The sequence below is a fragment of the Novosphingobium sp. PC22D genome (assembly GCF_002556635.1).
Taxonomy (GTDB): domain Bacteria; phylum Pseudomonadota; class Alphaproteobacteria; order Sphingomonadales; family Sphingomonadaceae; genus Novosphingobium.
Genome location: NZ_MWMO01000022.1, coordinates 1 through 55,609, shown reverse-complemented (window position 1 = coordinate 55,609; position 55,609 = coordinate 1). Strand labels below are relative to the sequence as shown.

Genomic DNA, 55,609 nt, shown 5'->3' with positions numbered 1-55,609 from the left:
GTAGAATCTGTCCCATAGGGTCCTCCGCTGCGACGATGACAAATTTACACCATCACATGCTGGGACCAAACACCTAGACTTCGTCTCCGACACTATGACCTGCAGCCGTCGGTTCCGCATCCTGTGCGTCGTCGACGACTACACGCGGGAATGCCTGGCGCTGGTCGCAGGAACGGCAGGTCGAGTGGCATTACATCGCTCCGGGCAAGCCGATGCAGAACGGCTTCGTCGAGAGCTTCAACGGGCGCCTGCGCGATGAATGCCTCAACGAGACGCTGTTCACGTCGCTGGCCCACGCCCGCTTCGTGCTCGACGCCTGGCGGGACGACTACAACCACGTCAGGCCGCACTCGAAACTGGGCGGGAGAACCCCCGCCGAGATCGCCGGCCAACCTGTCTGGGGCATGCCCCCAGACAGGTTGCCATCACCTCAAACAACCATCATGAAGGGGCCGGACTCTACCTCTGACTGGTAACAATCAGGGGAACACGTCAGGCCGAACTGTCTCCGTGGCGCTTGCATAACCTGAACTAGACTGTCTTCCGACGGCTCAGAACTTCCCGTAATCCTCACACCAACAGCCGATCGCTCCGGCAAAGTCGAATTTACCCCGCAGAGATCTGCTACGTCGGCGTTTGCAGCGATGCTCTCAAATCAACTCATCGAGCGTGATGCCCAAGGCGTCGGCCAGCTTCTTGACCGTCTCGATCGAACCACTCTTCCGTCCGGACTCGATATCCACGATCTGCACGCGGTTGACGCTGGAAGCTTCGGCGAGGGCGGTTTGGGTAAGGCCCCGAAACTCGCGCCAGACGCGCAGAGGGCTTCCGCCGGAGAGCATGCGCTTCACGAATTCGGCAGGCAGCAGTTCCTCATTGCCGTTTGCCAACTGTGCCACAGCGCGATCATAGGCTTGCAGATCGGCCAGCTCTTCGGCGGCGCCCTTCAAGCTGCGATATTCCTCAAGCGAGATCGAAATCATTTCGCCCATATCTGTCTCCATCAACCGTAGATGCTGCCACGCGGTCCTATATCGAGAACCGCCAGAACAACACCGTCATCATTCATGATCACGCGCCAATCACCCACTCTTAAACGGATACCTTCCCGTCCCTTGAGAGCCCTGACATTGTTGGCCTGCGAGGCTGGGTCGGCGGCATATTGCTCGATCTTTCCTATGATCCGTTCCGCTACGTCCACGTGCATCTTGCGAAGGGCCTTCAACGCAGCCCGCGTGTAGGTGACTGGCTTCATTTCCTGCGGTGTAGCTCATGACTTCAATGTAGTCAATGGCTACACTTGATGGGAATGGAGGCGGGCGCCGCCTAATGTGGATTGCGCCATGCTTTCATGTTATCAAATCGCCGCATAAAATATGCGGTTCACCGCATCGTAATTCTGGGGGTATCAGTGGGGGTATTTTGAGTGTAATTCTCAATAAAGTCATCATATATCAATATGATAAGAGTCTGAAAAATACTCCTCCTCCGCTACCACACCACTTTTCAGAGATTTCGATAAAGGCCGACAAAGGTCCATAAAACCGTTATAAATCGGTTCGTTACGCTCGATTCGCGTCCCTCGCGGTCTGTTGCGTTCGCTTGAGAGCCAGATTTGGAGCGGGGGTATTTTGGGGTATCGTCAGCCTGGCGGCTGATGGGGCGATACCCCCCGAGAGCGTTGACAGAACTTCAGGTGCGAAAGGCGCGAGGCGCGGGCCAAGGCCTGCAAGATGAGCGACAGTGGCGGGCTTTTCCTGCTCGTTCAGCCAAACGGGTGCAAGTTGTGGCGAATGAGGTTCCGCTATGCCGGGAAGGAGAAGCTTCTCTCCCTTGGCGCTTATCCCGGAGTCGGTATCGCAGTGCGCGTTCCAAAAGGACGTTGGCGAGGGCATTGTTAGCCGAAGGCAAGGACCCGATAGTCGACAACTCTGAAATGGATCCGGAGGCTGATTCCACCTTTCTCCAAGTGGCCAAGCAATGGCACGAGAATCGCAGATCGGTGTTGGATCCGGCCCACGCAGCAAGGGTCTGGGGGACGTCTTTCCACTCTTCGGTGATCGAAAGATCACGGAAATTTCGCCACGGACGTGCTCGCAATGATCAGGAAGATCGAATCACGTGGCGCGCTCGATATCGGTCGCCGAGCGAAGCAGGGCGCTGCGATTGCCTGCGGAATGATCGCAGATGGCACTGGAGAGTTTGTGTCTCCCGGGACGAGGGCGAACGGCCCGCTTTCCGAAAACACCACGAAGACTGGTTCGAGATGCAGCTCGCGCACTCGGAGCGAAACGAAGTGCGCGGAGCCTGCAATGCCGCCGAGTACCTCGCGCCGAGGCGAGCGATGATGCGGGACTGGGCCGATTTCCTGGATGGCGGCAAGGTCGTTTGCATCTCGATGGGCAACAAGAGGGTCGCGTGAACAATACGAAGTTCGACAAAGCTCAATTGCGGGCACACGAGCGCCGCAGAACATTTCGTACGTAGCCTGGCGTCTCGCCGTTGAGCGGGATACCTCTAGATTCCCCTGCTCGTGGCCCCTCGTTGCATGCGGCCAGCGTCAGCCTGATCCCTGTTCGGACCTCCCGGCGCCGGCAAGACCCACTTGGCCGCCGTCGGCCCAGTCGCAATTCTCGATGACGGTCACATTCGCGAGCCCGCCGCCCTCGCACATGGTCAGCAGGCCGTAGCGCTTGCCGCGCTTGCGCAGCGCATGGATCAGCGTTGCCATGAGTTTGGTGCCCGAGGCGCCGAGCGGATGGCCAAGGGCGATGGCGCCGCCGTTGACGTTGAGCTTTTCGGGGTCCGCCCCCGTGTGCTTCAGCCATGCCAGGGGTATCGAAGCGAAGGCCTCGTTGACTTCGTAGAGGTCGATGTCGTCGATTGTCAGGCCGGCCTTTTCAAGCGCCCTGTCCGTCGCGAACAGCGGTTCCTCGAGCATGATCACCGGGTCCCCGGCGGTAACGGTAACGTCGACAATCCGTGCGAGGGGCTTGAGGCCATGGCGCTTCACCGCCGCCTCGCTGGCGATCAGGACGGCGCTCGCCCCGTCGCAGATCTGGCTCGATGACGCCGCGGAGATCACGCCGCCCTCCTGGATCAGTTTGACGCCGGAAATCGCTTCGAGGCTGGCGTCGGCGCGCACGCCTTCGTCGGCGTCGTGAAGTTCCGGGCCGGCATCCGTTTCGATCTCGATAGGCACGATCTCGTCGGCGAAATCGCCGCGTTGCTGCGCCGCAAGCGCCTTGCGGTGGCTTTCGAGCGAAAAGGCATCGATGTCTTCGCGCGAGAAGCCGTGCTTTTCCGCGATCATGTCAGCCCCGGCGAACTGGCTGAACTCGATGTTCGGGTAATTCGCCTCGAGCCGGGGCGATTTCGTGTAGCCCATTCCGGCATCGCGGAACAGAAGAACCGTCGAGCCGAGCGGGACCCGCGACATGCTCTCGACGCCGGCCGCGATCACGATGTCCTGCGTTCCCGAAAGGATGGCCTGCGCGGCGAACTGGATCGCCTGCTGCGAACTTCCGCATTGGCGATCGATCGTCACCGCCGGCGTGCTGCGAGGCAGGTTCGACGCGAGAACGGCATTGCGCCCGACTTGCGCGCTCTGCTCTCCGCCCTGGCTGACGCAGCCCATGATCACGTCCTCGATGGCATCGGCCGGAACGCCGGCCCGCTCGACCACGGCATCGAGCACATGCGCGCCGAGATCGACCGGATGGACGCCGGCCAGGCGGCCATTGCGGCGTCCCCCGGCGGTGCGCACCGCCGCCACTATGTAAGCGTCTGCCATCAGTCAAAATCTCCATATTGTATCGGGATCAAGCGAACGGGCGGCCGCAGCGAAGATCCCCGGTGATCGGGGCGGGCCTTCAGGCTCGCCACCGGCGTTCGCGTGAACCGCCCTTTCGCCGCGAGGTAACTGCGGGCTTCGCGGCCCGGAAGAGAGTTCCCGGGGCAAGCCATGCCCGCGCATCATGGCTGGAGCCGTCACGCATTCCCCGGCGGCATCGCGCGCGCCGCGTATGAATTTCAGGCCCCTGGCGAGCCATGTTTGAAGGTCGGCTGACAGGAACGGCTAGGACGGGATCAATGACACTCAAGCTCGCGGGGCGCACGGCCTTCATCACGGGGGGCGCGAACGGCATAGGCCTCGGCATCGCGCGGGCGCTGGCCGGGGCGGGCGTAAAGCTCGCCCTGGCGGACATCGATGGTGACGCGCTGGAAATCGCCAGGGCCGAACTCCTGCCGCTCGCCGCGATCGAGACGTTCGTGCTCGACGTCCGCGATCGGGAGGAGTTTGCAAGGGCCGCCAAGGACGTTGAAGACAGGCTTGGGCCGGTGACGCTGCTTTTCAACAATGCGGGCGTCGCCGGAGGGGCGCCGGTCAGCAGGCTGAGTTACGAGCTTTGGGACTGGGGAGTCGACATCAACCTGCACGGTGTGTTCAACGGCATTCGCACTTTCCTGCCGCGGATGCTTGAGTTGGGCGAGGGCGGCTATATCGTCAATACGTCCTCCGGCGCCGGACTGGTCGCGGGAGCGGGGGCCGGGGTTCTCTACCAGTCGACGAAATTTGCCGTGGTCGGTCTTTCGGAAGCGCTCGCGATCGAGCTGGCGGACGAGGACATAGGCGTGTCGGTGCTGTGTCCCGGGCCGGTCGCCACCAATATCATCGAGCGCACGCGCGCTCTGCAGCCAAGCGTGACTCGTTCGATGACCCGCGAGCAGCTGGAGGCGGCCAGAGCCAAGAGCGGCCACATGAAGAGCTTCCTGGCGGGAGGCGCCTCGCCCGACGCCGTCGGGCGCCACGTCCTCGAGGCGATGAGCGAACGGCGTCTTTACGTTCATACCGATCCCGCGCTGGCTTCGCTCGTGGAGGAGCGCGCGCGGGCGATCATCGAGGCCATGCCGACCCAGATGCTGATCTGATGCCCGACGCGGCGCGCCGTTTGCGCGCCGCGTCGGGCGAGCCTGCGAGACTAATCGTCGAACAGGAAGGCGCGCAGAACTTCGGCCCATTCCTCGGGATGGTCGGCCCATCCGTGGCCGGCATTCTCGACGATGTGCTGCGTGGCGAGCCCGGCGGGAATCGCCTCGGCCATCTCGCGCGCCAGTTGGATCGGGAGGACCGGATCGCGGCGTCCGTTCAGAACCAGCGTCGGACACGCGATCCGCGCCAGGCCCGCCCGGAAATCCATGGTATGCCATTCGCCATTGGTGTTGAAGAAATGTTCGCGAACCGCAGGGCGATCGATCGAGCGGGCCAGTTCGGCGATCTCGACCTGCGAGACCTGGTACAGCGGGACACAGTGCTTCAGGTAGTCCGTCGCGGCGTCGGCTCCGCCGTCTTGCGACAGAAACCGGCGGGCTATGGCGCCGACTTGTTCTCCGCCCAGTTCGGTGAACGCGCGGATGGCCAGTTCCGCGTCGGTGCGCGGGGCCGTGGCGACGAGGGCCAGCTTGGCAAGACGATCCGGGTATCTGGTGGCGAAGGCCTGGGCGACGAAGCCACCGAAGGACGCGCCCAGAAGATAGGGGCGCTCGATGTCGAGCGCTTCGAGAAAGCCCGCGACGTCATCCGCCCACTGCGCCAGGTTCCAGTCCCGCGCTTCGCCCACATCGCTGCGCCCTTGGCCGCGATGGTCGAGGTAGATCACCTGCGCATGATCGGCGAACCGCGACATGAACGGCTTGAAGGTCGCGTGATCCGCTCCGGGGCCGCCGTGAAGCAGAAGCAGGGTGGGGCGCTGACGCATCGTCAGCCCGTCCGGGACCAGCTCGGCGCCTTCCACGTCGAAATACAGCCGCACGCCATTCACTTTGATCCGCATCTATCGGCACCCGTTGAAATTTATTGGAAATGATATACAAAAGATAATGATGATCAGTTTATAAGGTGTCAACCCGATGCGTGACCTCAAATCCCAAGTGACCCAGGCGATCGACGATCTGGGGCCCGAGATCCTCGACGTCGCACGCCAGATCCACGGCCGGCCCGAACTGGCGTTCGAGGAACGCTTTGCCTCGAACCTTCTGTGCGAGGTGCTCGAACGCCACGGGCTGCGTCCCACGCGCGGAGCCTTCGACCTGGAGACCAGTTTTCGCTGCGATTTCGGCGCGGACGAGGGGCCGGTCGTGGCGATCCTGTCGGAATACGATGCGCTGCCCGAAATGGGCCACGCTTGCGGGCACAACCTGATCGCCGCCATGGGGCTGGGAGCGGCGCTGGGACTGGCCCGTGTCGGCGATTTCGGAGGGCGGGTGCGCTACCTGGGAACGCCGGCGGAGGAAGACGGAGCGGGCAAGGCGATCATGGCCGCGCGCGGTGCCTTTGCGGGCGTCGACGCCGCGATGATGGTTCATCCGGCGGCAGTCGACCTCGAGGAGATGCCGACGCTGGCGGTCACCGCGGTCAAGGCGACGTTTCGCGGCAGGGGAGCCCATGCCGCGTCGGCGCCGCATGCGGGCGTGAACGCGCTCGACGCCTGTGTCGCCGCCTATCAGGCCATCGCGCAACTGCGGCAGCACATCACCCCGAACGAGCGGGTCCACGGAATCATCACCTACGGAGGGGCCGCCGCGAATATCGTGCCCGAGCGGGCCGAAGCGAGCTACTTTATCCGGGCGCGCGACGCCGCCGGGCTCCAAGCGCTGGTGCCGCGCGTGCGGGCCTGCCTCGAAGCTGGCGCGCTTGGCGCGGGCGCAAGCGTCGAACTAGACTGGCTCGAGCACCCCTACCTCGACCTGAAGAACAACCACCCGCTGTGTCTCGCCTACCGCGCCAATGCGGAGGCTCTGGGGCGGACCTTCTTCGAGATGGGCGACGTGCCGGTCGGCGTGCGCGGCAGCACGGACATGGGAAACGTCAGCCACCTGATCCCCGCCATCCACCCTACTATCGGCATCGATTCGCACGGCGCCTCGCCCCACACGGCATGCTTCGCGCAGTGCGCCGCCTCGGAGATGGGCGATACCGGGACGCTCGACGCGGCGAAGGCGATGGCGATGACGGCGATAGACTTCTTCCGCGACGCGGACCTGCGCGCGGCGGTCGCACGGGACTTCGGGGGGGATTTTGCGGGCGTACGGCGAATGTAGTAGGTCCGCAGCGGCATCGCACCTTTTGGAGAATTCCTTGGCTTCCCCTGCAAAGACCGGCAATCGCACCAAGCCCGCGCGCAGCACGATTTCGCTGCGCGAGCGCAAGCACCTGCGGGCGCGGCAGACGATCCTCGAAGAAGCGACGAGGCTGTTTCTGACCAAGGGCTATTCGGCGACGACGCTGAAGGACATCGCCGATGCCTCGGAAACCTCGGTCGCAACGATCGTGCGCTATTTCAACAGCAAGGAGGCGATCCTCCTTTACAAGGACCGCGCGGTGGTCGCCCAGGTCGCGGAGCGGGTCAGGGCACGCGCCTACAAGTCGCTCAGCGAGGGCGTGCGCGATGCGATGTGGACGTCGGTGCTCGGCTTCAAGGAGGAGCGCGCGCCGCTCTTCGACCTGATCTGGAACGACCCGGCCGGTATTCCCCTGCAAGCAGCCATGCGGCGGGACTGGGAAGAGGTTCTGGAGCAGCTCTTCCTGCAGTTCTCTCCGGACACTCCCGCCGCGCACCTGCGAGCCAAGAGCCTGGCCTACATGCTCGTCGCAAGCGGCATGGCGGGGCTCGAGTTCTGGCACGAGAACGGCAAGCAGGCCGATGTCGCCACGCTTCAGCCGGAACTCATCGACGAGTTCGTGAACGCCTTCGTGGTGCCCCTGGAAAAGAACGCTTCGCCAACCTGATTTGACGGCGCAGGGCCATGCGGGGCCCCGCACCGGCTCTTGCGCCATAATTGACAATGATACTCAAATGAGTACAACAGTCAATTTATGGCAACGGGCATGTCCTTCAGGGAGGCAGTTATGATGATGAACAAGCCATGCGTGGTTCGGCGAGCCAGGGGGCTAACGATGGGAATCAGCGGGGCGGCGCTGCTCTGGGCCCTTCCGGTCTGCGCCCAGGAGGGTGCGGCATCGCGGCCGCAATCGACGGGCCAGAACGACTGGGCGGCCGGTGACATCGTGGTTACGGCGCAGAAGACGGGCGCACAGTCGGTTCTGAGCGTGCCGCTGACGATCACCGCGATCGATTCCGGAACGCTGGAAAACGCAGGCGTCAAGGACCTGAGCGACATTTCGAAGATCGCGCCCAGCGTCAATCTCGTCGAGGCCTTCGGCCGTTCCGCTAATTTCCTCTCGATGCGCGGCGTGTCGAGCACGGAGACCGGTACGCCCACGGTCCAGGTCTTCGTCGACGGCTTCACCACCGGCACCAGCGCGGGGATCAGCACCACGCTGTTCGATATCGAACGAGTCGAGGTTCTCGAAGGACCGCAGGCCACGCTGTACGGCGCCAATGCCATCGGCGGCGTGATCAACTACATCACCAAGAAGCCGGGCAACGACGTCGAGGGCAGCCTGAAGCTGCAATACGGCGAATATGACGAGACCTCGGTGCAAGGCAGCATTTCGGGTCCGGTAATCGAGGACAAGCTCTTCGCGTCAGCCGCCGTCGCCTATCACCGCCAGGACGGCTATCTCGATGATCTCGGCACGGGCGATGAGGGTATCAATTCAGAAAAGGACGTGTCGGCTCGCGGCGCGCTTCGGGCGGTACTGGGCGATACCACGATCGATGCCTCCGCGACCTACACCTACACCAACGACGGGTGCAGCGACTGTTCGTACATTCCTCGCGACTATGATCTGAACCTGGCGCCTTCCGCGCCCTTTGATACGTCGTTGCGCGACGGCCTCGTCGATGTGAATGCCTACGATCTCACTGTGGATCAGGGCGAGAAGCACTATTTCCGCCGCCACGCGAACACCGAAGTGCTGACGATCGAGCACGACTTCGGCGGTCTCACGCTGACGTCGATTTCAGGCTACGGGCAGGTCGATCAGTCCATCGCCTTCGACCTGTCGCGCGCGGCCTCGCGCAATCCCAATCCGGTCTATGCCACTTACGTCGTTGCCGATTCCCAGGTCGAGACGGTGAGTGAGGAACTGCGTCTCGCGGGAGGGAGCAAGGGGCGGTTCAACTGGCTGGTCGGCGGCTACTATCTGCACCTGGCCGAGGACTCGACCACCTATCTTGGGTATGCGTTCCCGAATCCGATCGGCATCGAGCGGCGCCGGACCGAAAACCTCGCCGCCTTCGTCAACGCCGAGGTGCCGATCGGTCCGCACTTCCTGCTTAGCGGTGGTCTGCGCTTCGATCACCAGACGGTCGACAATACGAATTCCATATTGCTGATCTCGGGCAAGGCGAAGAGCAATGAATGGCTGCCGCGTCTGACCGCGCAATATGCGTTCGATTCCGGCCTGATGATCTATGCGACCGCATCGAAGGGCTACAAGTCGGGAGGCGTGAACGTCGCCACGCCGGACCCGAGCGTGCCGCGCACTTATGCGCCGGAATTCCTCTGGAACTACGAGGGCGGGATCAAGGGCCGGTTGTTCGACGGCCGGGCCACCTTCAGCCTTTCGGGCTTCCACATCGACTGGACAGACCGCCAGGTCCAGTTGCTCGACAGCAGCGGGCTCTATGCCTATCAGGCCAACCTGGGCAAGAGCACGATCGATGGTGCGCAGCTTTCCACCAACGTCAACGTGGTGCCCGGCTTCGACGTCAATGCCGCGGTCACGTATCTCGATGGCAAGATCGATCGCTATCTCGACCTGAGCGGTGTCAGCCAGTTCTACGGGATCGATCCCGATCTCGCCGACAACGAGCTTCCCAACGCGCCGAAGCTGCGCTTCACGGTCAGCCCGCAACTGGTGCTGCCGGTCTTCGGCAGTTTCGACCTGCGGGCCCGGGCCGACGTGAGCTATACCAGCGCGCGCTATTTCGACGCCCAGAATCTCCTGCGGCAGGACCCCTACACCTTGGTCAATCTCTACGTCGGGATCGAGCGCGAGAATTTCGAGATCGGGGTCTACGCGAACAATGTCTTCGACGAAGGCTACCACGGCGCCGGATCGCTGACGACGGTCGGCCCGCTGCTTTCGACCGGAGCACCGCGCATGGTGGGCGTGAGGTCGCAAATCAAGCTGTGACGGATCGCCGGATCGTGGCGGCACTGCCCCGGCGGTGCCGTCACGATCCGCACGCCGCGCGCGTGCGCCGCCGGCCTGGCGATGGCGGTGTTACGGATACGACGCGGCCAGCCGCGGTTCGCATCCCTGCCACGCGAAGAAGTCGTCTTGTCGTGCCGAAACGAATGGCAAGGCGCTCTCCCTGCCCGGCGACGGCCCCGCTTCGCGCGCTACTTGATCTGTTCGAGGATCGAAACGCAACTGGTGACCGCGCCGCCACCCATGTTGAAGCACAGGCCCAATTCGGGGCGCTTGGCGAGGGTCATCTCTCCCGCCTCCCCCGTCAGCAGCCGGGCGGCCATGACATGCATCGAAACGCCCGTGGCGCCGATGGGATGGCCCTTGGCCTTGAGCCCTCCCGAAAGGTTGATCGGCAGGCGGCCCTCGCGCTCGGTGGCCCCTTCGGCGAGAGCCTTCGAGGCTTTTCCGGGCCCGGCGAGCCCCATGGCTTCCATCGTCAGCAGTTCGGCAATGGTGAAGCAGTCATGCACTTCGGCGAAATCGATATCCCGCACGCCGACGCCGGCTTGGGCATAGGCCTGGGCGAAGGCGCGCCTTGGGCCCTCGAACTCCACCAGGCGCTTTGCCGACAGGGGCAGGAGATCGTTCACCTGCGCCGCCGCGCGGAAGCCGACCGCGCGCCGGAATTGCGGAACCATGTCTTCATGCACCAGCACGACGGCCGCCGCGCCGTCGGAAACCAGCGAGCAATCGCTGAGCTTGAGCGGGCTCGCGATCATCGGATTGCGATCGGATACGGTCATGGCGAAATCGAGGTCGATCGGCCGGTGCATCTGCGCCAGCGGGTTGCGCAGGGCGTTGGCGTGGTTCTTCACCGCGATCCGCGCCATTCCTTCGCCCGGATCGCCGTAAGCCTTGGCATAGGCCCGGGCGTATCGGGCGAAGACCTGGGGGAACGAAAGCCCGCTTTCCTCGGCCTGATATCCCGCGCCGGCGAGGGCGCGGGTTACGCCTGCGGTGTCGAGCGCGGTCATCTTCTCCGCGCCGACGACCAGCGCGGCGCGGACCCGTCCGGAGTCGATCGCGTCCATGGCGGCATAGAGCGCCGAAGAACCAGAGGCGCAGGCGTTCTCGCAGCGCGTGGCGCGCTTGAAGCGCAGCGCCGGGTCCGCCGCATGGACCATGGAAGATGCGAAGCCATCGGCGATCAGGCCGCCGTTGTAGTGGCCGAGCCAGACCGCATCGATGTGGTCCGCGGCGAGGCCAGCATCGGCGAGCGCCTCGCGCGACGCAGCGACGATCAGGTCCTCGAGGCCGAGGGCATCGTGCCTGCCGAACTTGGTGTGGCCCCATCCAACAATCGCCGCCCTGGTCATTGCATCCCGTCTCGCTGTCTGATGGTGTTGGCTGGCCGGCGCACGATGGGTGCGCGCCCGCCTGCTCTCTTGTCGCCCCGCACATGGCGCCCGGCGGCTATCGGGTCCAATGACAAGCGACTCCCGCCCATGCCTTACGGGAATGCGGGCGGCAGCGGACTTGCTGCGGGCGCCGAGGCGAGCCCGCCGCCGACCGCGGTGCGCGCCAAGGCATGAGCCGCGCGCATGTCCGGACCGTCGAACTCACTTCCGATGCTCGGGGCAGCAGCTAGTCCGTGTCCGGAAGACAAAGACCAAATCAGAGTGGGAGATGGGCAGTGTCCGAGATCGAGAAAAGCTTCACCCCGCCTGACGAGTTCGAACAATGGCCGATGGGCGATCTGCTTCGTTATCACGCGGAAGGGGGCGCGGCACGGCCCGCGATCACTTTCGGCGGCACAACGCTGACTTACGCGCAACTCGACGAGCGCACCAACCGGCGAGCGCGCCATCTCGCTGATCTGGGTGTCGGCGAAGGCGACGTCGTGACGATCGCCATGGCCAAGGGGATCGCCTTCTACGAGGCCGTGTTCGCGGTCTGGAAGCTGGGGGCGACGCCCAATCCCGTCTCCGCAAGCCTGCCCGCGGCGGAACGGCAGGCCATACTGGAACTGGCCAAGCCGCGGTTGGTGATCGGCCCGGAGGGTGACGACTTGCCGGGGTGGGAGGTTCTCGGCGCCGGGGCATTCGACGCGCCAGCCCCGCATTCCCCGGCCCGCCTGTCCGCCCCGCCCGCCAAGAACTGGAAGATCATGACCAGTGGCGGCTCCACTGGAAGGCCGAAGCTGATCGTCGACGGCCGTGCCGCGACGCATGATCCTCGGTTCCCGGTGCTGACGCAGGTCGTCGGCGACACGGTGCTCAACCCGGGTCCATTGTACCACAACACGCCCTTCACCGTGACCATGCACTGCCTCTTCACCGGCGGTCACGTGATCGAGATGGAGCGCTTTGATCCCCTGCGCACCCTCGAACTGATCGAAACGCACAAGGTCGGCTGGATCAGTCTGGTGCCGACGATGATGCATCGGATCTGGCGCCTGCCGGAAGATCAGCGCCTCTCCTTCGACCTGTCCAGCCTGCGTGTCGTCTTCCACAACGCGGCTGCATGTCCCGTCTGGCTCAAGCAGGAATGGATCGACTGGCTCGGCCCGGACCGCATCATCGAGCTTTACGGCGGCACCGAGGGGCAGGGCTTCACCGTCATCAACGGCCGGGAATGGCTCGCGCACAAGGGATCGGTGGGCCGCGTCGTGAATGGCTCGCGCCTCAGCGTCCGCAACGACGCGGGCGGGGAATGCGCGCCGGGCGAGATCGGCACCATCTACTTCCTTCCAGAGTCCGGGAAGGGCTCGACCTACCGCTACGTCGGCGCCGAGCCGCAGGCGCTGGGCGATTGGGAATCGCTGGGCGACCTCGGCTACCTCGACGAGGACGGCTTCCTGTTCCTCGCGGACCGCCGCAAGGACCTTATCATCAGCGGTGGTGCGAACATCTATCCGGCCGAAGTCGAGGCCGCGCTCGATGCGCATCCGATGGTCCTGTCGTCCATCGCCGTCGGCTTGCCCGACGCGGACATGGGGCAGCGCGTCCATGCCATCGTCCAGGTCGGCACCGAGAAGCCCGATCCGAGCGAAGACGCGCTTCGCGAATTCCTCGGCACGCGTCTCGCGCGATACAAGATTCCGAAGACCTTCGAATTCACGAGCGAGGCGTTGCGCGACGATGCCGGCAAGGCACGCCGTTCGAAGCTGGCCGAAGACCGTGCCGACACCAGTAGTGAGGGCTGAGCCCATGTCTGCCGAATCCAACACCGCGAACAGACCCGGCGCGATCGTCACCAGCGAGATCCGCGACGGGGTCATGACCATCGTCACCGACAGTCCGCCGGTCAACGCGCTGAGCGCGCAAGTGCGCGCCGGTCTGCTTGCCGCCTTGCGCGATGCCGAGGCGGACCCGGCCGTGAAAGGCGCGGTCATCGCATGCGCGGGGCGCACCTTCTTCGCCGGCGCCGACATCACCGAATTCGGCCGGGTGATGGCCGAACCGACGCTGCCGCAACTGGCCGGGGCGATCGAGGCCTGCGCGAAACCCGTGGTCGCGGCGATCCATGGCACGGCGCTGGGCGGGGGGCTCGAACTGGCGCTCGCCTGCCATTACCGTATAGCGGTGCCGTCGGCGAGACTGGGCCTGCCCGAAGTGAAGCTGGGTCTGCTCCCCGGCGCGGGCGGGACGCAGCGCCTGCCACGCCTCACCGGCATGGAGACGGCGCTCGGCATGATCGCGAAGGGCGATCCGGTCGAAGCGTCCGAGGCGCTGCACTGCGGTCTCGTCGACAGGCTCGCCGGTGAGGACGGCCTGATCGCCGACGCGGTCGGGTTCACGGCCGAAGTCGCCGCCTTGCGTCCCTTGCCGAGGGCGAGCGAGCGCGCCGTCGATTGTGATCCCGCGGTCTTCGCCGCGTTCCGCGAGGCCAACGCGCGCCGCTTTCGCGGCTTCGAGGCACCGAACGCGATCGTCGATCTCCTCGAGGCTTCGGCCGATCGGCCGTTCGGCGAGGGCATCGCCATGGAATCGCGCGCGTTCGAGGCGCTCCTTGCCGGAACGCAATCGGCGGCGCAGCGGCATCTCTTCTTCGCCGAGCGCGCGGCGGCAAAGATACGCGACGTCCCCCCGGACATGCCCCAGCGTACGATCGCTCGCGTCGGTGTGATCGGGGCGGGCACGATGGGCGGCGGCATTGCCATGGCGTTCCTCTCCGCCGGCTTTCCCGTAACGCTCGTCGATGCGTCCGAGGAGGCTCTTCGGAAGGCGGCGGCGACGATCGGCGGCATGGTGGACGCGAGCGCGGCAAAAGGCCGGATGACGGGCGAGCAGGCAAGGGCGGCGATGCAACGTCTCATGCCGACGCTGGACTTCGCGTCGCTCGCCGATGCCGATCTGATCGTCGAGGCGGCTTATGAAGACATGACGGTGAAGAAGGAGATCTTCGCCCGGCTTGACCGGATCGCGCGGCCCGGAGCCATCCTTGCCACCAACACCTCGTTCCTCGACATAGACATCATCGCGGCCTCGATCTCGCGTCCCGCCGATGTGGTCGGTATGCATTTCTTTTCTCCGGCGCACGTCATGAAGCTGCTGGAAGTGGTGCGCGGCGCACGGACCGCCAAGGACGTTCTGGCCACGGTCATGACCTTGGCGAAACGGATCGGAAAGATCGCGGTCGTGGCACGCGTGTGCCACGGCTTCATCGGCAACCGCATGCTGGTGCCTCGCCAGATTCACGCCGAAGCCCTGCTTATGGATGGTGCGACGCCCAGCCAGATCGATGCCGTGCATGTCGCCTTCGGGATGCCGATGGGCCCGTTTCAAATGGCCGACCTGGCCGGACTCGACATTGGCTGGCATCGCGACCCGAACCGGATCGAAACCCTGCGCGACGCGTTCGCGGCGCAAGGGCGCTGGGGCCAGAAGACCGGCGCGGGCTTCTACGACTACGACGACAAGCGCAGGCCGCACGCCAGCCCGGTGGCGGAAGCGCTGATCGCGCGGTTCCGGGCATCATCCGGCCACGTCGAGCGCGCCATCTCCGAAGAGGAGATCGTCGTGCGCACGCTCTACACCATGGTCGATGAAGCCGCGCGGATTCTCGAAGAGGGCATAGCCCAGCGCGCCGGCGACATCGACGTCGTGTGGACCCAGGGCTACGGTTGGCCGGCCTATCGCGGTGGCCCGATGTTCTGGGCCGATACGATCGGCTTGCCCACGATCGTCGCGGGCCTCGAAAAGTACGGCCTGCCCGTCGCGCCGCTGCTGCGCGAGACGGCGGCGCGAGACGGCCGCTTCAACCGTTGACCCCTCCCCGTTCGCAGACCTCGCCCGCCGTCGCGCGCGCGCGAGGCCGGCGGCGTATCAGCCAGGATCAGAACATGCGTGATTATTCCACGATCGAGGTCGTGCGCGACGGAGCCGTCGACTGGCTCACTCTCAACCGGCCCGAGCGGCTCAATGCGCTCGACGGCACGATGGTGCGTGAGCTGTGGGACTATTTCGACGCCCTGCAATCGAACTATCGCCAGCGGGTCGTGGTGATGCGTGGGGCCGGCAAGGGCTTCTGCGCCGGCCTCGACCTCACCTGGTTCCAGAAATCGAGGGAAGGATTGCCTCCGGGCGACACCGACGCGGGCCCGGGGCCTTCGCTTGACGGCATCATCCTCAAGATGCGCGCCTGCCCCCAGGCGATCGTCGCTCTGGTTCACGGCGCCGCTTGCGGCGGCGGCTTCAATCTCGCCCTGGCCTCCGACATTCGCCTTGCGGGGCGCAGCGCGAGGATGAACGTGGCGTTCGTCAAGCTCGGACTTTCCGGCTGCGAGCTCGGCACGAGCTACTTCCTCCCACGCATGGTGGGCATGTCCGTGGCGGCCGAACTGATGATGACCGGGCGCTTCATCGGCGCGGACCGGGCGCTTGCCGCCGGGCTCGTCTCGCAAGTGGTCGAAGACGACGAACTCGAGGCCGAGGCGCGCGCGCTCGTCGAAGACTTGCTTGCGGCATCCCCGATCGGCTTGCGCAAGACCAAGCGGGTGCTGCCGCGCGCGGCCGAGATCGACGATCTGGCCTCGGTGATCGCGCTGGAGGAGCGGACCCAGTTGCAATGCATCGAAGCGGGGCCTTTCGGCGCGTCGGTTGCCGAGGCGCTGGGCGGGGGCAGCAAGACACGGGCGGAGTGAGCGCTGCGGACGCGATCGGTATTCCTGCGAGGAATGAATGGAGTGGTGATCGCATTTGTTCCTCCGGCCCCCTGGTCCGAAGACGCTCGGCAAGATCCAGATTGGAGAGGCGGCAATGACGACCGACGGCACGACGCAAGCCGGCTACGAGCAGCTCTTTTACGAGATCCCGGCGCCCAAGGTCGCGCGGATCGTGATGAACCGCCCGGACCGGCGCAACGCGCAGGGCATCACCATGACCTACGAGCTGGACGATGCCTTCCGGCGCGCCTGCCACGACGATCGGATCAACGTTATCATTCTCGCCGCCGCGGGCGCCCATTTCAATGCCGGCCATGACCTCAGCGGGGAGGGGCCCGCCGATCCTCCGCGCGATCGCATCGCGGGCCTCTGGGGCGAGTACGGCGGCGAAGGCTGGCAGGGTGCCTATGCGCGCGAGAAGGAAATCTACCTCGAGATAACCGAACGCTGGCGCAACGCGCCCAAGCCGGTGATCGGCGAAATCCAGGGCTCGGTGATTTCCGGCGGGGTCATGCTCGCCTGGGTGTGCGACCTGATCGTCTGTTCGGACGACGCGCGTTTCCGCGATGCCACGGCCGCGGAGATGGGCATTCCGGGGGTCGAGTTCTTTCAGCACGCTTACGAAATGTCGCCGCGCAAGGCCAAGGAATGGCTCATGACCGGCGGCTGGATGACCGCTCACGAGGCGGAGCGGCAAGGCATGGTCAATCGCGTCGTGCCGCGCGAGCACCTGTCCGCCGCGGCGCTCGAACTGGCGGGCACGATCGTGGCACGAAATCCGTTCACGATGAAGCTGGTCAAGCAGGCGATCAATTTCTCGCAGGATCAGATGGGCCGCAAGGCGGCGATGGACCACGCTTTCCAGATGCATCAGATCGGGCACATGCAGGCGATGCTGGTGGGCGGCGTCCCGATCGACCTCGACAGCCTGCCCCCGGCCGTACGCGCCAATATCGACAAGCTGATCGCCGCGAACGGCCCGAAGCCCGATTGAACGAGCCCGCGGCGCTGCCGCGCATTCGCGCCGCGCGCAAACCGGCCCCCGGTTGTGTCGGCCCGCGACTGGATTGAGGAGCGATGGCTCATGAACTTCGATTTTTCCGACGATCAGAAATTCCTCAAGCGCGAGGCGCGCAAGTTTCTCGAGGCTGCATGCCCGATTGCCACGACCCGCTCGGTTCTCGATTCCCGGGACAAGCCCTTCGACGAACCGCTTTGGCGCAAGGTCGTCGAGATGGGCTGGACCGGGACGGTGATCCCCGAGAAATGGGGCGGTTCCGGTCTTGGCCATACCGATCTGTGCGCGATCGCGGAGGAACTGGGGCGCGTGATCGCCCCCATTCCCTTTGCTTCCACCGTCTATGTTTTCGCCGAAGCGATCCTCGCGTTCGGCGAGGATCGGCAATGCGAGCGGCTCTTGCCAGCCATCGCCGCGGGCGAGGCGATCGGCTGTCTGGCGGTCGGCGAGGGGCGGGGCCGGCTCGCTTGCGACGCGATGACGACGCGGGTCGAGGACGAACGTCTCCACGGCGCCAAGATCCCGGTAACGGACGGCGATATCGCGACGCATGCGATCGTCGCGGCGCGCGATGACGCGGGGCTGGGGCTGTTCGTCGTCGACCTCGCCACCGCCGAGGGAGTCCGGCGCGAGCCGATCGAGTCGCTCGATCCGACCCGCAGCGCGGCGCGCATCGTCTTCGAAGGCGCCGAGTGCGAACGGCTCGGCGCGGCCGGAGAGGGCAAGGCGCAACTGGATACGGTGATGAACCGCGCCGCGGTGCTGTTCGCGTTCGAGCAACTCGGCGGCGCCGACCGCTGCCTTGAGACCGCGCGGGAATATGCCCTCGAACGCTATGCGTTCGGCCGCGTGATCGCGAGCTATCAGGCGATCAAGCACAAGCTGGCCGACATCTACGTCAAGAACGAACTCGCCCGCTCGCATGCTTACTATGGCGCCTGGGCTCTTGGCGCGGGAGAGTCCAATCTCCCGCTCGCGGCGGCTGCGGCGCGGGTCGCGGGGATCCAGTCCTACGATTTCGCCGCCAAGGAAAATCTCCAGACCCATGGCGGGATCGGCTTCACCTGGGAGGTCGATTGCCACTTGCATCTGCGGCGGTCCCGCCAGTTGGCACTCGCGCTCGGCGGCATTTCCAACTGGCGCGAACAGCTCGTTCAAGAGCTCGAGGCCCGCAACCAACACTGATCGGAAGACTGCACCATGGACTTCAACGACAGCCCGGAAGAAGCCGAATTCCGCGCCCGCGCGCGGGCCTGGCTGGCGGCGAACGCACCCGAAGTGAACTGGGCGCAACTGGACCAGAGCGACGAGCCGGCGATGAAGGCGGCCGGACAGGCCTGGCAGGCCAGGAAGGCCGACGCCGGATTCGCCTGCATAAGCTGGCCGCGCGAATGGGGTGGGGGAGGAGAATCGCCGGTCATGCAGGCGATCTTCGATGAGGAAGAAGGGGCCTACGGCATCGCCTTCCGCTTCTTCGGAATCGGCCTGGGCATGTGCCTGCCCACGCTCATGGCCGTCGGCGATGCGCAGACCTGCAAGCGCTTCGTCGGCCCGGCGCTGCGCGGCGACGAGATCTGGTGCCAGCTCTTTTCTGAACCGGGGGCTGGCTCCGACGTCGCGGCGAGCCGCACGCGCGCGGTTCGGGCGAACGACGGGTCGGGCGACTGGATCGTCAATGGCCAGAAAGTCTGGACCTCGGGCGCGCACTATTCGGATTATGGCCTGCTCCTCGCGCGGACCGATCCCGATGTGCCCAAGCACAAGGGCCTGACGATGTTCTGGCTCGATATGCGCAGCCCCGGCATCGAGGTGCGCCCCATTCACCAGGCCTCGGGCGATTCTGAGTTCAACGAGGTGTTCTTCGCCGACGTTCGAATCCGCGATTGCCAGCGGTTGGGCGAGATCGGCGAGGGCTGGAAGGTCGCGTTGATCACCTTGATGAACGAACGGCTGGCGGTGGGCATGGGCAGCGGGCCAGGCTGGCGCGAGTTGCTCGCATTGGCGCGCGAGTTGCCAGGCGCTGATGGACGCCCGGCGGTCGAGGACCAGGCGTTGCGCGAGAAGCTGGCGGACTGGTACGTTGGTGCGGAAGGCATCCGGCTGACACGCCTGCGCGTCATGACGGCGCTCAGCCGCGGTCAGGCTCCGGGCCCCGAAGCCTCGATCGGCAAAATCGTTTCCGCGCGCCAGATGCAGGACGTCGCCACCGAAGCGCTCGACCGGCTCGACCAGTTCGGGATTGTCGCGGGCGAGGCGGGCGGCGCGGACATCGCCGCGTTCGACTACAACTTCTTTTTCGGCGGAGCGTTGCGCATAGCCGGGGGGAGCGACGAAATCCTCAAGAACATCATCGCCGAAAGGGTGCTGGGCCTCCCGGCAGACATCCGTGTCGACCGCGATGTCGCTTTCAAGGACATTCCCCGGGGACGGTGACCGGACCTAGCCGGAACCGGCGTCGCGTGCGCGTGGTGACGCGGTCGTCGCGCGAGGCCAGCGCCCCGAGCAGAGCGGGCGCGACGGCTGCCGGTTATACCCGTGTTTCGTCTTGCGCATCGATTGCCGGCAGCCGCTCGCGGCAGGCCTTGATGAAGGCGCGAACGGCTGGGCGGGGCGTCCAGCGCGACCGGATCGCGATCGCCAGCGGAGAAAGCGGGCGGGTCTCAAGGAACGGGACCCGGGTGAACCGTCGCTTGAACGAGGGAGTCTCGGTATAATCCGAGGCCACCAGCGCGATGGCATCGCTTTGTGAGACCAGGCGTGCAACGATCGGGAAATAGTCGATGAAGTGGAGCTTTGTCCGGGCCTCGATGCCGGCGTCCTCGTATATCCGGTGCATGAACGAATCGTAGGGGCGCGAACTGGAAGGGGAGATCATCTCGTACCTCGCCAGATCCGCCAGGGTCACTTCCTCGCGCTCCAGTATCGGATGACCGGATCGCACGAAAAAAGAGGTTCGGGGCCCGGCAAGGGCTTCGCACCGGAAATCGGGCTGCTCGCGGAACGCGGCCTCGAACCCTACGGCGACGTCGATCGCTCCGGCCCGCAATTCCTGCGCAGTACGATCGAAGTTTGACCCGGTAATGTCGAGCCGAATGCTCTTGTGTCGTTGCGTGAGCGTCGAGAGAGGTTCTACCAGAAGCCATTCGATCGAGGCCGGACAGATGCCGATCTTCAACACGCCCGCATAGGGATCGGACCCGGTGAACGAGCCTCGCAGCAGTTCCCGCGTCTCGTCCAGGATGCGGACCGATCGCTCGACGAAGCTCTGCCCGTCCTCGGTCAGGATCACGCCGCGAGCCGTCCGGTTGAAGATGACATAGCCGATCTGGCGTTCCAGATCGGCCACGCTCTTGGTGATCGCGGACTGGGTGACGCCGACTTCCGCCGCGGCGGCGGTGAAGGAACCGCGTCTCGCGGTGGCGACAACGTAGAGCAAACGACGATCGAGCATCCAGACATAACTAGAGAGAATATCTATGAGAAACCAGTACCTTTTTCGCCACGCACCGAGCGCGCGTGCGATGAGCGAAGATGGGGACAGGCGTCCTTTTCTGCGGGTCTCCGTAATATCTCCAAGGGTATTCCTACAAGGAATGTTGGTGGCGCCCAATGCATTGGCGGGTCGCACGCCGACTCGGCATCATCCGTATCTCGCGCGCAATTTCACGGCCGACGCGCAAGCGTCGTGGCCAAGAGCCAGGAACAAACGATGGGCAAGTTGGACGGCAAGGTCGCAATCGTTACCGGATCGGGTCGAGGCATAGGGCGCGCGGTCGCGCTCAAGCTGGCCGACGAAGGCGCGATGCTGGTCGTGAACGATCTCGATCCGGAACCGGCCGGCGAAGTTGTCTCGGCGATTGAAATGGCCGGCGGGCAGGCTATCGCTTGCATCGGCAGCGTGACGGTGCCGGATTTTCCCGATCGCATCGTGGGCACGGCGATCGAGTGCTTCGGCGGGCTCGATATCATCGTCAACAATGCCGGCTACACCCGTGACGGCGTGATCCAGAAGCAGGACGATGCGCAATTCCAGGAGATGCTCGACGTGCACCTGGCCGCGCCGTTCCGCATCCTGCGAGCCGCGGCGGACCCCATCAGGGCGTTCCGACGCGAAGAAGCCGAGCAGGGGCGCGAGGTGATCCGCAAGGTGGTCAACATTTCCTCGCTCGCGGGAACCCATGGCAATGCCGGACAAGTGAACTATGCGTCCGCGAAGGCTGGGATCGTCGGTCTGACGAAGACGCTTTCCAAGGAGTGGGGACGCTACAAGGTCTGCGTAAACTGCGTCGCATTCGGTTTCATCGAGACACGCCTGACCAAACCGAACAGCGATCCCGAAAGCCGCATCGAGATCGAAGGACGTAGCGTGCAGGTCGGCGTTCCCGAGCAGACCTCCGCGGCCGTGAGCGCGATGACCCCGCTCGGCAGGCCGGGGACGGCTGAAGAGGCCGCGGGCGCCGTCGCGCTGATGTGCCTGCCCGAAAGCGACTACGTGAGCGGGCAGGTCCTGATCGCCAGCGGCGGGCTTGTCATATGATTGGTGACCCGGCCGAGGCAGCCGGTGGCGGCAAGGTCTCCGCGCGCCGTGCCAATGTTACGCTGGCGCTGCTGATGCTGGTCGCGGTATTCGCCTATGCGAACCTGCAATTGTTCGCCTTGCTCGCGTCGGACATCAAGGCGGCCTTTGGAATTTCCGACACCAATGTCGGAATTCTTGGCGGCATGACGGTCAATTTCAGCACCGCGGTGGCTCTTATTCCCGTCGGCATGCTGGTCGACAGGAAGAACCGGATAAGGCTGCTCATGCTGGCATCCGGCCTGTGGGGGGCGTTCACGCTTCTGACTGGATTGACCGAGGGCTACTGGCAGTTGTTCGCCTGCCGCGTCGGCGTGGGCGCCGCCGAAGCGGCGGTCTATCCCGCCTGCTACTCGCTGATCGCGGATCTGTACGATCAGCGTCGGCGCGCCCTTGCGGTGTCGGTATTCCTGACCGGTACGCTCGCGGGTGCAAGCGCCGTGACATCGCTCAGCGGCACGATGATCGGCGTCTTCGAAGTGGCCAGGCTTGCGGGGCACGAGGCCCTGACCGTCCTCGCGCCGTGGCGTGTCGCTTTCGTCGCGGCCGCGTTGCCTGGTTTCATTCTTTTCGTGGCGCTGATGTTCGTCCGCGAGCCTGCGCGGCAAGAGCAACACGTAAGCCACGAGCAGGACGGGACGACGAGCTTCCGCCAGTTCCTCGTCAGCGAACGCTCGCTGATCGTTCGTCTGATCGGCGCGATCGTGCTTGCCCAGGTCGGCCTTGGGCCGATCTTCGCCTGGTTGCCGACGGCTTTCGTGCGCGTCCACGGTTTCGGCTCCGGCCAGGCGGGCGAATGGTTCGGCATGATCTTCGGCGCCGGGTCGCTTTCGGGAATTGCGCTGGGGACCGGCCTTGTCACGTGGTTCGGACGCAAGGACGTCACAGCGGCCCCGCTCAATGTGCTCAAGATCGGCACCGTGCTCGGCGCGCTGTCCGTTCTGGGCTTGCCATTCGCCCAGACACCCCTGATGGTCGCCGCCGCGGCGAGCGCGTTCATCGCTTCGGTCTACGTGGGTATGACCGTTACACCGACGATCCTGATGGCGACGGCCCCTAACCACTTGCGCGGCCAGCTCGTTTCGCTGCAGACCCTGAGCCTGATCTGCCTGATGGCGGTTACGCCGCCCCTCGTCGGACTGCTTTCCGATCTGGTCTTCGAAGGGACCGGGGGACTCCTGCTTGCGATCGGCGCCGTGACGATCCCGTGCAGCGTGTGCGCGCCGCTGCTGCTGCTGGTCAGGCGGCGCGGCGTCCTGCGACCGGCGCTCGCTCGCTGATCGGCAATCTCGACGGCGGTTCGTCTCGGGCGAGGAGACAGCGGCCGTGCGCCGCGCGAATCCTCGCCGGACGCGCTCGGTCGCGCTTGCCGCCGACTCGCGTGTCGGATTCCCTCATCGCCACTTTCTCCTGCAGGAACTATTCGCTACGCCGTCCTTGTGATTGCGATGCGTTTGCGAGTTTCCGCAGCTGTTCTTCTGCTCCTCACGACAGCTTGCGGTCAGGAAGGGCGCGAGCCTAAGCGTGATCCGGTGCCTGTCGTGGCGCAGGACATTCGCGTACTTCCCGAAGAGCTGAAAGTGGAAGCGATCGGATCAGCGCGCGCTTCAACGTCGGCGGAAATCTACGCCGAAACCGATGGTCGAGTGACGAGCGTGCTGTTTGCGGCAGGCGACTTCGTCCGGAACGGACAGCCCCTCATCCGGCTTGATGCCCGGGAGGAACGGCTCGCGGTCGAGGCTGCCCGGGTGCAGGTTCGCGAGGCCGACCAGCTCCTCGGTCGGTACCGTCGGATCGAAGACACCGGGGCGCTGTCGGAAAGCCAGATCGAGGCGGGCGAGACCGCCCTCGCTTCCGCCCGCGTTGCTCTCGAGCAAGCTCAGACCGCGTTGGCCGATCGCACGGTTCGCGCGCCTTTTTCCGGTCATGTCGGCCTGACGGAGATCGATACGGGCGACAGGGTCAACGACCAGACGCCGATCACGCAGCTCGACCAGCGCGGAACGCTCTTTGTCGACTTTCCCGCTCCCGAAGCGGTGTTCAATGCGCTGCGCCCCGGTCAGGTCGTGCAGGTGACGCCCTTTTCCGATCCGTCGCGAACGATAGATGCGCGCGTTGTGACGACGGACAGTCGCATCTCGCAGGAGAGCCGCGATTTCATCGTCCGGACTGCCATACCCAACAAGGATGACCGCTTGCGCCCCGGCATGAGCTTCCGTGTCGTATTCACTCGCGCGGGAGAGGCGCGACCGGTGGTGCCCGAGGAAGCGATCGTCTGGGGCGGCGAAGGTTCGCATCTTTTCGTCATCCGCGAGAGCAGGGCGGTACGCGTACCAGTGACGATCACCTCGCGAAGAGAGGGATCGGTGTTCGTCGACGGAGCCCTGCGGCGCAGCGACCGCGTCATCGTAGAGGGAGTCCAGAAGGTTCGCGACGGGCAGGAGATCCGGCTTGTTCGTGGTGGCGGGCCCGACCGGCAACAGGTCCGGTTGCGCAACCAGGAGGCCAGCGCCGCGCCGAGCGCGTCATCGACCGATGATGAATAAGTCCGATCTGCCCATGCTGGCGGTCAAGCGGCCGCTGCTGATCGGCGTGCTGAACCTGCTGATCGTTATTGCGGGAATCGCCGCGCTTCTGGGTGTCGAGGTTCGCGAGCTCCCCAATGTGGACCGGCCCATCGTATCGGTTACCGCCAGCCTACCAGGTGCTGCTCCCGAGACGATGGATGCCGAGGTGACGAGCCTGCTGGAAGACGCGGTAGCGCGTGTCTCCGGTATTCGGCAGATCCGATCGTCGAGTGAGGAGAACAACTCCCGTATCCGTGTCGAATTCAATCCGGGCATCGATCTCGATACGGCGGCGTCGGATGTGCGGGAAGCCGTCAGCCGGGTGACGCGAGAATTGCCCGAGCGCGTCGAGCAGGTGACGGTCGTGAAGGCCGACCAGGACGCGCAGCCGATAATGACACTGGCGGTTCTTTCCACGCGCCACGACCAAGCCGAACTGACACGGATCGTCGAAAACGACATCGTGCCGGAATTGCTGACGGCGGAAGGCGTCGCCAGCATCGAGCAATTCGGGACACGAGCGCGGCAGATGCAGGTCTCTGTCGACCCGGCGCGGCTCAATCGCTTCGGCTTGACCCTCACCGACGTGGCGCAAGCTCTAGAAGGCGCACCGTACGATGTCCCGGTCGGCTCGTTTCGCTCCGATGCGCAGGAATTGGTCGTCAGGGCCGAGGCCAGCGCGACTGACCCCACCCGGATAGAGAATGTGGTCGTATCCGGCACGACACGCATCGGCGATGTGGCGCAAGCCGATTTCGCGCCCGCCAATGCCGTTAATTTCGTGCGGCTCGACGGGCAACCGATTGTCGGGCTGGGTGTGGTGCGACAGGCCAATTCGAACACCATCGAGATTTCGAGCAGCATCCGCGACGGCGTCGACCGGCTGAACGAGCGTTTCGATGGCTTGTCCGTCGAGGTGGTCTCGGACGATGCGGATTTCATCCGTATCTCGGTTCGCGAAGTGCTGATTACGCTCGGCTTCACCATTGCCGTCGTCATCGGGACCATGCTGCTTTTCTTCCGCGCGTGGCGACCGACCGTGGTGCCGAGTGCTACCATCCCGGTCGCTCTGGTCGGAGTTATTGCGGGCATCTGGTTGATGGGCTTTTCGATCAACCTCCTGACGCTGCTGGCCTTGGTCCTCGCAACCGGCCTCATCGTCGACGACGCCATCGTCGTCCTGGAAAACGCGCAACGTCTCCAGAACAAGGGGTTAGGGCAACGCGCGGCTGCCGTCCTGGGCACCCGTCAGGTGTTCTTCGCGGTGGTGGCGACAACGGCCGTGCTGGTGTCGGTCTTCGTGCCGATCAGTTTCCTTCCGTCCGAGGCGGGGAGGCTGTTCCGCGAGTTCGGTTTCGTTCTCGCGGTCGCGGTGATCATATCCAGTTTCGTTGCGCTCTCTCTCGTCCCCGCACTCGCGGCGCGCTTTGACCTGACGGGCGATGACGATGCACCCGGTCGCCTGTCGCGCTGGGGCGAAGAGGCCAATAGGTGGTACGGGCGCGCGCTGACCCGCTGCCTGGACCGACCGAAGCTTGTCGGCGTGTTGTCGATCACCTGCGCCGCCGCCGCAGGGTTGCTCTATGCCGGGCTCGACAGCGAACTGGTGCCGGACGAGGATCGCGGTGTCATCATCGTCGACGCGACCGGACCGGACGGCGTGGGCATCGACTTCATGGATGGTGAACTCGACGAGGTCGAACGCGTGCTCCAGCCCTATCTCGACGATGGAGTCATCGAGAGCACCTTCTCCATCGTCGGGCGCTACGACCCGAACCGCGTGCGGGTAACGGCACAACTATCCGACTGGGGCGATCGCGATCGTACGCAGACCCAGATTGTCGAGGAACTGAACGAGCCGCTGCAGGAAATTCCAGGCTCGCGGACCGTTGCGCGGGGGCGCGGAACCTTGAGTTTCGGAGGCGGGGGAGAAGGCATCGAAGTTGCCCTGACCGGAGCGGAATACGATACGATCTACGAATCCGCGCAAGCGCTGGCCACCGCTATCGATACGCGGTCGAGCATACTGTCGAATGCCGAGATATCGTACCAGCCTACCCAGCCGCAGCTCTCGATCCGGATCGACCGCCAGCGCGCCGCCGATCTGGGTATCGACCTCGACGACTTGGCGCAGACGCTGCGAGCCATGGTCGGCGGCGACGATCTGGTCGACCTCAATGTCGGCGACCAGGCGGTGCCTATTTTCCTTACCGCGCAGGCCGTGACAGTGACCGACCCATCCGACCTGCGGAACCTGTACGTTCGGGGCAGGCTTGGAAATCGGGAATCGCTCATTCCGCTTTCGAGCGTCACGACCATCGAGGAACAGGGAATCGCGGCCCAGCTCGATCGTACCGAGCAGCGCCGGGCGATCGAGGTCAGCGCAAATATCGAGGCCGGAACGCCGCTACGCGACGCGGTGGACGAGATCGAACGCCTGTCATCCGGGGCGGTCGGCCCCGGCATCGATATGCTGCTCCAAGGCGATGCAGAAAGCCTGCAGGAAACGTCCAACGATCTCCTGCTGACCTACGCCTTCGCGCTGGTCATCGTCTTTCTCGTGCTGATCGCTCAGTTCGAAAGCATCACGAGCGCTCTGGTGGTGCTGCTGACGGTCCCCTTCGCGCTGGCAGCAGCGATCTTCGCGCTTTTCCTCTCGGGCGTATCGCTCAACATATACTCGCAGATCGGACTGGTGATGCTGATCGGCCTGATGGCGAAGAACGGCATCCTGATCGTCGAATTCGCGGACCAGTTGCGTCATCAGGGACGCAGCGTGCGCGAGGCGGTGGAGGAGGCCGCCGCGATTCGCCTGCGACCGATCGCGATGACGCTGATCTCGACCGTGCTGGGCGCGGTTCCCTTGATCCTGGCAAGCGGGGCGGGTTCGGAAGCACGCCAGTCGATCGGCTGGGTGATCTTCGGCGGACTCGGTATCGCAGGCATCTTCACGCTGTTCCTGACGCCGGTCATCTATCTGGCTGTAGCGCGCTTCGGCAAGCCGCGCAGCGTCGATCTCGAGCGGCTACGCGAAGAGATCGAAGACGTCGACGAAGACATGACCACGGCGCCCGCATGAAGAAACTGTGCGCGTCGCTCGCGGGCGCCATCCTCCTTTCTGCCTGCGCCAGCATCGAACCGGTTGCGATTGCTCCTGAGGTCGCTCTCCCGCGGGCCTACGCAGGCGACTTGCCGCGTCCAGGTGTCAATCGAAACTGGTGGCTGGGGTTCGACGACCCCGTTCTCGACACTCTCGTGATGAGGGGGCTTGCGGCAAATCTCGACATCGACGGCTCTGTCGATCGGTTGGCAGCGGCGGCGGCGTTGCTTCGCGCCGAACGAGCCGACCGCTTGCCGTCGATCGACGGCGCCGCTGAAGCCGGCGTATCGCTGGCCAACAACAGCGAGACGACCGCGACAGCCGGGCTCTTCGGCCTGTTCAATCCCGATATCAACGGGAGGCTGGTCGCGGAAGTCCGTGCCGCGGCGGCCGATTATGCGGAACAGGAATACTTGCTCGCGGATCAGCAGCGCATCGTGGCGGCAGCCATTGCCAGCCAGTATATCGAGTACCGCCGCACCGGCGCGCAGCTCGAATTGCTGGAGCAATCGACGGAACTGCAAGAGCAGACGCTGCAGATCGTCACGCTGCGGTTCGAAGCCGGGCTGGCCGCCAATCTCGATGTAAGACGCGCCGCTGCAGACCTTGCCCAGACCCGCGCACGGCGCGGACTTATCGCAATTTCCCGGACAGAAGCAGAGAACGCCCTGGCCATCCTGCTTGCCGAGCCACCCGGGCCATTTTCGGTCTCTGCGTCGGGTGCGAATGAGATACCCGACTACGGACTGGGACCAGCGGCCGGCGTTCCGGCCGACTTGCTGCGCCGCCGGACCGACATTCTTGCTGCGGAAGCCAGACTTGCTCGAGGAGCCGCGGACATCGGGATCGAGCAGGCCGACCTGCGTCCGTCGCTGACCATTCCCGGCTCGATAGGTGTCGGAGACGGCTCGTTGAGCGGAATATTCAGCGATTTCCTGTTCACGCTGCGCGCGGCGATCGACCTTCCTGTTTTCGACGGCGGTCGAAGGCGTGCCGAAGTTGAAGCTGCAGAATTCAAATCACAGGCTCGTTTGGCCGAATACCGCGCGACATTCCTGCGGGCGTTGGGAGAAGTGGAGAATGCGCTGGTCGCGATCAGCGCTTATCGTCAGCGCAACGTGGACCTGACCGAAGCCATCGAACAGAGCGAAACCGCGTTTTCGCAGTCGAACGCACTTTACCGGGAAGGACTTGCCTCGCTCTTCGATGTGCTCGATGCCCAGCGGCAATTGATAGCAAGCAGGCAGTCACTCATCGACAGCGAAGCGGCGCTGGCTAGCTCTTACATAGCTTTCCATGCAGCAATAGGCTCCGATTGAGCCTTGGCGGGCGCCATGCCTGTCCTGACAGCCGATGCATTTGCGATCCCGTGAAGCAAAGACAGCAGGCAGCCGCGGCTTTGGCTCGGATTTGCATCGGCTTTGTCGCTCCGGCGAAGAGGCTGATGCGCATACCGGTCATGTCGAGCGGATCGCCTTCGCTCGAGCACCATTGACGATTATGGATTTAAGATGACCGGGAGCGTCGAGAGGATTTGGATTGGCTCGACGCCCCTCGCAATTACCTTGAGGCATCGCGGCAGTCTTTACGACCGCCGCCGTGGCCGACGTGTTCGGCTATGGGATCATCCGGGTTCATCTGCGGCCCGGAGATCGTCCGATTTCATTCGATCGGCCTGCCGTCGTCGAGCAAGTCGGCCTTGCCCTTGCCGCCGGCGGCACGCTCGGCATCGACCATGTCCTTGATCTCATCGGCAGGCCGGATGTCCTCTAATGCCGCTTCGATCGGCTGGACCGGCTTCGCGGCGCGTCCGGGCATGGGCCCGTCCTTGTCCGGCGCGTAGCCCTCCAGCGGAAGCTTCGCGGAACGCGGGTCGAAGCGGAGCCGGTAGATCGGCTCGGGCAAACCGAATCCTGCGCCTTCCAACGCGGCCTTCACCGCGACGATGGCAAGGCTCTGCGTCTTGAACCAGTCGCTATCGCGCTGGTCGATCCAGCCCAGGAAACGGATGACGACGTTCGAATCGCCCACCTCGACCACGCGCCCCTCGGGCCGTGGATCCGAGAGGATGAAAGGCAGGCCGGCCAGAGTCTCGCGTCCCAGCTTGCGCGCCGCCAGCGTGTCGTCATCAGCATCGACGCCCAGATCGAACTCGAACCGGCGCTGCGGATTGCGGGTGTAGTTGAGTATCACGGCCTTGAAGACCATCGAGTTGGGAATGCGCAGATGGTTGCCATCGAGAGTCATCATGATCGTGGCTCGACTGGTGAGGCGGATCACCCGGCCCTCGTAGCTATCTATCACGACATGGTCGTTGGGGCGGAACGGCTGGCGCAGGCTGAGCATCAGCGAGGCGACATAGTTCTCGATCGTGTCGCGTAGCGCGAAGCCGAGCGTCAGGCCGACGAGCCCCGCACCGCCGAGTACGGCGCCGATCAGCGTGCCCGCGCCCACCATTTTGAGAGCGACCATCAGGCCCGCCAGCACGAAGACGAAGCGGATGGCACTTGCGATCAACTCGGCCAGGAAGCTGTTCGGCGCGAGGCGGTGCCACAGTCGGGTGAAGCCGGCGATCGCGTAGCCGAGCAGCGCGATGACGAACGCCACGCCTAGCGCCACGCCAATGAGCGGCAGCAGGGCCACGAAGTCGCGCAACTGCTCGCTCAGCGAACCGAGCACGCCCGCACCTGCTGCCACCGACACGTCGCGGCGCAGCCCGTTGTCGACCGTCACCACGCCCGAGACGCGACTAGCGATCGCCTCCGCGCGCGCGATGTCGGTCTGCTCCGGCACCGTTCCGCTCAGCACGACGACTCCCTGCCGGACCGCGACGTTGACTTGGGAATATGCGGGCAGCTCGTCGAATATTCCCCGGATGCGCCGGGCGATGCGCGCATCAGCGCCTGTGTTCTGCGTGTCGGCGATGGCCTGTTCGGACTTCGCCGACGCACTCGGACTTGCCGTCGGCGAGGATAGGACCTCGCCGAGCTGGGCTTGGCCGGGCGCCGGGTAAAGCGCTAGCCCGGCAAGCATGAGTGCGACGCTGCGGATCGCGCGGCCGCCGATCCGTCGGCGCCGAGACTGCAACTCGGTGAAAGCCGGAGTCCAGCTCTTCGGCGAATCCGACATGTGCTCACCTCCGCCATTGCCTGGAAGCAAGGCTAGCCGAGTGAGACCTCCCTTTGAAGCGGCGCGGTGGGCGAGGAAAGCGGTTCTCGAAGTGAAAGGAACGCAGGAGAACATCGCAGCGGCCGCCACGACCGGCGTTGGTTCGATCACGTCCTGCGCCCCCGGGTGACGTTCGCATACGGGGAGAACGGCCTCGAAGGGCTGATCAAGGGAAAGCGCGTCATCGTCATCCAGAGCCGGGGAGGACTTTATACCGAAGGCCCGACCAAGGGCATGGATTTCCGGGAGCCGTATCTGACGACGCTTCTCGGCTTCATCGGAATGACCGATGTCACGTTCATTTGCGCCGAGAGGATCGGCTACGGTCCCGAGCCGAAAACACGGGATCGGCCCGGATCGCCCACGAAATCTGGCTGGAAAACGTCAACCGCGGGGGCGGCCTGCTTGGTCGGGAAGTCCGGCTGGAACTCCACGACGATGCCGGAGACCAGGAGAGGACTCGCGCGATTTATGCCGATCTCGTCGCCAGCCCCGATATTGATATCGTTGCCTGTGGCTATGGGACCAATTCGCTTTCGACCCGGTCGAGTTCGTTGCGGGTACCGTCCATGGTCGTATCCGTACGCTGATGGCCTGGCACGGGGCTGCGTATCAGGTTACGACTGGGTGGGTTCGCGGTCTTCGCCTGGAATGCTGGTCTGCGTGTCAAGCGCCTCGCGAATGTAGAGGCGTTTTACCAGGACATAGGCCACAACCAGGATCGGCGTGGCGAAGACCAGGCCAAGGACCCCAAAAAGCAATCCCGCCGCCATGATCCAGAACAGCGTCAAGGCCGGGGGCAGCGACACCATCTTGCGGTGGATCAGCGGCACCAGCGTGTTACCCTCGATCTGCTGGACCGCCACGTAGACGACGAGCGCCCAAAGCGCGGTCATCGGGCTCTGCGTGAACGCGACGAGCAGGCCGGGGAACGAGCCCAGGATGGGGCCCAGGTAGGGAATGCCTTCGGTCAGTCCCGCGATCAGCCCGAGCGCGACGGGCGAGGGAACCCCCGCCAGCCAGAGGCCGATACCCGTAAGCAGGCCCACCGCCATCATCGACATCAGCTGACCCAGCAACCATAGCCGCAGCGCCCGGCCGGCATCGTCGATCGCGTGACCGGCAAGCGATCGCCGCCCCGGCGGCACCAGTTGAAGGACGCCGTCGCGATAGAGACGAGGCTGCGCTGCCAGAAAGATCGACCCGAAACAGATGAGGAAAAAGGCGGTCACCGCGTCGCCTGCCATGCGCATCAGCCAGGCCAGCCGCGTCGAGAGGTCCTCACTCTGCGTGAGCGAATCGAGAACCGAAGTCGCGAACGGAATGCGCTCCGCCTGCTCGCGCAACTCGTCCCACGAATGCGGCATGATCGCCGCGATCTGCCCAAACTGGGCTGCGACCTGCGTGCCGAACAACCATGCACTGGCCCCCGCAAGAAGAAGAGTCAGAAGGACGGCGATCGCGGTGGATGACTTGGTCCCCAAACCGGTGCGGCGACTGACGGGGTCGGCGATGCTACGCAGCAGGACGGCAAGAACGATAGCCCCCATCACGATGATGAGCAGGCTTCTCAGGGACCAGGCCACCCAAATCAGGACCACGGCCAGAGCCGCGATAAGCAGCCGCGCGATGAACTCGGACCGGCCAGTCTTCGGGGTCATTCGGACACCTCCTTGCGCAAGTTCTGTTCCTCGCGGTTCGCGAAGGTGCCTTCGGAAAGGGCGATGAGATCGGGATGCTCGCCATTCTTAAGCGATGCCTCGCGCACGTGGTCCAGCCAGGACATCAGCGGCCGGGCCGCGAGGCCGTGCACCACGAGGGACATGAAGACCATCAGCGTCGCCAGCGCATGCGCATTCTCGAACTGCGGGATCAGCACGTCGGAAGCGAAGGCGAGGTAGTAAAGGGTGGCGACCCCGCGGATGCCGAAGAAGGCCAGAACCAGACGGCCCCGCATCGGCAGCGGCGATCCGATCATGGCCAATAGCACCGAAGCCGGCCGCGCAACGAAGAGGAGAGCGGCGGCAAGGGCAGCATCCTGCCAGCCGAGCATGCTGAACTCGCCGCTGGCGACGATGGCGCCAAAGGCAATCAGCACGAACATGATGGCAATCCGCTCGATCTGCTCGATGAAGTCGGTCATCGACTTGTGAAAGGGATCGCTGGGGCAGGATTCGCGAAGCGCGAGTGCGGTCATGAAAACGGCGATGAAGCCGTAGCCCGAAGCCAGTTCGGTTGCGGCATAGGCCGACAGCGCGACACCCAGTGCCACCAATCCGCTGGCGGCTCCGGTGAGAGGAAAATGGCTTACGCCGAATGTCAGCCATCCAAGCAAACGGCCGATGCCCCAACCGAGCGCGATCGAAAGTGCAACGCGCAGAATGAGGTTCGCGCCGATCCAGCCGCCATCCAGTGCGTCTCCGCTCGCCAGGGTCAGGCCGGCAAGGACTATCGGGAAGGCGAGACCATCGTTAATCCCTGCTTCGCCGGAAAGGCCGAAGCGCACCTCGCCTTCCTCACCCGAACCGGGGGGACCGACCGCGACGGTAGATGCGAGGACCGGATCGGTCGGGCTCAAGGCGCCTGCGAGAAACAAGGCGATCGCGACGGGATAACCTTGCCAGATGCCCGCCAGTCCGACGCACAGCGCCATCACCGGCATGCCGATGCCGATCAGCCGCCAGGGCGTATTCCAGCGGCGCCACCCGAGCGGCCGGTCGATCTTGAGGCCGGCACCAAGCAGCGCCACGATCAGCGCGAGGTCGGTCAGCAGCTCGAAGTCCGATCCGGCGAACAGTGTCTCGAACTCAATGGCCAGAACGCCCGTGAACTCAAGCCCCGCACCCAGCCCCACGCAGAACAGGGGAAGCGTCAACGGTACGCGATCGAGCAGTTGAGGCAGCCAGGCAACGCAAAGGGTCAGGACGCCGATACCGAGAAGGAGTGGCGCGAGATTCACATTTGCGCCTCCCTGTCGCGACACGGTTTGGCGCGGGCGGGCAGGGGAGCGCATTCAAGCCCGGCTTTGCGATCAGCGAGCACGACGGCATCCGCGTAACCGCGTCTCACTGCAAATAGCTCGGATCGAACAGGGCAGTGGCTGAAAGCGCCTCGAAATCGATAAGCCGGAGCTGCTTGCGGGTGATCACCGCGAGATCGCGCCGGCGCAACTCCTGGATGACGCGGTTGGTGTGCACCTGGGTCAATCCGCATATTTTGGCAATCTGTTGCTGTGTCAGCGGAAACGGACAGGACCATTCGCGTGCCTGCCCCGATACTCTTTGTCGCACAAAAAGTTCGCACATGAGATGCGCGATGCGCTCGAGCGCAGAGCGCTGGCCAAGGCACATGAGCCATCGTCGCTGGATCGCCGACTGGAGTCGCTGCGACGCGGCGAGTTCGAAAGCGGCGTCATGGTACAAGGAGATGTATGCGCTGAAGCGGTCGCGCTCGATCTCGCCGAGGCGGAGCCGTGTCAGGGCGGACAGTGTGCCGTCGAGACGTTCTTCGCCAAAACTGTCGGCGCTGCACATTTGCCCGGGAAGATAGACCGCCAGCACCTGGCTTCGCCCATCGCGGAGCTGCGCATGCTGTTCCGCCCAACCATCCAGCACGATATAGATGCTTTCGGATCGCTGTCCTTCGGCGCGGATGGTTTCTCCTCGATGATAGGTCCGGGTCGTGTGGCGCAAGGCAAGCTCGCGCAAGGTCGCGGCTTGGCATGAGGTGTGCCCGACGGTGGCAAGCATAGAATCTCCCGGTCAGTTCCCACCCCGGGCGTCCGTCAGGCTGCCAGACCGCACTGCCGTGACAATAACCTGGGTTAACATGTCGCTCCAGCCGACGTGCATTCAGGCCGGTGCCGATGCTCTCGCGGGTGCTTTTCAGGACAACTTGTCTTGCCGCGCGGCACGGTCTTCTTCGCGCGCGATGTCTTCCCTGACTCTCCTGGCGCTTTCCTCAGAAACCGGATCGAGGCGCCGGTCTCTGCGAAGGTATTGCACCGTGCCATAGATCAAGGCCGCGGCCAGAAGGACCGGACCGGCGACGACAACGAACGCCCAGATAATTTCCATGGTTGTTCCTTTCAGGCGAGGATGCGGACGGGCACCGCTTTGGCGGCCGGGGTCTTCGAAAGCTGGTCATGGTACCAAAGCGGGATGAGCGGGTTCATTTCCGGGTAGTAGGCTCCCACGCACCCCCGAGGCAGGTCGAACGGGGTGACCGTCAAGCCGTCGACCTGGCGGTGCTCGCCGTCCTCCGCGTCGCTCACCAGCGAGACGACCTGGCCTTCGCGCAGGCCCGCCGCCGCGATCTCGGCAGGGCTCATGAGCAGGACGTCGCGCGTGCCCTCGATCCCGCGCATCCGGTCGGAATTTCCATATATCGTGGTGTTGAACTGGTCGTTCGAGCGCATCGTGATGAGACGGTAGCGGCCGACCGCATCCTCCGCGCCAACGGCGTTGAGCTTTTCGGGTATGGTGAATTCGGCTTTTCCGCTTTCGGTCGACCAAATCCGGTCGCGCGCCTTGTTGCCGCGATAGAACCCTCCGGGCGTGAACACGCGCGCGTTGAAGTCTGAAAAGCGATCGGGATAGGTCTGCTCGATCAGGTCACGGACCTTGGCGTAGTCGCCGATCCATTCGTCCCATCGAACCTTGGGGTTTTGGGGAAGCGTCGCTTTTGCCATGCCGGCAACGATCGCCAGTTCGGACAGCAAGTGCTCGCTCGCCGGCTTGCGCTTGCCCAGCGAGCCGTGGATGCATGAAAGCGAGTCCTCCATGGTTACCGCCTGTGGGCCGCTTTCCTGCATGTCCTCTTCCGAGCGGCCGAGGCATGGCAGAAGGTAGGCGACCTTGCCGTTGATCAGATGGCTGCGATTGAGCTTGGTCGCGATCTGGACGGTGAGGCGCATGCCGGTCCATGCACGCTCCATTTTCTCGCGCTCGGGAATGGCGCGCACGAAATTGCCGCCGAGCCCGACGAAAGCCTGAACCGTGCCATCGAGAATGCCTTCGCAGGCCTCGACCGTGTTCATCCCCTTGTCGCGCGGCGGATCGAAGCCGAACTGCTCGGCCAGATGGTCGAGCGGGACCAGTTCAGGCTTCTCCGAGATCCCCACCGTGCGCTGGCCCTGCACGTTCGAATGCCCGCGCACCGGCGAAATGCCGGCACCTTCGCGCCCGATGTTGCCGCGCATGAGCAGCAGGTTCACGAGCATGCCGATCGTCTGCGAACCGTGGACGTGCTGCGTCACCCCCATGCCGTATATGCCGATGACGGCCCGCGCATCACAATAGACGTCCGCGGCCGCTTCGAGGTCGGCGCGTGACAGCCCCGATTCCCGTTCGATTTCTTCCCAGCCGGCAGTCCGGACACTCTGCACGAAATTCTCGAAATCCTTCGTGTGCTGCTTGAGGAAGTCCACGTCGAGCAGGTGGTGGCGCTGCTCCTCCCACTGACGATTTTCGCGGGCGAGCACGTGCTTGCACATGCCCATGATCGCCGCGATGTCGCCGCCGGGACGAACCTGATGGTACTGGCAAGAGATTTCAGTCGGCTTGCCCACGGTCATCTGCGCCGGGTCCTGCGGGTTGACGAACTCGATCAGGCCTTTCTCGCGAACGGGATTGAAGGTGACGATCTTGCATCCGCGTTCGACCGCGCGCTGCAGCGGATGCAGGAAACGCGGGCTGTTGGAGCCCGTGTTCTGTCCGAAGAAGAAGATCGCGTCGCACTGGTCGAAATCGCTCAGGACGCAGGTTCCGACGGGCGAGCCGATAACCTTTTTGAGGCCCACGGACGTCGTCTCGTGGCACATGTTCGAGCTGTCCGGCAGGTTGTTGTGTCCGTAGAGGCGAGCGAACAGCGCGTAGAGGTAGGATGTCTCGAGGCTGGCCCGACCCGAGGCGTAGAAGATGGCGGATTTCGGATCGATCGCCTTAAGCTCGCGGCCAATGGCCGCGAATGCATCCTCCCAGGACGTCTCGACGTATCTGTCCGTGTCGGGGTCGTAACGCAAAGGATGGGTCAGCCGGCCCTGCTGCTCGAGATCATGGTCCTTCCATTCGCGCAATTCCGAGACGGTATGCCGCGCGAAGAAATCGGGCGTGCAGCGGTGGGACGTCTGCTCCCACAAGGTCGCCTTCGCGCCGTTCTCGCAAAATTCGAACGCGTGGGGCTTTGCCGGCTTCGCCCATGCGCACGACACGCACATGAAACCTCCCGGCTTGTTCTGGCGCCGCAGCGTTTCGAGCGCAGCCGGACTGTCCCACTCCTTGCCGAAGATGCGCGAGATGCCTCTTAGAGATCCCCATCCTCCCGATGGACCATCATAGTGCACTGTCTCGTCGGATTCTTTCTTCGCCACCTGATTTCCTCCCGACATTTTCGGGGCTCGAACCGAGAGCACCCGATGGTCATGCGAATTGAGGGCTGCGCGCCACTGAACCGGAAGCCCTTCGCTCGGCGCATCGTTCCGAATGCTTCCGGATCGATAACTTCGATCAATTTCGGCAACCCCTTTCGGTCCCGGTGGCTTGAGTGGGCATGTCGATCCAAGGATCAAAGGAAAATCACCCAATGAAGCGTGCCGCACTTCGCACAGTATCGATCCTTCTGCTCACCGAGGCGCGGCCGCACGAATTCGCCCGAAAGATCGCGCTCAATCAGTTGGAGAGATAGAAAATGTCGATACTGGACAAGGTTGCCTCGACCATCATGCCGCTCGCATCCGATGAGGACCGGGCCGAGGCGCGACGCAACGCGGAAGCGCTCGCACCGCAGTGTGCATGGCTGGCCGATGTTCTCGAGCACCACCGCCAGATCGAACTTGCTTTCGCGAAGGCCCAGGACGCGGCCGGACCGGAGGCGCGGCAGGATGCGTTCAAGGCCCTGGCGCTGATCCTGACCGGTCACTCGAATGCGGAAGAGGCGGTTCTCTATCCTGCGGTTTCGGAACATAGCGGCAAGCATCATGCGACCGAGGCCTATGGACAGCAGTCCACGGCAAAGGTCGAGATGGCGGCCATCGAGCAACTCGATCCGTTGAGCGACGACTGGCGCGAGAAACTCGACCACGTGAAAGGCGCCGTCGAGCAGCACGTCTACCAGGAAGAGAAAGAATGGTTTCCCGATGTCGTGCAGACGGCACCGGTCGAAGTGCAGGGGTTGCTCGCCGAGCGGTATCGTGAGGAGTTCAAGCGTTACTGTCGGTGAACTCGGCTGGGGGCGGACACCGTCGCCGCCCCCGCCTCATCGCAATCAACCGTTCTTTTTTCGAACAAGTCGCGCAATTCATCCTTGGCCGCTTCCAGCGTCTTGCGACGGTCGGCCGAAAGAATGTCGCTCGAACCTCACTTTCGCTCGTCTGGTTGCGCCATCCGGCGATGCATCTGCGCCATTACGGCATCGGGCAGAATGTCGGCGAACGCGGCCTGGATCTTGTTCATGAAACCGCTGACGATCTGGTTCTCGCCCTTCAGCAGTGCGGTGTAGCCGTCTCGTGCGACCTTTGCCGGATCGGCCTTGCTGTCATCCTGACCAACCTGCGTATCCATGAGCCCCGCACGTTCGAAGAACGCGGTGTCGGTGGGGCCGGGCTGCAGGCACGTGACGATCACACCCGTGTCCTTGAGCTCGTTGGCAAGCCCAACGCAGAAATCGTCGATAAAGGCCTTGGTCGAGTTGTAGACGAGCTGGAAAGCTCCGGGGATATGGCCGGCGATGGATCCGGTCACGAGGATGCGTCCGCGGTTCTTCGCGCGCATGAGCCGTCCCACGCCATGAACGAGCTGGCAGGTGCCGACGATGTTCGTCATGATGACGTGGCGGGCATCGGCCCAGTCCTCGTCGAGGAAGGCGCCCCCCCAGCCCGTGGCCGGCGTTCGCGATGAGCGCCGAGACGTCCCGTCCCCCGATTTTGTGCATGACCTGTTGGACGCCTTCCGCCGTCGCGAGATCGCAAGTCAAGGTTTCTACCGACTTGGCGCCCGCGGCCCGGGTCGCTGCTTCCGCCTCGCCCAGGTCGAGGTCGGCGACCAGCAGCAGGGAGACACCGTCCTTGGCCGCCAGTTTCGCCAGTTCGAGGCCAATTCCGCTCGAGGCGCCGGTAACGATGACGAAGCCGTCCAGCGCATTGATCTCGTGGCCGCTCATGCTTGCGTCTCCATCCCCGGCTTGAGCACGACCTTGGTCCAGACGTCCTGCTGCTCCTTGAAGTTCTTGTAGCCCTTGGCCGCGTCTTCGAGCGGCAGGCGGTGGCTGATGAGAAAAGTCGTGTCGAGCGTGCCATCCTCGATCTTCGCGAGAAGATCCTTGGTGTACTTCTGGACGTGGGTCTGTCCGCCGCGGACCTGCAGGCCCTTTTCCATGAGTGCGCCCAGCGGGAACTTGTCGGTCATTCCGCCATAGACCCCGGGGATCGAGACCCGGCCGCCGCGCCGCACGGCAAGGATCGCCTGCTTGAGCACACTGGCGCGATCCGCACCCACGCCGATCGTCTGCTTGGCGATGTCGAGCATGTTGTCGATGGCGAAGCCGTGCGATTCCATGCCCACCGCATCGATCACGGCATCGACTCCGATTCCGCCCGACATTTCCATGAGCGCCTCTCGCACGTTGCTCTCGCGGAAATTGATCGTCTTGGCGCCGAGCTTGCGCGCCAGTTCGAGGCGGTGCGGGTAGTGGTCGATCGCGATGACTTCGGCCGCGCCCATGGCCAGTGCGGACTGCACGGCGAACAGGCCGACCGGGCCGCAGCCCCATACCGCGATCGTGTCATCCGGACCGATGTCCGCATTCTCCGCGGCCATCCATCCGGTCGGGAGGATATCGCTCAGGAAAAGCACCTGGTCATCGTCCAGATGATCCGGCACGGCGATGGGGCCGATGTCCGAATAGGGTACGCGCACGTATTCGGCCTGTCCGCCCGAATAGCCGCCGGTCAGGTGCGAGTAGCCGAACAGGCCCGCCATCGAGTGCCCGTACAGCGTGGCGGACATGTCCTGCTTTTCGGCGGGGTTGGAATTGTCGCAGCACGAATACTGCTGGATCTGGCAATGGAAGCACTGCCCGCAGCTTATCGTGAACGGGACGACGACGCGCTGTCCCTTCTCGAGCGTCGACTTGGGTCCGGTCTCGACCACTTCGCCCATGAATTCATGGCCGAGAATGTCACCCTCCAATACGGCGGGGATAACGCCGTCGTAGAGGTGCAGGTCGGACCCGCAGATCGCGGTGGACGTGACCTTGATGATCGCATCGCGCGGATTGACGATCTCGGGATCGTCGACAGTATCGACACGGACGTCGTGTTTTCCGTGATAGGCAAGGGCGCGCATCAGGCGGGCTCCGTTTGTTGGTGTTGCTGGTGCTTGGCGGCGCGCGTTTCGCTTTTGCGGCGCGCCGACGTGGTGACTTCGCCGGTCTCCATCAGCATCTTGAAACGCTTGAGATCGTGTCGTGCCTGTATTTCCGGCTCACGCAGAAAGAGCTTCGCGACAGCCTTTCCCAGATCACCGCCCGGCGGGTCGTACGTCATGGTCAGACTGACCCGGGTTCCCCGTTCGCCGGGCGCATCCTCGAAGGTGACGCGCCCTTCGGTGCGGATCTCGGAATCGGGCGTCGATCGCCAGCCAATCAGTTCGCCGGGACGCTCCGCGACCATTTCCGTCTTCACGTCGACGGTCCGGCCCCCGGGTGCCATGATCGTCCAGACCGCGCCGCCCTGATCGCCTGCTTTGCGAACGCTGATCACGTTTTCCATGAACGAGCAAAGGTTCTCGAAGTCGATCCAGTAGTCGAACAATTCCTGACGCGGGCGGCCGATCGTCACCGATTTCCCGACAAGGTCGTTGCCGCGAAATCCCCGCCGCGCTGCGGAACCGGGCGCGTCGTCCGTCGTGTCGCGCGCCGATTTTCGAGAGGCGAGGAACGCGCCGCCCGCCGCAGCCATGATGAGCGCGGTCAAGCCGGCTCTGCTCGAGCTTTTCGCAATTCGCTGATGGCCTTTCGACATTGGTATCTGCTCCAGACTGTGGCGCGATCATGCAGGCCCCCGCCGCATGGGCGAACGAGATGGGCATGCTTGCGCCTGACATTTTCGGCTGTTGATCTGTTCAAATCACGTCGAGCCAACGTGAGATCGCCACCGATTGTTCCTGAAGATCGGAGCTGGCATCGAAAAGGCCGCGAACACGCCACTTTGGAGGCGCAGTCTATAATCTGCATTATAGACGCTTGCGAAGTGGAGGCTTCTCGCAGGGATGATCAACGCGATTGGCTCGCGAGTTCGAAAGCGTGCTTTGGGTGGCTACGATGGGACACTATTGGGCCGGATTACTTTCCTCGCCTGCCGAGGACTGATGCGCGCGGTTCAATGCCGCCTGTCGGTGTGGTCGAACAGGGCTGCAATTCGACCCCGAACGCGGGGCCCTGCCGACCCGACCTCTGAGCCGGCGCCAAGCCGTTGCCGACGCGACCCGCATTCTTCACCGCTGCCGGTCCCTCCCCATCGGAGTTCGGATACCGCCGGGGCATAGTGCGGTGCTTGGCGGCGGCAGCGGGGTGGAGCGAACCAATTCCTAACCTGTGTGGTCGCGGGAGACCTCGCAAGTTCCCAGCGTGAAGACCAGCGGATTTAACATAAACCGATTCCTGGGGTGAGCAGATGACTGAAGTTCCCGTGCAACGAAAGAAGAATCATCTCTGGATATGGCTCGTACTGCTGGTCGTCGCGATCTTGCTGATCTGGTGGTGGGTCTCGGAGACCGCAGAGGTGGAGCCTGATCGCACTGCCGAATACGCCGAGTCTGGCGAATACCCTGCCTATCCGGAGGCGGCGCCGTCTGCCACGTCGGGCCCGGCCACGGGCGATGTCGGTCGAACCACGATAGCGGCCATTCTCGATAATCCCTCGCGATATATCGGACGGGAGGATATCACCCTGCAAGGCGCAGTGCCTGACGTGCCGACCGATCGCGGCTTCTGGATCGAGGACGGCGGCCGCCAGCTCTTCGCGTTGATCATCGATCAGCCTCGCGAAGTGCCGAAGGATATAAACCCGGATCAGAGGCTGGAGGTCCGCAACGGCATGCTGCGCGGAAAGGACGATGTCGCGCAATTGCCCGGTGAAGTTATCGATCAGGACACACGCGCCATCCTGGACGAGCAGGACGTTTTCCTCGTGGTCGACGAAAGCGACATCGAGATCCTCTCCAGGCCCTAAATCGCAATTCAAGCGGGAGCCAGAAATCATGGAACGCAGTTTCGACAACCTTCGAGAGCTTGATGACTACGAGCTCGTAAACCGCGACCAGGATGTGCGTGGTCATCCGCTCAAATCGAGCGACGGGCGCAATCTCGGCATAATCAGGCGCATGCTGGTGGATCCCGAACGCGAAAACGTCGTCGCGCTGGTCCTCGATGACGGGCGCGGTGTACCGGTGGACGAGGTCGAAATCCGTGACGGACAGGCCGTCATCGATCCCGTCGAGGAATCACACTTCTTCGCCCCTCCCGCGCGTAGCGGCTCGATCCCGCGCAATCGTATCGGTGTCTTGAGAAGGACCTGACCGCGGTCCCTGGCGTCCGGCGGCGCCGGGCGCGGGGATCCGCCGTGGAACGACCGGAGGCGCTCCGTCAGCGCCTCCGGTCCCACGCTCTTGTCGGGCATCCGTCTGTGCCCGCTTCACACCTGCATCTCGCGGACTATTGCGAGGAATTGCTCCTCCTCGGCGAGGCACCGCTCAAAAACCGCCGCCGCTTCCTGATTGCAGACGCCCTCGGCGTGATCGCAGGCATCGCGGTATCGGCGCACTTCCGCTATCGCGAGTTCGATTGCAGTGGCTGGTGGCCAGCCGCCGGATCGGCCGAACCTGCGATCATCAGCCCTTCGCTCTCTCTTGGGCCACCCGTGGCGCAAGTGGGGATCGAGCCGGTGCAGCAGAGCGTCGAGCCGCGCAGCTTGTAGTGTGCTTCTTTCCGCATGGCAGACCAGCACGAAGGCGACCTTCGTGTGCGCCTCGCAAGAACCGGCTGCCTCGAGATAGGCGATCCTGGCCTGCGCCTCGGCGTCGCTAAGCCGCGCCAGAAGTGTCGCGGTGGCACTGGGATGACGGTGGCGCCCGAGCTGTGATTGATCGACCAGCATGTGGCGATCATGGCGGATAGTCGGCCCGGCGGCGCTGATCTGCGTTATCGGTGCGAACCGCCTGTCCCCGGACCGGGGCGCTTCATGCGTCCGGGAAGGCTTGTCAAGATAAGGCATCGAGAAGATCGCACGCGCCCCTCGTGACAGTGCCCGGCAGCGTGAACGGTGGCGGGTCGTGTGCGAGCGGGGAAGGGCGATCGAAACGACTTTTCGGGGCATTACGCGTTGAACATGGTATGAGCGACTCAAGTAAGTTCGGACATTGTTATGCTGGAAACCTATACGGCCCGCGAATGGGTATCGACCGCACTTGGCGATCGCGATCAATGGTCGGCGGGCTTACGTAGCATCGTCGATCTCGTACTCGCGCACGACCTTCCGACAATGCTGGTATGGGGGAAGGACCGCGTACAGATCTTCAATGACAGCTACCGTCACCTGCTGGCCGAGGATCGCGTTACGGGCTTCGGGCAAACCGCCGGCGGCCAGTCTGCCGAACTCTGGTCCGATGGCGGGGTGATCCATCGCCGGGTGCTGGCCGGCGAGACCCTGCGTTTCGAAGACATGCGCATTGCCGTTTCGCGCGGCGACGGCCTGGACGACGGCTGGTTTACGGTCACCTTCAGTCCGGTCCGCGACGACGATCGAGTCGCCGGGACACTCGTCTCGCTCTTCGAGACGACCACAAAGCACATGCTGGCGGCGCGCAGCGACGCCGCCGCCGCGAGTCTCAAGGCGAGCGAAGAAAGGTTCAGGGCTTTCGTCAACGCCAGTTCGGACGTCGTGTATCGCATGGACGCGGACTGGAGCGAGATGCGTGAGCTGGACGGTCGCGGAATCCTGACAGACACGCGCGAACCAAGCTGGAACTGGCAGAACAAGTATATCCTGCCGGAAGACTGGCCCCTTGTTGAACCCGAAATCCGCCGGGCGATCGATGAGGTTCGGATGTTCGAGATGGAGCATCGCATTCGTCTTGCCAATGGCGCTATCGGCTGGACGCTCTCGCGAGCCGTGCCGATCCTCGCGGAGGATGGCACCATCCAGGAATGGCTCGGCGCCGCAAAAGATATCACCTCCCGCAAAATCTCCGAGCAGTCGTTGCAGCATAGCGAGCGGCGACTGGAAATCGAGGTCGAGCGCTCCGCCTTGCTGCGGGACCTGGCCGAACGGCTGGTGACCGAGGACCGCACGGCGGAAATCCATGAAGATATCCTGCGCACGGCGATCTCGATAACCGACGCCGACGCCGGAACGTTTCAGATTTACGACCCCGAAACACGGGCGCTGGTCCTGCTCGCCACCTCGGGCTTCAGTCCCACCATGACCGATTACTTTCACCGCGTTGACGCCGACAGCAACACGGCGTGCGGAAGGGCGCTCAAGCTCGGCACCCGCGTTTTCGCCGACTTCCGCGAAGGCGATGACGACATTGACTGCCGAATGCATGTGGAAGCAGGATATCGCTCGGCACAGGCGACGCCGCTCGTTTCGCGATCTGGTGATCTAATCGGGATGCTGAACACGCACTGGCGCGAACCGGATCATCGGCCGAGCGAAAACCAGCTACGCTTTCTCGACTTGCTGGCCCGGCAGGCCGCGGACCTGATCGAGCAGCGGCGCGCGGGGGAAGAGCTTCGGCGCAGCGAGGAACGGCTGCGCCAGTTCGGCGAAGCGTCGCAGGACGTGCTGTGGATACGCGATGCACGGACGTTGCAGTGGGAATACCTCACGCCTGCCTTCGAGGCGATCTATGGGTTGAGCCGCGAGGACGCCCTTGGCGGGGACAATTTCCGCAGTTGGATCGAGCTGGTGGTCCCCGAGGACCGCAAGATTGCCGAAGATGCCATGCGGCGAGTCCGCGGCGGCGAGCATGTGACCTTCGACTATCGTATCCGTCGCCCATCAGATGGCACGGTTCGCTGGCTGAGAAACACCGACTTTCCCATCGAGGACGCCAGCGGCGAAGTGGCTCTCATTGGCGGGATCGGGCATGATTTCACCGAGTTGCGGGCGATCGAGAACCGGCTGACGACGCTTCTGGAGGGCATACCGCAATTAGTCTGGCGCGCTGTCGACCGGGGTGAATGGACCTGGTCTAGTCCGCAGTGGACCGAGTTCACCGGACTGACCGTAGAGGAGAGCTTGGGCAAGGGCTGGCTGGCAGCCCTTCATCCCGATGATCGCCAGGGCGCGCTGCAATTCTGGGACGAGGCGCGCAAGTCCGGCGCCCTGGCGATGGAGGCGCGCATTCTTCAGGCATCCACCCAAGATTACCGTTGGTTCCAGAGCCGGGCGACTCCAGTCCGAGACGAAGCGGGGACGATCATTGAGTGGCTCGGTACGTCTACGGATATCAACGATGTCCGCGAATTGCAGGACCGGCAACGGGTGTTGGTCGCCGAATTGCAGCACCGGACGCGCAATCTCCTGGGCGTGGTGCGGTCCATGTCGGACAAGACCGCTCGGGCAAGCTTGGACCTCGAAGACTTCACGGGACGGTTCCGTAACCGGCTTGATGCCTTGTCTCGCGTCCAGGGCCTGCTTTCGCGGCTGGACGAGAACGACCGGATCACGTTCGACGAGCTTTTGCATACCGAACTTGCTGCCATGGACGGGAGCGCCGAACGGGTGGTGGTGAAGGGGCCAACGGGCATTCGCATGCGCTCGTCCACGGTGCAGATCCTTGCCCTGGCCTTGCATGAACTTGCCACCAACGCGATGAAATACGGCGCTCTGCGTGGGCGTCGCGGCAAATTGACCATCAGTTGGTCTCTCGCGCAGGAACGGGACGGTGGTCGGCCCATGCTGGATATCGACTGGCGAGAGACGGGCGTGGAGGTGCCTTGCGAAATGGCCCACTCCCGTCGGTCTGGTCAGGGAAGGGAACTGATAGAGAAGGCTCTTCCCTATCAATTCAGCGCGAAGACGAGTTACAAGTTCGAAGCGGACGGGTTGCATTGCAGGATTTCTATCCCCGTCTCGGAAAGCAGGCGGGAGAATCCAGACCATGTCTGATCGGACCTTGCGCGGGTGCCGCATCCTGGTTGTTGAAGACGAATACATGCTCGCAGACGAGCTCAAGGTGGAACTCGAACAGGCAGGAGCCATCGTCCTGGGACCGGTTTCTTCGGCCGGGGCGGCAATCGAGATCATCGAAGGCGCCGTACAGCTCGACGGGGCCATCCTCGACATCAATCTCGGCGACGAAATGGTGTGCGCGGTGGCGGACCGGCTTCTCGAGGAAACCGTCCCGTTTCTGTTTGCGACCGGCTACGACGCTGCCGTCGTTCCGGATCGGTATGCATCCGTCGTGCGTTGCGAGAAGCCGTTGAATTTGCGCCGTGTGGTCGAGGTGCTGGGCCGGGAAATTGAACAGTAATCAGATCAGATGAGCCGCCGGCAGGCAGGCGAGAAACCGCCTCGCGCCGCCATCGAGCTTCGTTGTGAGCGATCCGGAAAGTTCGTAGTCAAATGCGCGTTCGATCCACTGGAGGTCGCGTTCTCCCGCTCCCCGGTCCGTCCAGACAAGCTTCAGGCCATTCGCCTTGCCGGCTTTCCAGCTTACCGAGATCGGATGGCTCCCGTCCTCGAGCGTGCCGATTGCCAGCTCGTGGATGAGAAGCGCCATCAGGCCCGTGGCCCGGGGGCTGAGCCTGATGGCACGACCCTTGATGACGACCTCGTGCTCGGCCTGCGTCCCGAACATCGCGAGCTGGTCTCGCACGAGTCCTTCCAGGTCGGTACCCATGCGCCGATCGCGCAATAGCGTGGATTGCACTCTGGTGAGTGCATCTACCCGTCCCTCGAGGCGCGCACGGTACTCGTGAGGATCATGCCCATTTTCCGACACCGGTTGCCGGATCAGCGCGCGGATGACTGCGAGCACGTTACGCAGATGCCGGATCAACTCCCGATGAAGATCCTCGCTGTCGGCGAGGGCCTGCCGAAGAAGCTCGGATTCAGAAGGGTCACCGTTCATGGCGCTGTCAGTCCCAGTCCCGGCGGCGCGGGGCTGGATTGGCTCGCCGGCCTGAGGTGCAGGTAAGCGGGCGTGAACAGCGAGGCTTGCGCAAGGGCGTCGAAGTCCGGAATCTTCACGGACCGGTTCTCGAGAACGATCAGGTGCTGCGCGCGCATTTCCTTCAGGGTCCGATTGATGTGAACCGAGGTTAGTCCGGCGGCGTCGGCGATATCCTGCTGCGTGATCGGCATGTCGAACCCGCTAGTGTTCGCGAGGCCGACAAGTTGCAACCTCACGCACAGTTCGCAAAACAGATGGCCGATCCTTTCCAGCGCGGTTCTCTGCCCGATGTTGACCACCCATTCCCGCTGTATCGAGACGGTGGCGAGAAGCTGTATCCAGAGCGCTGTCGCAATCCGCGGGTACTCCTGCGACAGCCTTTCGACGACCCGGTGGCTGATCTCGACATAACGAACCGGGGTCAACGTCCCGATCGAGTGATCCATTTCCGAAAGGAAGTTATTGTTCAAGTCGCAAAGGTCGCCGGGCAAGAGAAGAGCGACAGTCTGCCGGCGACCGTCCTCCAGCATCTTGTAGCGCGCCGCCCAGCCGCTGACGATCAGGAAGACCGCTCGAGTGGGATCGCCTTCGCGAATGAGATCGCTGCGGGCGTCCATGCTGCGAATCGATCCGAGCGAGGATGCGCGCAGCGCCAGCATGTCACTTTCGGTCAGCTCGCTGAGCCGTGCCAGCCGCTTGCCGAGAACGTCTTCCGCGAGCTGTTTCATCCATTTCATCATGGCCGGATACCGGCTTGGCGCAAGGTGCGGACTTACTCATGTTATTTTCCGGCGATGCCGGATGCGCCAACGGGCCTGCTCGCCGCACGGGTAACCTGAAATCATGCCGGATACGCACGCCTCGATCGTCCTCGTCGTCGAGGACGAATACTTCATCGCTGACGATCTCGCTCGTGCCCTGCGCGATGCGGGCGCGACCGTTCTGGGTCCGGTCCCCAATGCCGAAATGGCGCGCCGGATCGTTTCGGACTCGTTTGTCGACCTTGTCCTGCTCGATCTGAACCTGGACGGTTAAAGCAGCGAGGACCTCGCGATATGGTGCACCGAGCGCGGAATTCCGGTCCTGATCGTGACGGGCTACGATCATGCGGAAGTGCCGGCGAGCCTAGTCGATTATCCGATCATCCAGAAGCCCATCAGCAGTGCAGTCATTCGCGAACTCGCCGTTTGCCGCGGCGGTATCGAGGGAAGGCTCTCTGCCCAGCGGCGAAGCCGGCCCACCACGCGCCCGGATTGACGCTGCGCGTGGGCTCGGCGCCGGAAGAAGCAGGCCGCAAGCAAGCTCGCGAAGACATCGGCGCACACGCCTGTGCCGGCGCATTTTCTGGCCGGTGAAAAAGGCTCCCAGCCCGAAAGGCTTCGCCCGATGCCTGGGCCAGGGACGGCTTGCGGCGCCCGGTTTCAGGTCTCGACCGGTACGTGGATCTCGAAGCGTTTGGAGCCATCGCCAGGTGTGTGGAAGTGGCCCCCCTGCGCTTCGACAAGGCGCCGAACGAGAAGGAGGCCAGAGCCGCGCGTCATGGCCGATGACGGGCCTCCAAATTCGCTTCCATCGTCCTCGACGGCAATGCGAAGAGCGGAGCCATCATCGCGGCTTTCGAGGGTTATCAGGACGAGAACAGGAGCCGCCCCGCCCCTGCGGCCGTGTTTCACAGCGTTGGTCACGAGTTCATTGACCGCCAGTGTGAGGGGGATGACGCGGTTGGATTCCAGAACCGGCTCCCTGCCGACCGTGGTCATCGCAACCTGAACCGTGTCGGATAAGGCATTGGCTTTCGCGCAGAGGTTTTGCAACGATCGTGTCAGGCTGTCCGCATTCCGACCCCCCTGCCGCCACCCCGATGCAATGATCTCCAGACGGTCGAGGATCGACCGGACCTCTTCGGCCGCTTCGGCTGAAGAACATTCGCGGCGTGCGCTCTCGATCATGGCCAGGATCAGTTGCATGTCGTTGGCCCATTGATGACGAAGCGCGCGCATCTCGAGCGTGAGGTCCCGATGGATGCGATCCCGGCTCATCCCGGACTCGTCTCGCGGATCATGTTGGCTGGAAGGCATCTGGAAACTCACGACTAGGGCCATTCCCGGTCCGGTGCGTCGAATTCGCGCATCGCAAGATCGCGTACATGAATCTATTCCAGTTCGGGCCGGCTTTTCGTCGCATTCTCATGAAGGTCGGGGCTCCGGTCGCTCAGGCGCTGATCGTGAACGCGCTCCAGCGCCTGCACGATCTTCTCGGTTGGAACCGGCTTTTCGCAGCGCAAGACGTGGGAGAACTCGGGCGGAACGGTCGCAGGTCCGATCCCCGTCGCGAACAGAAACGGGATGCCCAGCGACTGGAGATCATCGGCAAGATCGAAGACGGTCTCTCCGTGGAGAGCGATGTCGAGGACCGCGGCATCCGGTCTGGTCCGTTCAATCAGCGCGCGCGCCGCAGCGGCGGTTGGCGCCGGACCGAGGATAATCGCATCCGCGCCTTCCAAGGCGTAGGCGAGATCGGTGGCTATGAGATATTCGTCCTCGACGATCAGGACCGTGCGACCAGACAGCGACACTGTCAGTCGGTCCCCGGGATTTGGACCGATACGCTCACTGAAGTTTTGCCCCGCAGAAATGGCAGCATGCAGGACCTTGCGTGCACAAGCGTCTCGAGCGTCATGATGATCGTAATCCTTCGGCGCAGGGTCATCGCGCTTCAGGTTACGATTACGACTCGGACTTGCCTTTACTTATCCGAAACCAAGCGGCGGTTCGTCGCTGCGGAAGCACGACTCGCTGCCCGCGAGCGGACCGGTCTCTTCAGCAGGCATCGTTATCCTGCCTCGCCGCATCGCCGGGACAAATGCTTCACGAAGATTTATTTCTCGTGGCTGCCAGTGTTGTCAGCTTTTGGGACGCGGTTTTCGCCGCCTTGTCTTAAGGCCGCGCTCCTCTTGGCGTTCGCCATCGAGGACCAGGTCCGGCCTCGGCCCCAGTTCTCCCAGAATCCGTTTTGCCCTCCCGATGATGCGGTCCTTCAAACGCTTGTCCGGTGTATTCATCTCTTGACCCTTCATCTTCCACTGCGTCCGTGTCGATACCAGCGCCACCAAGGTCGCAGCCGTCTGCGAGGCAGAGGCGCGCACCGAGGTGCGCGCCCATGATCCCGAGTGCGACGTCATGACGATCCTGGCTCTCCGCCGCCACGGCATCTTCGGGAATACACAGTCGGTAATCGCGCATCGCCGCATCGGCAGCCGTGAAAAGGACGCAGATATCGGTCGCCACGCCGCACAGGATCAGGCGCGACACTCCCAGCTTTGGCAGCAGCACTTGCAGATTAGTGGCATAAAAGCCCGAGAACTGCGGCTTGATGATGAAGTAATCGTCGTCGCGGGGCCGAAGCGCCGGGTCGAGGATACGGTCGCCAACATACTCGACCAGCGCCGAACGCTGCGAATGCCATTGGCCGAAATTGTCATTCACGTAGATGACTGGCGTTGCCGCCTTGTCCGCTCGGTCACGCAATCGGAGTATCTTCTCGGCAGCGGATCGTGCATGTGGGACGATCCGTTCCGCGCCGCCGAACTCGAAGCGGTTGATCATGTCGATGATCAGCAGGGCAGAACGATCGCCGGGCTGATCGCGCATCGGAGCTCGCGCGGCGGCGATGCGGCCGCCGCCGGGACGCTTGTTCATACGGCGGTCTCGTCCCGGTCCGGGTAGTCTTCGGGCTTGGCCTTGCCCTGGTTCTTCACGGCCTGCCTGTTCTCCTTCTGGAGAGCCGGATCGTCGTTCGGGCCGTCGATGCTCGACTTGCGACGCTGCCGCGCGCCGCCTTCGTCCAGGTGCTTGCGATCGCTCTTCATGATACTCATCCGTTTCCGTTCTTGCGCCGGGTCTCCCAGCCCTTGCGGGCCGCGGCTGAGCGCTGCTCGTGCGATCCCGATTTGTGGGCCTTGCCGCCGCGCGACGAGGAGGCATGGTTGTCCTTCTTGCCTCGTCCCGATCCGGATTGGTTGCCGCCACCCGATTCCTTGTTGACCGTGGCCCAGGCCCGCCGCTCGGCTTCGGCGTGGCTCGCGCCCCGCTTTTCATAGCCTTCCTCGATATGCTCGGCCTTGCGCTTTTGCTTGTCGGTATAACTGCTCTTGTCACCACGTGGCACGCGGTCGTCTCCTTGCGTTGCCGATGAGTTCACGTTCCGCATGCCTGTGCTCGGCCGCGGGATTGATCGTCTTGCTCACGAGAGGCCCTCTTCTCGTACCAATCGAATACGGCTCAAGAATTCAGCGAAACGACAAAGGGGAAGTTCCCTCGAACGCGATGGGACGTAGCGCCCTCAGGCTGACAGGAAGCCGCTCTTTACCCAGGTTAAGCGGACGAGGAGATCGCGGAGACGCGTGTGCGCCATGGCCGACGCATCCACCTCCCGCATCGGCGCGAAGCCTGGGAAATCAATGGAAAGCAGGTTTATCGGCTTTGAAATTTCGGCGCTAGAACGGCAGCATCCGCGTATCCTTGACGCACTTCAGCGCGAAGCTGGAGTTGATCGACGCAATGCCCGGCAAGTGGGAAAGCTTGCGTTTCAAATAATGCTCGTAGGCCTCGATGCTCGGCGACAGGATGCGGAGCATATAGTCGCTCTCACCGCTCATCGAGAAGCACTCTATGATCTCGGGGTGCTCCTCGACCGCGCGCTCGAGCGCCTCGAGCGTTTCCTCGCGGTGCGATGTCAGCCTGATGTGCGCGAATACGTTGACCGTCAGTCCTAGAGCGGCCGGATCGAGCATGACCGTGCGTCCCTTGATCACGCCTTGCTGCTCGAGCTTCTTGATCCGGCGCCAGCAGGGTGTCTGCGAAAGGCCGACAACCGGCGCGAGTTCGGTGAGCGGCAATTCCGGGTTGGCCTGAATTTCGCGCAGGATACGAAGGTCTACGTCGTCCATCTCAAGGTTCCTGGCGGCGGGGTGATTTTGGAAAAATTTTCCTCATTTTAGGATATAAAAGGAAATTAATCCTAATCCAAGCCTCGAACCTCTCCGAGATAGAACACGATTTTCCTGCCGCCCCCGTTTTAGAAAGGCGGCACGAAAAGAGAGAGGCAAATGGCAAATCGACCGCCGCTGGAATTCCATGTGCCCGAACCTCCGGCGAGGCCGGGGCAGTCGGCAAGCTTCTCGCATCTGGTCGTCCCCGAGGCCGGGCTCGTCCGCCGGCCCGATGCACTGGCAAGCGCGGCCGAAATGCGCGACCTGCCGTTCGAGCTGATCCGCGTTCTCGACGGTGAAGGTCGCGCGGTCGGCCCCTGGGACCCGCATCTCGCCCCGGAATTCCTGCGGCGGGGGTTGCGGGCGATGCTGCTCACGCGGGTCTTCGACGACCGGCTGTTTCGGGTTCATCGGCAAGGCAAGACCAGCTTTTACATGAAGTCGACCGGGGAAGAGGCGATCGGCGCGGCCCAGTCGCTCGTGCTCGAACCGCAGGACATGTGCTTTCCCACCTACCGCGTCATGAGCTGGCTCCATGCGCGCGGCTATCCGCTTGTCGACATGGTCCACCAGATCTTCTCGAACGCGCGCGATCCGTTGCGCGGCCGCCAGTTGCCGATCCTGTTTTCCGCCCGCGACTATGGTTTCTATTCGCTCTCGGGAAATCTCGGTACGCGCTACGGCCATGCCGTCGGCTGGGCCATGGCCTCGGCCTATCGCCAGACGGACAGTCTCGCGCTCGCCTACACGGGCGAAGGGTCGACCGCCGAAGGCGATTTCCATGAATCGCTGACGTTCGCCTCGGTCTATCGGGCGCCGGCGATCCTGTGCATCACCAACAACCAATGGGCGATTTCCAGCTTCGCCGGATTGGCCGGCACCCGGGATTCGACTTTCGCGGCCCGCGCGATCGGCTACGGTCTGCCGGGGCTGCGGGTCGATGGGAACGACTTCCTGGCCGTGGCTTCGGCCACCCGGTGGGCTGCCGAACGCGCGCGCGCCAACAAGGGCGCCACGCTCATCGAGTTCTTCACTTATCGCGCCGCGGGCCATTCCACGAGCGACGATCCGACCCGCTATCGTCCGGGCGACGAGGCGGAGCACTGGCCGCTCGGCGATCCGATCGAGCGGCTCAAGCAGCATCTCATCGCCCTCGATGAATGGGATGAGGATCGCCACGCGGCCCTGACGAGCGAACTCGAAGCGGAAGTCCGCGCGGCGCTGCGCGAAGGCGAAGCGATCGGGACGCTGGGGCGCTCCAAGCCGCCGCTTTCCGAGATGTTCGAAGGCGTGTTCGCCGAGCCCGACTGGCGGCTGATCGAGCAGCGCGTCGAAGCGGGCGCCTGAACCATGCGCGAACTCAACATGGTGAAGGCGATCAACGACGCGCTCGACGTGATGCTCGCCGTTGATCCCGATGTCCTGATCTTCGGCCAGGACGTCGGTTACTTCGGCGGCGTGTTCCGCGCGACGGACGGCCTGCAGGCAAGGCACGGGCAGAAGCGCTGCTTCGATACGCCGATTGCCGAGAGCGGCATCATCGCCACGGCCATCGGCATGGGGGCGCAGGGGCTGCGACCGGTTCCGGAAATCCAGTTCGCCGACTATATCCTTCCGGCCTTCGACCAGCTCGTATCCGAGGCCGCGCGGCTGCGCTACCGCTCGGGCGGCGAGTTCTGGGCGCCGATCACCGTGCGCTCGCCCTATGGCGGCGGCATCTTCGGCGGACAAACGCACAGCCAGAGTCCCGAGGCGATCTTCGCCCACATAACCGGGCTGAAGACTGTTATTCCGTCGACGCCCTACGACGCCAAGGGTCTGCTGATCGCGGCGATAGAGTGCGACGATCCGGTCATCTATCTCGAGCCCAAGCGGCTCTACAACGGGCCCTTCGACGGCCATCACGATCGGCAGCTCGCGACCTGGGCCGGTCATCCCGGCGCCCGCGTGCCGGAAGGGCGCTACACCGTACCCCTCGGCAAGGCGGCGATCGTCCGCCCGGGAGACGATGTTACGGTTCTGGCCTACGGCACGATGGTCCATGTCGCGCTTGCGGCGGTCGAGGAGACCGGCATCGACGCCGAAGTCGTGGACCTGCGCTCGATTGTTCCGCTCGACATCGAAACCATCGTCGCGTCGGCCAACAAGACCGGCCGGTGCGTGATCGTTCACGAGGCCTCGCGCTTCGGCGGCTTTGGCGGGGAGCTGTCCTCGCTCATCCAGGAGCGCTGCTTCTACGGACTGGAGGTTCCGATCGAGCGCGTGGCGGGCTGGGACACGCCTTATCCGCATGCTTTCGAGTGGGACTATTTCCCTGGCCCCGGACGCGTCGCGTCCGCGCTGCGCCGGGTCATGGAGAACGACTGATGGGCCGCTATGTATTCCGTCTTCCCGACATCGGCGAAGGCATTGCCGAAGCGGAGATCGTCGCCTGGCACGTCGGCGTCGGGGACATCGTCGCGGAAGACGCCCGTATCGCGGACATGATGACCGACAAGGCGACGGTCGAAATGGAAAGTCCCGTCTCGGGGAAGGTGATCGAGGTCGCCGGAGAGGTCGGCGAGGTCGTCGCCATCGGCTCGCCGCTGGTCGTGCTCGAAGTCGCGGGCCGAGGCGACCGGGCGGGAGAGGGCGACCGGCCATTCACCCCCACCGCCGAGCCGGACCCGGTTCGTGAAACGCCGCCGGTTTCGGAAAAGGCGGTTCCCGAGCCTGCGGACGAACCGTCGGCGCCGGAACCCCTGGCGGAGCCTGCGCCGCCATCACCGCGCGGCGAGCCGTCGCGGGGGCGGGTCCTGGCGAGCCCGGCGGTGCGAAAGCGAGCAGCGGATCTCGGCATCGACCTTGGCGAGATCCGCACCGCCGAGGGCGGCCGGGTCCGTCATGGCGATCTCGATGCCTTTCTCTCCTACAACGCCGCGGGCGGCTTTCTGCCCGCCGGTACGAAGCGACGGGACGAGCACGTCCGGGTCATCGGCCTGCGCCGCCGGATCGCCGAGAACATGGCGGCATCCAAGCGCAACATCCCGCATTTTGCCTATGTCGAGGAATACGATGTGACGGCGCTGGAGGCCTTGCGCGGCCAGCTCAATGAGGCCCGGGGCGATCGTCCCAAGCTGACGATGCTGCCGTTCCTGATCACGGCGATCTGCAAGCTGATTCCCAGCTACCCGATGTTGAACGCGCACTATGACGACGAGGCCGGCGTGGTGAGCCGCTTCGGATCGGTGCACATGGGCATGGCCGCGCAAACCGACGCCGGCCTGATGGTGCCGGTGATCCGCGACGCGCAGGACCGCAATCTGTGGCAGCTCGCGGCCGAGATTTCCCGGCTGGCGGCGGCGGTGCGCGACGGTTCGGCGAGGTCCGCGGATCTTTCCGGTTCCACCATCACCGTGACCTCGCTCGGCCCCATGGGCGGGGTCGCGACGACGCCGGTCATCAATCGTCCCGAGGTCGCAATCGTCGGCCCGAACCGCATCGTCGAGCGTCCGATGTTCGTTGGCGATGCAACCGGGATGGAGCGCGTCGAAAAGCGCAAGCTGATGAACATCTCGATGAGCTGCGACCACCGCGTCGTCGACGGCTGGGACGCCGCCAGTTTCGCGCAGGACCTCAGGAAGCTGATCGAGGCGCCTGCACTCATTCTTGCCGGAGGTATTTCGTAATGCGCGCGACCCCAGACTTTGACTTTGCGCTTGGCGAGAGCGCGCGGATGATCCGCGAGACGACGGCGCGTTTCGC

At 63.9% G+C, this 55,609-nt stretch carries 50 protein-coding genes and 2 pseudogenes; 27 read left to right on the top strand and 25 right to left on the bottom strand.

Translation table 11 applies throughout. From position 1 onward, the window contains the following. Positions 1-469: pseudogene (locus tag B2G71_RS24660) on the top strand (transposase); the annotation flags it as partial. A 181-nt stretch (positions 470-650) separates the two neighbouring features. On the opposite strand, the gene B2G71_RS21595 reads toward B2G71_RS24660, so the two are convergent. Both B2G71_RS21595 and B2G71_RS21590 read right to left on the bottom strand, forming a co-directional pair. Then, entirely contained in the window at positions 651-992 is a 342-nt protein-coding gene (locus tag B2G71_RS21595; protein ID WP_098108740.1) for a helix-turn-helix transcriptional regulator, read from the bottom strand. Between the two features lie 11 nt (positions 993-1,003). Continuing rightward, positions 1,004-1,255, bottom strand: a complete 252-nt coding sequence (locus tag B2G71_RS21590) for a type II toxin-antitoxin system RelE/ParE family toxin (RefSeq protein WP_098108733.1) — start codon at positions 1,253-1,255, stop codon at positions 1,004-1,006. Between the two features lie 478 nt (positions 1,256-1,733). On the opposite strand from B2G71_RS21590, the gene B2G71_RS24655 reads away from it, so the two are divergent. Further along, positions 1,734-1,901, top strand: a complete 168-nt coding sequence (locus B2G71_RS24655; RefSeq protein ID WP_240530282.1) for an Arm DNA-binding domain-containing protein — start codon at positions 1,734-1,736, stop codon at positions 1,899-1,901. A gap of 365 nt (positions 1,902-2,266) precedes the next feature. Further along, entirely contained in the window at positions 2,267-2,422 is a 156-nt protein-coding gene (locus B2G71_RS24650) for a hypothetical protein (protein WP_240530281.1), read from the top strand. Positions 2,423-2,560: 138 nt separating this feature from the next. Here the strand turns inward: B2G71_RS24650 and B2G71_RS21580 are convergent, their stop codons facing one another. Next, entirely contained in the window at positions 2,561-3,793 is a 1,233-nt protein-coding gene (locus B2G71_RS21580) for an acetyl-CoA C-acetyltransferase (protein WP_098108732.1), read from the bottom strand. A 299-nt stretch (positions 3,794-4,092) separates the two neighbouring features. On the opposite strand from B2G71_RS21580, the gene B2G71_RS21575 reads away from it, so the two are divergent. Continuing rightward, positions 4,093-4,932, top strand: a complete 840-nt coding sequence (locus B2G71_RS21575; RefSeq protein WP_098108731.1) for an SDR family NAD(P)-dependent oxidoreductase — start codon at positions 4,093-4,095, stop codon at positions 4,930-4,932. Positions 4,933-4,982: 50 nt separating this feature from the next. Here the strand turns inward: B2G71_RS21575 and B2G71_RS21570 are convergent, their stop codons facing one another. Next, positions 4,983-5,834: an alpha/beta hydrolase gene (locus B2G71_RS21570; RefSeq protein WP_098108730.1), complete on the bottom strand. Its 852-nt coding sequence runs from the start codon at positions 5,832-5,834 to the stop codon at positions 4,983-4,985. A gap of 76 nt (positions 5,835-5,910) precedes the next feature. Here B2G71_RS21570 and B2G71_RS21565 point away from each other — a divergent pair, with 76 nt between their 5' ends. The 3 genes from B2G71_RS21565 (at position 5,911) to B2G71_RS21555 (ending at position 10,105) form a co-directional block, all read left to right on the top strand. Further along, positions 5,911-7,101, top strand: coding sequence for a M20 family metallopeptidase (locus B2G71_RS21565; protein ID WP_098108729.1), 1,191 nt, complete (start codon positions 5,911-5,913; stop codon positions 7,099-7,101). A gap of 37 nt (positions 7,102-7,138) precedes the next feature. Beyond that, positions 7,139-7,789: a TetR/AcrR family transcriptional regulator gene (locus B2G71_RS21560; RefSeq protein WP_168176445.1), complete on the top strand. Its 651-nt coding sequence runs from the start codon at positions 7,139-7,141 to the stop codon at positions 7,787-7,789. Between the two features lie 168 nt (positions 7,790-7,957). Beyond that, on the top strand, positions 7,958-10,105 hold the full coding sequence (locus B2G71_RS21555) for a TonB-dependent receptor (protein ID WP_168176444.1): 2,148 nt from the start codon (positions 7,958-7,960) through the stop codon (positions 10,103-10,105). A 209-nt stretch (positions 10,106-10,314) separates the two neighbouring features. On the opposite strand, the gene B2G71_RS21550 is transcribed toward B2G71_RS21555, so the two are convergent. Next, entirely contained in the window at positions 10,315-11,481 is a 1,167-nt protein-coding gene (locus B2G71_RS21550; RefSeq protein ID WP_098108726.1) for a thiolase domain-containing protein, read from the bottom strand. Positions 11,482-11,798: 317 nt separating this feature from the next. Here B2G71_RS21550 and B2G71_RS21545 point away from each other — a divergent pair, with 317 nt between their 5' ends. The 6 genes from B2G71_RS21545 (at position 11,799) to B2G71_RS21520 (ending at position 19,722) form a co-directional block, all read left to right on the top strand. Beyond that, positions 11,799-13,310: an AMP-binding protein gene (locus B2G71_RS21545; protein WP_240530280.1), complete on the top strand. Its 1,512-nt coding sequence runs from the start codon at positions 11,799-11,801 to the stop codon at positions 13,308-13,310. A gap of 4 nt (positions 13,311-13,314) precedes the next feature. Further along, positions 13,315-15,375, top strand: coding sequence for a 3-hydroxyacyl-CoA dehydrogenase NAD-binding domain-containing protein (locus B2G71_RS21540; protein ID WP_098108725.1), 2,061 nt, complete (start codon positions 13,315-13,317; stop codon positions 15,373-15,375). A 74-nt stretch (positions 15,376-15,449) separates the two neighbouring features. Continuing rightward, positions 15,450-16,250 (top strand): enoyl-CoA hydratase/isomerase family protein, encoded by an 801-nt coding sequence (locus B2G71_RS21535; protein ID WP_098108738.1) that lies wholly within the window; start codon positions 15,450-15,452, stop codon positions 16,248-16,250. Positions 16,251-16,365: 115 nt separating this feature from the next. Beyond that, the gene (locus B2G71_RS21530) at positions 16,366-17,265 is read left to right on the top strand and encodes an enoyl-CoA hydratase (protein WP_098108724.1); all 900 of its coding nucleotides are present in this window, start codon (positions 16,366-16,368) and stop codon (positions 17,263-17,265) included. Positions 17,266-17,355: 90 nt separating this feature from the next. Further along, positions 17,356-18,474, top strand: a complete 1,119-nt coding sequence (locus B2G71_RS21525; protein ID WP_098108723.1) for an acyl-CoA dehydrogenase family protein — start codon at positions 17,356-17,358, stop codon at positions 18,472-18,474. Between the two features lie 15 nt (positions 18,475-18,489). Further along, positions 18,490-19,722: an acyl-CoA dehydrogenase family protein gene (locus B2G71_RS21520; RefSeq protein ID WP_098108722.1), complete on the top strand. Its 1,233-nt coding sequence runs from the start codon at positions 18,490-18,492 to the stop codon at positions 19,720-19,722. A gap of 94 nt (positions 19,723-19,816) precedes the next feature. Here the strand turns inward: B2G71_RS21520 and B2G71_RS21515 are convergent, their stop codons facing one another. Continuing rightward, positions 19,817-20,899, bottom strand: coding sequence for a LysR family transcriptional regulator (locus B2G71_RS21515; protein WP_206049479.1), 1,083 nt, complete (start codon positions 20,897-20,899; stop codon positions 19,817-19,819). A 99-nt stretch (positions 20,900-20,998) separates the two neighbouring features. On the opposite strand from B2G71_RS21515, the gene B2G71_RS21510 reads away from it, so the two are divergent. From B2G71_RS21510 to B2G71_RS21490, 5 genes are all read left to right on the top strand, one after another. Next, positions 20,999-21,826 (top strand): SDR family NAD(P)-dependent oxidoreductase, encoded by an 828-nt coding sequence (locus B2G71_RS21510; RefSeq protein ID WP_098108737.1) that lies wholly within the window; start codon positions 20,999-21,001, stop codon positions 21,824-21,826. Then, entirely contained in the window at positions 21,823-23,145 is a 1,323-nt protein-coding gene (locus B2G71_RS21505) for an MFS transporter (protein ID WP_098108720.1), read from the top strand. Before B2G71_RS21510 ends, B2G71_RS21505 begins: the two co-directional genes overlap by 4 nt. Positions 23,146-23,397: 252 nt before the next feature. Then, positions 23,398-24,411, top strand: coding sequence for an efflux RND transporter periplasmic adaptor subunit (locus B2G71_RS21500; RefSeq protein WP_240530279.1), 1,014 nt, complete (start codon positions 23,398-23,400; stop codon positions 24,409-24,411). After that, positions 24,404-27,511: an efflux RND transporter permease subunit gene (locus B2G71_RS21495; RefSeq protein WP_240530278.1), complete on the top strand. Its 3,108-nt coding sequence runs from the start codon at positions 24,404-24,406 to the stop codon at positions 27,509-27,511. Before B2G71_RS21500 ends, B2G71_RS21495 begins: the two co-directional genes overlap by 8 nt. Next, entirely contained in the window at positions 27,508-28,851 is a 1,344-nt protein-coding gene (locus B2G71_RS21490; protein WP_098108717.1) for an efflux transporter outer membrane subunit, read from the top strand. The genes B2G71_RS21495 and B2G71_RS21490 overlap by 4 nt, the downstream gene beginning before the upstream one ends. A gap of 343 nt (positions 28,852-29,194) precedes the next feature. On the opposite strand, the gene B2G71_RS21485 is transcribed toward B2G71_RS21490, so the two are convergent. The 6 genes from B2G71_RS21485 to B2G71_RS21455 all read right to left on the bottom strand — a co-directional run bounded on the left by B2G71_RS21485 (position 29,195) and on the right by B2G71_RS21455 (position 37,070). Continuing rightward, the gene (locus B2G71_RS21485) at positions 29,195-30,661 is read right to left on the bottom strand and encodes a mechanosensitive ion channel family protein (protein WP_240530277.1); all 1,467 of its coding nucleotides are present in this window, start codon (positions 30,659-30,661) and stop codon (positions 29,195-29,197) included. 656 nt (positions 30,662-31,317) lie between these two features. After that, a complete protein-coding gene (locus tag B2G71_RS21475) occupies positions 31,318-32,361 on the bottom strand; it encodes an AI-2E family transporter (protein ID WP_098108715.1) in 1,044 nt (347 codons plus the stop codon). Further along, positions 32,358-33,659 carry a cation:proton antiporter gene (locus tag B2G71_RS21470; protein ID WP_168176443.1) on the bottom strand — a complete coding sequence of 434 codons (1,302 nt, stop codon included), beginning with the start codon at positions 33,657-33,659 and terminating at the stop codon, positions 32,358-32,360. The genes B2G71_RS21475 and B2G71_RS21470 overlap by 4 nt, the downstream gene beginning before the upstream one ends. Before the next feature lie 106 nt (positions 33,660-33,765). After that, entirely contained in the window at positions 33,766-34,449 is a 684-nt protein-coding gene (locus B2G71_RS21465) for a Crp/Fnr family transcriptional regulator (RefSeq protein WP_098108713.1), read from the bottom strand. A 135-nt stretch (positions 34,450-34,584) separates the two neighbouring features. After that, positions 34,585-34,776 carry a hypothetical protein gene (locus B2G71_RS21460; protein WP_098108712.1) on the bottom strand — a complete coding sequence of 64 codons (192 nt, stop codon included), beginning with the start codon at positions 34,774-34,776 and terminating at the stop codon, positions 34,585-34,587. Between the two features lie 11 nt (positions 34,777-34,787). Next, entirely contained in the window at positions 34,788-37,070 is a 2,283-nt protein-coding gene (locus B2G71_RS21455; RefSeq protein ID WP_240530276.1) for an FdhF/YdeP family oxidoreductase, read from the bottom strand. Positions 37,071-37,387: 317 nt separating this feature from the next. On the opposite strand from B2G71_RS21455, the gene B2G71_RS21450 reads away from it, so the two are divergent. Further along, positions 37,388-37,918: a hemerythrin domain-containing protein gene (locus tag B2G71_RS21450; protein ID WP_098108710.1), complete on the top strand. Its 531-nt coding sequence runs from the start codon at positions 37,388-37,390 to the stop codon at positions 37,916-37,918. Positions 37,919-38,055: 137 nt separating this feature from the next. On the opposite strand, the gene B2G71_RS24840 is transcribed toward B2G71_RS21450, so the two are convergent. From B2G71_RS24840 to B2G71_RS21435, 4 genes and pseudogenes are all read right to left on the bottom strand, one after another. Beyond that, on the bottom strand, positions 38,056-38,520 hold the full coding sequence (locus B2G71_RS24840; RefSeq protein WP_346426950.1) for an SDR family NAD(P)-dependent oxidoreductase: 465 nt from the start codon (positions 38,518-38,520) through the stop codon (positions 38,056-38,058). 115 nt (positions 38,521-38,635) lie between these two features. Further along, positions 38,636-38,857: pseudogene (locus B2G71_RS24835) on the bottom strand (SDR family NAD(P)-dependent oxidoreductase); the annotation flags it as partial. After that, positions 38,854-40,041: a zinc-dependent alcohol dehydrogenase gene (locus B2G71_RS21440; protein ID WP_098108709.1), complete on the bottom strand. Its 1,188-nt coding sequence runs from the start codon at positions 40,039-40,041 to the stop codon at positions 38,854-38,856. The pseudogene B2G71_RS24835 and the gene B2G71_RS21440, both read right to left, overlap by 4 nt. Further along, complete coding sequence (locus tag B2G71_RS21435) at positions 40,041-40,670, bottom strand: SRPBCC family protein (RefSeq protein ID WP_240530275.1); 630 nt, start codon at positions 40,668-40,670, stop codon at positions 40,041-40,043. Before B2G71_RS21435 ends, B2G71_RS21440 begins: the two co-directional genes overlap by 1 nt. 699 nt (positions 40,671-41,369) lie before the next feature. On the opposite strand from B2G71_RS21435, the gene B2G71_RS21430 reads away from it, so the two are divergent. Beyond that, positions 41,370-41,927, top strand: a complete 558-nt coding sequence (locus tag B2G71_RS21430) for a hypothetical protein (protein ID WP_098108707.1) — start codon at positions 41,370-41,372, stop codon at positions 41,925-41,927. 28 nt (positions 41,928-41,955) lie between these two features. Continuing rightward, positions 41,956-42,273, top strand: a complete 318-nt coding sequence (locus tag B2G71_RS21425; RefSeq protein ID WP_098108706.1) for a PRC-barrel domain-containing protein — start codon at positions 41,956-41,958, stop codon at positions 42,271-42,273. Between the two features lie 116 nt (positions 42,274-42,389). Here the strand turns inward: B2G71_RS21425 and B2G71_RS21420 are convergent, their stop codons facing one another. Continuing rightward, a complete protein-coding gene (locus tag B2G71_RS21420; protein WP_098108705.1) occupies positions 42,390-42,851 on the bottom strand; it encodes a hypothetical protein in 462 nt (153 codons plus the stop codon). A gap of 267 nt (positions 42,852-43,118) precedes the next feature. On the opposite strand from B2G71_RS21420, the gene B2G71_RS21415 reads away from it, so the two are divergent. Beyond that, a complete protein-coding gene (locus B2G71_RS21415; protein ID WP_098108704.1) occupies positions 43,119-45,869 on the top strand; it encodes a PAS domain-containing protein in 2,751 nt (916 codons plus the stop codon). Further along, on the top strand, positions 45,862-46,233 hold the full coding sequence (locus tag B2G71_RS21410) for a response regulator (RefSeq protein WP_098108703.1): 372 nt from the start codon (positions 45,862-45,864) through the stop codon (positions 46,231-46,233). The genes B2G71_RS21415 and B2G71_RS21410 overlap by 8 nt, the downstream gene beginning before the upstream one ends. On the opposite strand, the gene B2G71_RS21405 is transcribed toward B2G71_RS21410, so the two are convergent. Continuing rightward, positions 46,234-46,833, bottom strand: a complete 600-nt coding sequence (locus tag B2G71_RS21405) for an HWE histidine kinase domain-containing protein (RefSeq protein WP_098108702.1) — start codon at positions 46,831-46,833, stop codon at positions 46,234-46,236. Next, positions 46,830-47,603, bottom strand: coding sequence for a Crp/Fnr family transcriptional regulator (locus B2G71_RS21400; RefSeq protein ID WP_098108735.1), 774 nt, complete (start codon positions 47,601-47,603; stop codon positions 46,830-46,832). The genes B2G71_RS21405 and B2G71_RS21400 overlap by 4 nt, the downstream gene beginning before the upstream one ends. 115 nt (positions 47,604-47,718) lie before the next feature. Between B2G71_RS21400 and B2G71_RS21395 the strand changes: the two genes are divergently transcribed. Continuing rightward, the gene (locus tag B2G71_RS21395) at positions 47,719-47,910 is read left to right on the top strand and encodes a response regulator (protein ID WP_098108701.1); all 192 of its coding nucleotides are present in this window, start codon (positions 47,719-47,721) and stop codon (positions 47,908-47,910) included. 386 nt (positions 47,911-48,296) lie between these two features. Here B2G71_RS21395 and B2G71_RS21390 read toward each other — a convergent pair whose 3' ends face one another. From B2G71_RS21390 to B2G71_RS21365, 6 genes are all read right to left on the bottom strand, one after another. Then, positions 48,297-48,914: an ATP-binding protein gene (locus B2G71_RS21390; RefSeq protein ID WP_168176442.1), complete on the bottom strand. Its 618-nt coding sequence runs from the start codon at positions 48,912-48,914 to the stop codon at positions 48,297-48,299. Between the two features lie 113 nt (positions 48,915-49,027). Next, positions 49,028-49,450, bottom strand: a complete 423-nt coding sequence (locus tag B2G71_RS21385; RefSeq protein WP_098108699.1) for a response regulator — start codon at positions 49,448-49,450, stop codon at positions 49,028-49,030. A gap of 361 nt (positions 49,451-49,811) precedes the next feature. Continuing rightward, positions 49,812-50,573 (bottom strand): isochorismatase family cysteine hydrolase, encoded by a 762-nt coding sequence (locus B2G71_RS21380; RefSeq protein ID WP_240530274.1) that lies wholly within the window; start codon positions 50,571-50,573, stop codon positions 49,812-49,814. Continuing rightward, complete coding sequence (locus B2G71_RS24240) at positions 50,570-50,743, bottom strand: hypothetical protein (protein ID WP_168176441.1); 174 nt, start codon at positions 50,741-50,743, stop codon at positions 50,570-50,572. The genes B2G71_RS21380 and B2G71_RS24240 overlap by 4 nt, the downstream gene beginning before the upstream one ends. A gap of 5 nt (positions 50,744-50,748) precedes the next feature. Next, a complete protein-coding gene (locus B2G71_RS21370; RefSeq protein WP_098108697.1) occupies positions 50,749-51,042 on the bottom strand; it encodes a plasmid stabilization protein in 294 nt (97 codons plus the stop codon). A 328-nt stretch (positions 51,043-51,370) separates the two neighbouring features. Beyond that, positions 51,371-51,823 carry an Lrp/AsnC family transcriptional regulator gene (locus tag B2G71_RS21365; protein WP_098108696.1) on the bottom strand — a complete coding sequence of 151 codons (453 nt, stop codon included), beginning with the start codon at positions 51,821-51,823 and terminating at the stop codon, positions 51,371-51,373. A gap of 159 nt (positions 51,824-51,982) precedes the next feature. Between B2G71_RS21365 and B2G71_RS21360 the strand changes: the two genes are divergently transcribed. From B2G71_RS21360 to B2G71_RS21350, 3 genes are read left to right on the top strand one after another with little or no spacing between them, the layout of a single operon-like run. Beyond that, positions 51,983-53,212 (top strand): thiamine pyrophosphate-dependent enzyme, encoded by a 1,230-nt coding sequence (locus tag B2G71_RS21360; RefSeq protein ID WP_098108695.1) that lies wholly within the window; start codon positions 51,983-51,985, stop codon positions 53,210-53,212. A gap of 3 nt (positions 53,213-53,215) precedes the next feature. Beyond that, the gene (locus B2G71_RS21355; protein WP_098108694.1) at positions 53,216-54,232 is read left to right on the top strand and encodes an alpha-ketoacid dehydrogenase subunit beta; all 1,017 of its coding nucleotides are present in this window, start codon (positions 53,216-53,218) and stop codon (positions 54,230-54,232) included. Beyond that, a complete protein-coding gene (locus tag B2G71_RS21350) occupies positions 54,232-55,533 on the top strand; it encodes a dihydrolipoamide acetyltransferase family protein (RefSeq protein WP_098108693.1) in 1,302 nt (433 codons plus the stop codon). Before B2G71_RS21355 ends, B2G71_RS21350 begins: the two co-directional genes overlap by 1 nt. The last annotated feature ends 76 nt before the right edge of the window (positions 55,534-55,609 follow it).

Bases quoted from the DNA above. Each gene is read 5' to 3' on its own strand.
- B2G71_RS21400 (WP_098108735.1), bottom strand. From the start codon at position 47,603: ATGAAACAGCTCGCGGAAGACGTTCTCGGCAAGCGGCTGGCACGGCTC.
- B2G71_RS21460 (WP_098108712.1), bottom strand. From the start codon at position 34,776: ATGGAAATTATCTGGGCGTTCGTTGTCGTCGCCGGTCCGGTCCTTCTG.
- B2G71_RS21510 (WP_098108737.1), top strand. From the start codon at position 20,999: ATGGGCAAGTTGGACGGCAAGGTCGCAATCGTTACCGGATCGGGTCGA.
- B2G71_RS21590 (WP_098108733.1), bottom strand. From the start codon at position 1,255: ATGAAGCCAGTCACCTACACGCGGGCTGCGTTGAAGGCCCTTCGCAAG.
- B2G71_RS21475 (WP_098108715.1), bottom strand. From the start codon at position 32,361: ATGACCCCGAAGACTGGCCGGTCCGAGTTCATCGCGCGGCTGCTTATC.
- B2G71_RS21380 (WP_240530274.1), bottom strand. From the start codon at position 50,573: ATGAACAAGCGTCCCGGCGGCGGCCGCATCGCCGCCGCGCGAGCTCCG.
- B2G71_RS21570 (WP_098108730.1), bottom strand. From the start codon at position 5,834: ATGCGGATCAAAGTGAATGGCGTGCGGCTGTATTTCGACGTGGAAGGC.
- B2G71_RS21420 (WP_098108705.1), bottom strand. From the start codon at position 42,851: ATGCTGGTCGATCAATCACAGCTCGGGCGCCACCGTCATCCCAGTGCC.
- B2G71_RS21550 (WP_098108726.1), bottom strand. From the start codon at position 11,481: ATGACCAGGGCGGCGATTGTTGGATGGGGCCACACCAAGTTCGGCAGG.
- B2G71_RS21525 (WP_098108723.1), top strand. From the start codon at position 17,356: ATGAACTTCGATTTTTCCGACGATCAGAAATTCCTCAAGCGCGAGGCG.
- B2G71_RS21350 (WP_098108693.1), top strand. From the start codon at position 54,232: ATGGGCCGCTATGTATTCCGTCTTCCCGACATCGGCGAAGGCATTGCC.
- B2G71_RS21530 (WP_098108724.1), top strand. From the start codon at position 16,366: ATGACGACCGACGGCACGACGCAAGCCGGCTACGAGCAGCTCTTTTAC.
- B2G71_RS21425 (WP_098108706.1), top strand. From the start codon at position 41,956: ATGGAACGCAGTTTCGACAACCTTCGAGAGCTTGATGACTACGAGCTC.
- B2G71_RS21410 (WP_098108703.1), top strand. From the start codon at position 45,862: ATGTCTGATCGGACCTTGCGCGGGTGCCGCATCCTGGTTGTTGAAGAC.
- B2G71_RS21505 (WP_098108720.1), top strand. From the start codon at position 21,823: ATGATTGGTGACCCGGCCGAGGCAGCCGGTGGCGGCAAGGTCTCCGCG.
- B2G71_RS21495 (WP_240530278.1), top strand. From the start codon at position 24,404: ATGAATAAGTCCGATCTGCCCATGCTGGCGGTCAAGCGGCCGCTGCTG.
- B2G71_RS21390 (WP_168176442.1), bottom strand. From the start codon at position 48,914: ATGAGCCGGGATCGCATCCATCGGGACCTCACGCTCGAGATGCGCGCG.
- B2G71_RS24650 (WP_240530281.1), top strand. From the start codon at position 2,267: ATGCAGCTCGCGCACTCGGAGCGAAACGAAGTGCGCGGAGCCTGCAAT.
- B2G71_RS21415 (WP_098108704.1), top strand. From the start codon at position 43,119: ATGCTGGAAACCTATACGGCCCGCGAATGGGTATCGACCGCACTTGGC.
- B2G71_RS21430 (WP_098108707.1), top strand. From the start codon at position 41,370: ATGACTGAAGTTCCCGTGCAACGAAAGAAGAATCATCTCTGGATATGG.
- B2G71_RS21440 (WP_098108709.1), bottom strand. From the start codon at position 40,041: ATGCGCGCCCTTGCCTATCACGGAAAACACGACGTCCGTGTCGATACT.
- B2G71_RS21485 (WP_240530277.1), bottom strand. From the start codon at position 30,661: ATGTCGGATTCGCCGAAGAGCTGGACTCCGGCTTTCACCGAGTTGCAG.
- B2G71_RS24240 (WP_168176441.1), bottom strand. From the start codon at position 50,743: ATGAAGAGCGATCGCAAGCACCTGGACGAAGGCGGCGCGCGGCAGCGT.
- B2G71_RS21555 (WP_168176444.1), top strand. From the start codon at position 7,958: ATGGGAATCAGCGGGGCGGCGCTGCTCTGGGCCCTTCCGGTCTGCGCC.
- B2G71_RS21355 (WP_098108694.1), top strand. From the start codon at position 53,216: ATGCGCGAACTCAACATGGTGAAGGCGATCAACGACGCGCTCGACGTG.
- B2G71_RS21395 (WP_098108701.1), top strand. From the start codon at position 47,719: ATGCCGGATACGCACGCCTCGATCGTCCTCGTCGTCGAGGACGAATAC.
- B2G71_RS21365 (WP_098108696.1), bottom strand. From the start codon at position 51,823: ATGGACGACGTAGACCTTCGTATCCTGCGCGAAATTCAGGCCAACCCG.
- B2G71_RS21540 (WP_098108725.1), top strand. From the start codon at position 13,315: ATGTCTGCCGAATCCAACACCGCGAACAGACCCGGCGCGATCGTCACC.
- B2G71_RS21595 (WP_098108740.1), bottom strand. From the start codon at position 992: ATGGGCGAAATGATTTCGATCTCGCTTGAGGAATATCGCAGCTTGAAG.
- B2G71_RS21360 (WP_098108695.1), top strand. From the start codon at position 51,983: ATGGCAAATCGACCGCCGCTGGAATTCCATGTGCCCGAACCTCCGGCG.
- B2G71_RS24840 (WP_346426950.1), bottom strand. From the start codon at position 38,520: ATGACGAACATCGTCGGCACCTGCCAGCTCGTTCATGGCGTGGGACGG.
- B2G71_RS21575 (WP_098108731.1), top strand. From the start codon at position 4,093: ATGACACTCAAGCTCGCGGGGCGCACGGCCTTCATCACGGGGGGCGCG.
- B2G71_RS24655 (WP_240530282.1), top strand. From the start codon at position 1,734: ATGAGCGACAGTGGCGGGCTTTTCCTGCTCGTTCAGCCAAACGGGTGC.
- B2G71_RS21465 (WP_098108713.1), bottom strand. From the start codon at position 34,449: ATGCTTGCCACCGTCGGGCACACCTCATGCCAAGCCGCGACCTTGCGC.
- B2G71_RS21520 (WP_098108722.1), top strand. From the start codon at position 18,490: ATGGACTTCAACGACAGCCCGGAAGAAGCCGAATTCCGCGCCCGCGCG.
- B2G71_RS21580 (WP_098108732.1), bottom strand. From the start codon at position 3,793: ATGGCAGACGCTTACATAGTGGCGGCGGTGCGCACCGCCGGGGGACGC.
- B2G71_RS21535 (WP_098108738.1), top strand. From the start codon at position 15,450: ATGCGTGATTATTCCACGATCGAGGTCGTGCGCGACGGAGCCGTCGAC.
- B2G71_RS21450 (WP_098108710.1), top strand. From the start codon at position 37,388: ATGTCGATACTGGACAAGGTTGCCTCGACCATCATGCCGCTCGCATCC.
- B2G71_RS21565 (WP_098108729.1), top strand. From the start codon at position 5,911: ATGCGTGACCTCAAATCCCAAGTGACCCAGGCGATCGACGATCTGGGG.
- B2G71_RS21405 (WP_098108702.1), bottom strand. From the start codon at position 46,833: ATGAACGGTGACCCTTCTGAATCCGAGCTTCTTCGGCAGGCCCTCGCC.
- B2G71_RS21490 (WP_098108717.1), top strand. From the start codon at position 27,508: ATGAAGAAACTGTGCGCGTCGCTCGCGGGCGCCATCCTCCTTTCTGCC.